We start from the raw sequence: 57,671 nt of genomic DNA, 5'->3' as shown, positions 1-57,671 counted from the left end.
CAACATAGCGAATGCCAAAGCCGCCGCCAACGTTTAAGACCCGCGGCACAAAGCCCAGCTGCTTGTGCCAATCAGTTAAGATCGAAGCCAGCTTCTTGGTGGCGCCGATGAAGCCGTCTAAGGCGAAGATCTGACTGCCGATATGGGCGTGAATGCCTGACACATCCAGTTGCGGATTAGCTAAAGCACGGCGAGCGGCTTCTAAGGCTTGGCCGGAGTCGACGTCAAAGCCGAACTTGCTGTCGGTTTGACCGGTGGAGATGTAAGCGTGGGTGTGGGCGGAGATCCCAGGCGTCACCCGCAACAAGACGGCTTGCTTGCGAGCTGGTTCTGCTTGCAGCAACTCACCAAGCAGATCCAGTTCATCGAAGTTATCGATGATAATGGTGCCGACATGAGCGGCCAAGGCTTCTTGCAGTTCTTGGCGCGACTTGTTGTTGCCATGGAAGGAAACATCTTGCATTGGGAAATCTGCAGCAATGGCGGTGGCCAGCTCGCCGCCGGAAACGACATCGACATGGCAAGCTTCTTGGGCGGCAACTTGATACATTGCGATGGTCGCGAAAGCTTTGCTGGCGTAGCTCACGGCGTAATCCACGCCTTGTTCTTCAAACACCCGCTTGAACGCGCGGATCTGGCGGCGAATGGCGCCAACGTCATAGACGTACAATGGGGTATGGAATTCTTCGGCGATGTCTAAGGCATCAACATCACCAATGGTCAAATGGCCTGCAGCATTAGTTGTGATTGACATGGTAGTACACTCCTTTATGGCTGAGACAAAAAATAAGGCCCTTTTGTTTGGTTGCTACCAAACAAAAGGGTCCCATTGTGGGTCGATCGTCTGGATAGCGCCCCGCCAATATTGTTGGCGACAGTGTAGCCGCTTTTCACGTCTACCCCAACAACTGACGTCACCACAACGTCAGCGTTTCGGCGACCGCCCCTTTCAGCCGATGTCATTGCAGCGTGGACTGCTCGATCGGCGTACTATTGTTGGTCGCAACCTCTATCTCGTATTTATCATGAGTCTATAATAAAACTCGGCGTTCGTCAAATCGAATTTGCCCAATTATTGCCCCAAGCGGCCTGGCGCGGGCTAAAAATATATTTTGTTCTAATAATGGCCGGCAAAAATGCCACATTTTTGCATTAGTCGCGCTAGGCGTCGTGGCGAATGTGTGTTAGACTTCTTCTCAAAATCACAATTATTCACATCATTTACTCATGACGGGGGCGTTTCTAATGCGCGTAGTTAAGTTCGGCGGGTCCAGTCTGGCCGATGGCACACAATTTGATAAGGTCGTGGCGATCATGAAAGCCAACGCCGCACGCCAGGTGGTAGTCACCAGTGCACCTGGCAAACGGTATCATGACGACATCAAAGTCACTGACTTGTTGATCACTTATGCCAAACAGGTCCAAGCTCATGCGGAATACGCCGCGACGGTAGCGGCGATCGTTGAACGCTACCGCCAAATCGCCGCGCATTATTTGCTCGACGATGACGTGATCGCCCACATTCACCAAGAAATCGCGGATTTGGCGCATGAACAATTCAAGAACGCCGATTATCAAATGGCTGCCTTCAAGGCTCACGGCGAGAAGCTCAACGGCTACTTGTTATGCGCAGTGCTTAACGCCAGCGGCATCAAGGCCGCTTATGGCGAACCTAAGACTATTGGCTTAACCGTCAGCGATGACCCTAACGACGCAGAGGTCCTAGCAACCACTTACGCGCATTTGGCCAAGTATCAGCGGCCGGATGGGATCTTGGTGGTGCCAGGCTTTTATGGCTATACCGAAGCCGGTGCGATCGCGACGTTTTCTCGCGGCGGTTCGGATATCACCGGGGCGATTTTGGCGCGCGGCTTTGATGCTGAGTTGTATGAGAACTTTACTGACGTGGATGGCGTATTTGCCGCCGATCCGCGGGTCGTGAAGAACCCGGCGCCGATCGCCACCATGACTTATCGGGAAATGCGGGAGCTGTCTTATGGCGGCTTCGGGGTGTTCCATGATGAAGCGATCTTGCCGGCCATTGACGGGCAGATCCCGATCAACTTGAAGAACACCAACGAACCTGACCACCCAGGCACCATGATCGTGCCGGAAGCCGGCTTCACCCCGCAACATGCGGTGACTGGCATTGTGTCCTCGGATCACTTCTCCGCGATTTATCTGCATCGCTACTTGTTGAACAAAGAAGTCGGCTTCACCTTGAAGCTGCTGCAGATCTTCTACGAACACGGTATCAACTACGAACACATGCCCAGCGGGATCGATGACTTAACCATCATCATCGACAGCCGCCAATTAACACCTGATATGCGCACCGAATTATGCCAAGAGATCCAGGATAAAATGCACCCAGATGTTTTGCAATGGATCGACGACTACGCCATCACCATGGTGGTAGGCGAAGGCATGGCCAAACGCATCGGCTTGATCCAGCGGGTGCTTGCGCCGCTGGTTCAAGCCGGCGTGCATGTCACCATGATCAACGAAGGCGCCAGCCAGATCAGCTTGATGCTTGGCACCTCTAAACGCCAAGCCAACGCTGCAGTCAAAGCGATTTATAACGCGTTCTTCATTCCAGTCAACCAACAAATGGAGGGATAACATGGCCCAATTATTGAAAGTTCACGGCTCCGACAATGCCTTCTTCTTGCTTGATCAAACCCGGCTGGCTCAGCCGCTTGATGCCGCAACGCTGATCGCGCTGACCAAGCGCCTCACCGATCGCCAAACCGGGTTGTTAGGCGGCGCTGATGGCATGCTGGTGGTGTCACAAGCACCAGATGCGGCAGGACGCATGACGGTGATCAACAGCGACGGCACTTACGCCAAGATGTGCGGCAACGGCTTGCGCACCGTCAGCCGCTATCTCAGCGAACAAACCGGCCAAGATGAATTTACCGTGCAGACTGAAGAAGCCAAGCTGCGTGTGCATCGCGCCGCACCATTGGCCCAAGGCGTGCCGGCCTTTGGCGTTGAGATCTCACCAGTCAGCTTCGAACAAAAGGCGCTGCCTTTTGCCCAGCTTGGTCACACCCAGATCATTGACACAGTACTTGAAGCGCTGCATCCCAGCTTGCACTTCACCGCTATTGCCGTACCAAATCCGCATTTGATCGCTTTTGTCCCAGAAGCTGAGCTGAATGGATCAACCTTAGGGGACTTAGGCAAGCGCCTGAACGCGCCGAACCCGTACTTCCCAGAAGGGGTCAATGTAACGTTTGCCACGATCACTGGCCAATCCGAGATCTTCGCGCGGACTTATGAACGCGGCGTGGGCTTCACCAACGCTTGCGGCACCGGGATGTCGGCTACCAGCTTGGCATTGGTCTTGACCCATCCAGATGTTGCTGAGAAAAACCAGCCGATCACGGTTTATAATCCAGGCGGCATGGTGCACACTGTGGTTCATCAAGAAGCCGACGGGCGCTATTGGATCGAATTGATCGGCAACGCCACCGTGACTGACGTGGTGACGATCCCAGACGCCAGCTTGGTCCAAGGCACATTTGATGGCGCAACGACTCGCGCCACTGGTGAAACCGCCGATTATACCGCTTTTGTCGCCAGCTTACCATATCGCGGCTTAGTGGCCACTGTTTAAACACAAGGATCTTTAGGAGGAAATCGCATTATGAGTGGATATCACGTTGCAGTTGTCGGGGCTACTGGCGCAGTAGGCACCCGCATGTTGAAAATGGTTTATGAATCTCCGCTGGAAATCGCCAGCGTTCGGGCTTTGGCTTCCAAGCGCTCAGCCGGCAAGCAGGTCGCTTATGGCGACAGCCAAGTCACCGTTGAAGAACTCACCGATGACAGCTTTGAAGGCATCGACATCGCCTTGTTCTCAGCTGGCGGCTCAGTATCCAAGCGCTTTGCGCCAAGTGCCGTGAAAGCCGGCGCGATCGTGGTCGATAACACCAGTGCCTTCCGGATGGATCCAGCCATTCCGCTGGTGGTGCCGGAAGTCAACCCAGAAGCGCTGCGCAGCCATCATGGCATCATCGCCAACCCGAATTGCTCCACGATCCAAATGGTGGTGGCTTTGGAGCCGATCCGCAAAGCCTTTGGCCTCAAGCGCATCATGGTGTCGACTTATCAAGCCGTCGGTGGTGCCGGCCAGCGCGCGCTGAACGAATTAGCCGCAGAATCCAAGGCTTATCTTGAAGGCGATGTGTCTAAGGTGACCCCGGAGATCTTGCCGGCTGCTGGTGACAAGAAGCATTACCAAATGGCCTTCAACTTGCTGCCGCAAATCGACGTCTTTGAAGATGACGCCTACACCCATGAAGAATGGAAAATGATCCACGAAACCAAGAAGATCATGCAAGGCGACATGGATGATCCAGCACTGAAAGTCACCGCCACTTGTGTCCGCGTGCCGGTACCGGTTTCCCATGGTGAAGAAGTGTATTTTGAAGTGGAAGACAAAACTGCCACTGCCGATCAGATCCGCGAAGCTTTGACCGGTGCGCCTGGGGTGATCGTGCAAGACGACCCGGCTAATCAGATCTATCCGCAGCCTGCGATTGCAGAAGGCACGCGGGAAGTCTATGTTGGCCGCATCCGTCCTGATGCCGAAAACCCTGGCTTCTTCCACATGTGGAATGTCAGCGACAACTTGCTCAAAGGTGCCGCCTGGAACTCCATGCAAATCGCCGAAACCATGGATGCCATGGGTTTGATCCAGCCTAAGTAAGCAACGTTGACGTGAAGGCCGGGCAAGTGCTGCTGCGCGTCGCGGGAAAAGCGTCGGCGCGGCCGGAAACGACGCCCCAGCTGCCCCCGGTCGCCGTTTCCTACAACTTTCGATTCAGACTACGATGGTTATCGATCAAACGTTGAGTGATGAATACTCAGACTGCTTACGGTTGATATCGTGTGGTATGCCATTGGCCTTCTTGACGCTATTAAGCTGACGCCCAATGCGGCCACACAGCGTTATTTTCTACAACGTGCGATATTGCTGATCGTTTATCGCTATTAAATGTTGCTCTGCCAGTACGCTAACCGATGACGTATGATGTAGGGCAGGGGCTGCGGAGTGTCGTGGGGAAAGCGGTGGTCAGGCCGCGAAACAATCAGCACAGTGAGACAAGCGGTCTTTGCTTGGCTCGCTGTGCTGATTGCGGCAAGAATTGAGACAAGCAGGTGAGCGAAGCGAGCGCCTGGCTCAATTCTTAGGCAGAAAACGCGCGTACTTTGCGCGGTTGGCGCCGGCCGCGCTGCCTGCGCCGCCGCTTTCCCCACGACGCGCAGCAGCCCCTGCCCGGGCATTTCAGACGAATTGAACATTATCGACCCCCAAAACCGCGAAACCGGCTGTGGGGGCCGTTTGTGTTTGGTGGGGCACTTGCTTGATGCACGCCTGAATGTAGGAAGTATGGTAGAATGGCTTAAGATATGATTAACTTTGCCGCAAGCAAACGCTTAGGCATTGTGAAAGTGAGTAAACGCGCAATGAAGAAACTTTTAGCCAAGATCAAATTGCCTTCGTTCCTGGAAGACTACCGCTTGCGGTATGCCATTGTTGGGATCATAGGCTTGGCAGTGCTAGACGTGATCGCTGCTAGTTTCGTACGGCCGTTTCTGGCGATCTTGATGTTTGTGTTCTTGATCGCGTTGGTGGCAACGGTGTTTTACGCTTTGATCACGATCAGCGACAACACCAACAAATATATTTCCAACCTCGCCTACCGCATCAAACGCGGTGAACAAGAGGCGTTGATCAAGATGCCAGTGGGGATTTTGTTGTACAACAAAGACCTCGAAGTGGAATGGGCCAACCCTTATTTGCAGCAGTATTTTGGCGATGAGGATCTTTTGGGCCAGCCGCTTTCGGCCATTGATGAAGAATTAGGCAAGCTGGTGGCGGCCAATCTGGACACCAACACCTTGCAAACCATTCACTGGGGCGATCACGACTTTGAAATGATCATCCAGAAATCCATCGGCGTGGTGTATTTGATGGACATCACCCGCTATGCCAAAATCGAAGCGCGCGCGGAGAACGAACGCGTGGTGATCGGGCAGCTGTTCTTGGATAACTACGATGAAATCACCCAAACACTGGATGATCAAACCGTCACCAACTTGAACTCTTATGTCACCAACGAATTGTCCAATTGGGCCAACCACTATGGCATGTTCGTCAAGCGTATCGCCAATGACCGCTACTTGATGGTGGCGTATGTGCAAGCGTTAGAAGCCGTGGAACAAGATAAGTTCAAGATCTTGGATACCATTCGGGTGGAAACGTCCAAGCAGAATTATCCGCTGACGTTGTCGGTGGGGATCGCTTATGGCGACACCGACTTGGCACGCTTGGCGATCACGTCGCAGTCTAATTTGGACTTGGCGTTAGGCCGTGGCGGCGACCAAGTCGTGGTGCGGGCCAAAGGTGAACAAGCCCGCTTTTATGGCGGCAAAACCAACCCGATGGCCAAACGGACTCGGGTGCGGGCCCGCATGATCGCCCAGGCCTTGCAAGAATTATTCAAGCAAACCGACAAGATCTTCGTGGTCGGCCATGCTCGGCCGGATATGGATGCCGTGGGCGCAGCGTTAGGCATTCGGCGCATTGCGCAAATGAATGGCAAAGACTGTTATGTGGTGATCAATCCTGAGAACTTGCATTCTGATGTGGAGCGCTTGATGAGCCGCGTTGGCCAAGATCCAGAAATCGCCAATGCCATCGTCACCCCGGAAGCGGCGCTGGCGCAAGCGACAGATCAAAGCTTGTTGATCATGGTGGATCATTCCAAGCCGTCGATCACCACCGCGCGGCAATTATACGACCGCTTGGCGGCGCGGACGGTGATCATCGATCACCATCGCCGCGGCGAGGAATTCCCGGACAATCCGATGCTGGTGTATATCGAACCTTATGCCAGTTCGACGTGTGAGCTGATCACTGAAATGTTCGAGTATCAGCCCACCAATGCTTCTGGTATCAACAAGCTGGAAGCTACAGCGATGTTGGCTGGGATCACGGTGGATACCAAGTCCTTCTCACTGCGGACTGGGACGCGGACTTTCGATGCGGCCAGTTACTTGCGGTCAGTCGGGGCGGATGGCTTGTTGGCGCAGAATCTGCTTAAAGAAAGTGTCGCCAGCTACATTCAGAAGAATCACTTGATCGATAGCGTTGAAATGATCAGTGACAATATGGCATTATGTATGGGTGAAGAGCACACCCCATATGATCCGGTGATCGCCGCGCAAGCTGCCGATACCTTGTTGTCGTTAAGCGACATCGATGCCAGTTTCGTCATCACGCGCCGGCCGGATCAACGAGTGGGCATTTCTGCGCGCTCGCTAGGTGACATCAACGTCCAAGTGATCATGGAAGCCCTTGGCGGCGGCGGCCACTTGTCTAACGCCGCGACGCAAATCGAAGGCAAAACGATCCAAGAGACGCGCCAAGCTTTGCTTGATGCCATCGCGCAAGAAGAAGCACGTGATTAACATACAGGAAAGAAGGAAGCAACATGAAAGTCATTTTTACCCAAGATGTGCGCGGTAAAGGTAACCGCGGAGAAGTCAAAGAAGTACCAGACGGCTACGCCCAGAACTTCCTGATCAAGAATGGCAAAGCCAAGCCTGCTACGCCGCAAGCCATGAGTGCTTTGCGCGGCCAACAACGGCTGGAAGAGAAGAAAGAAGCCGAACATAAAGCCGAGGCCGAAAGCATCAAGGCCTTGCTGGAAGACGACAAGCATATTGTTGAGATCCAATCCAAAGCCGGGGATGATTCGCGCTTGTTTGGATCGATCCCGTCTAAGCAAATCGCCCAAGCGCTGGATAAGCAATACCAAATCAAAGTCGACAAGCGCAAGATGGATCTGCCAGAGCCGATCAAGACGCTGGGCTATCGCAACGTGAAGATCAACTTGTATCCAGGCGTTGAAGCCACGATCCGTGTGCACATCACCGCGCAGAAATAATTTTTCCAGCACCAAACGGCTGTTCGACCGGGTTTGCGGCGAAGGGCCGTTTTTTGCTGTATTGTTGAAAACTCGCTGGTAAAGTACAATGGATGGGATAACGATCAGGAGGCGCATGATGGATAATCAGCAGATCCGGCGGACCCCGCCGTTCAACAAAGAAGCTGAACAAGCCGTGCTCGGCGGCATTTTCTTAAATCCGGGCAAGTTTGTTGACGCGGCAGAATATGTCAGCGACACAGATTTCTATGTGCGCGCCCACAAGCTGATTTTCGCCGCGATGACGGCGTTGTCTGAGCGCGAAGAAGCCATTGACGTGGTCACGGTCCATGATTATTTGGACAGCCATAACCAGCTGGATGATATTGGCGGGGTAGGCTATGTGGCCGAGCTGGCCGATGCCGTACCCAGCGCCGCCAACATGGTGTATTATGCCAAGATCGTCGCTGAAAAGGCGCAGCTTAGGCGTTTAATCGACACGGCTGAAGGGATCGCCGCGCGCGGTTACGATGATCAAGCCGATGTGCCGGCGCTGTTGGAAGAAGCGTCAGATGAGATCTTGCAAGTCGCTGATACCGGCAATCGCTCAGGGTTTCGCCCGATCAAAGACGTGCTGAATCAGGCGATGGAAGAAATCGACAAGCTGTATCAGAATGATCAAGAGATCACCGGTTTGCCTACCGGCTTCAAGGATCTGGACAAGATCACCACCGGCTTGCACGCCGGGGAACTGGTGATCATCGCGGCGCGCCCGGCGGTGGGGAAAACCGCCTTTGTCTTAAACATCGCGCAGAATGTCGGCACCAAAACCGACAAAACTGTGGCGATGTTCTCTTTGGAAATGGGCGCCGAACAGCTGGTCAACCGGATGTTGTGTTCAGAAGGCAGCATCGATGCCAACCACTTGCGCACCGGCCAGCTTAACGAAGAAGAATGGCAGAATTTGATCGTGGCCATGGGCAGCCTGAGCCAAGCCAGTGTGTACATCGATGACACGCCAGGCATTCGCATGGCCCAGATCCGCTCGCAATGCATGAAGCTGGCCCAAGAACGGGATTTAGGTTTGGTGATCGTCGATTATTTGCAACTGATCGAAGGCTCCAACCAAGAAAATCGCCAGCAACAAGTTTCCGCGGTATCGCGAGGCTTAAAGAAGCTGGCCAAAGAACTGGGTTGTCCGGTGATCGCGTTGTCTCAGCTGTCGCGTGGCGTGGAACAGCGCCAAGACAAGCGCCCGGTGCTGTCGGATATTCGTGAATCTGGTTCTATCGAACAAGATGCCGATATCGTGGCGTTCTTGTATCGTGAAGATTATTATCGCGATGAAGGCGACGACGATGACAATGACAACAACGGCGGTTCAGGCCAGCAAGACGATGATAATGACGTCGGTGAAGTCGAAGTGATCATTGAGAAGAACCGTTCCGGTGCGCGCGGCACGGTGAAGTTATTGTTTGTGAAGTCCTACAATAAATTCTCTTCAATCGCCTATCAGCCGGGGATGTAATTGAAACACGATAAGACAAGAGGAAAGGTGGCCAGACCATTGTGGATGCCATATTGATGAGCCTGATGACGGCGTTAAACGAAGGATTAATGATCAATATTTATCAGCGCGACACGGATGATTTCTACACCGGCTACGTTCAAGCATTAGGCAACAACGCGGTGATCCTCGCCACATATAACGACGCCGGGATCGCTGACGGGTCAGTGTGGATCAATTTTGCCGCGATCGCGCAGGTGGAATTTGCCGGCGCAGACCTGGACGATATGCAATTTCGCATTCAAGTCGCCACCAAAGAGCATTTCTTGACGCTGGCTGGCAGTGAAACGCCGCTGGTGTTTGATGCGACTAAAGATCTTCTGCAGCAGCTGGTTAAGCAAGTACACGACAGTCAACAAGTGGTGATGGTGATCTTGGCTGACGATGATGCGTATTTGGAAGGCCAAGTGACCCAAATCGCGGCCAGTGCTTTCACCTTGGACGTGTTTAATAAGTTCAATTACACCGACAAACGCCAGCTGCAAGTGGATTGCTCCGATGTGTTGGTGGTGGAATTTCAAGGCTTGGATCTGCGCCAAGAAACCGCCTTGGTCCAACAGCGGGCTGATTTGAAGCATGTGTCCACCAAGCTGATCGTCAACGACGGCCAGCTGGCTGACGTTTTCGCCCAAGCGCAACAAGCACAGACGCTGATTGCGGTGATGCCTAAAGGCGACAATGACCAGTTCTTCGTGGGAACAGTCAAGGCGATCAACCAAGACGCGGTGGTGTTGAGCCTAAAAGACATGGCCGCACAATTCGGCGGCTATGTGGTGATGCGGCTGCCGGCGATTCAGTCAGTCACCACCGCCAGCGACTATTTGCAAACGGTGGCTTTCTATAGCCAATGGGATGAAGCGCGTGATTTCACCCAGCAGCCGGTGTTGAATGCCGATCGCGAATTCGATGCGTCTGACGACTTGATCATCAGCTTGGTCAATTCAGCGGCGGCGTTCTCGCGCATCGTGCGCATTCGCGTGGCAGATACTGACGAGCATTTGCTGGGTTTTCCCAGCCAAGTGACGGCAGCCGGCTTTGTGATGAATCTGGTCAATGAAGACGAAGGCGAGCAGGTGCAGGTGCGCTTTGATCAAGTGCTGGAAATGGCGTTTGGCCACATCTACGCTTACTTGCAAGAGGCGATGGCGCATCACGGCCAATGATTCGTTAATATCTGAGATTTAAAAACCCGTTCGAATTTTCGTTCGGGTTTTTATTATATGCTTGTGATTATTCATGATAACATTCGGCTTTAGGGTTGTACCTCGGCACAGGAATTGGTAGAATAGCCAATGGCGGCAAACGTCAAAATGTCGGATAGCAAGAAGGAGAAATATCATGGGAACAGTCGTAGTTGTTGGGACCCAATGGGGCGATGAAGGGAAAGGGAAGATCACCGATTTCCTGAGCCAAGGCGCACGCGTGATCAGCCGCTATCAAGGCGGCGATAACGCCGGGCACACGATCCACTCAGATGGCCAAGTCTACAAGCTGCGGCTGATCCCGAGTGGCATCTTATATCCGCATCAATTGTCGGTGATCGGCAACGGCGTGGTAGTCAACCCCAAGAGCTTAGTCGAAGAGCTGGCTTACCTCAAAGAAAAAGGCGTCGCCGGCGACAACTTGCGCGTGTCTGATCGCGCCCATGTGATCTTGCCTTACCATATTGCCTTGGACAAGCTGCAAGAAACTGCCAAAGGCGATAACAAAATCGGCACCACCAACCGCGGCATCGGCCCGGCTTACATGGATAAAGCGTCACGCGTCGGCATCCGCATCGCCGATTTGCTGGACAAAGAAATCTTTGCCGAACGCTTGAAGGCCAACTTAGCCGAAAAGAACCGTGAATTCACCAAGCTGTACGGTGCCGAACCGATGCAATTCGATGACATTTTCGAAGAATATTATGGCTATGGCCAACAAATCAAACAATATGTTTGCGACACTTCAGTAGTGTTGAATGATGCCATTGACCAAGGCGATAACGTACTGTTTGAAGGTGCCCAAGGCGTGATGCTGGACATCGACCAAGGCACGTATCCATTCGTGACTTCCTCTAACCCGGCCGGTGGCGTGACCATCGGGGCCGGCGTTGGCGCCAGCAAAATCGACCGCGTCGTCGGCGTCGCCAAGGCTTACACATCACGCGTCGGCGATGGTCCATTCCCAACTGAGCTGCATGATGCAGACGGTGACTTCATTCGCGAAGCTGGCCATGAATACGGTACGGTTACCGGCCGGCCGCGGCGTATCGGCTGGTTTGACGCTGTAGTCGTGCGCCATGCGCGGCGCGTGGCTGGGATCACGGATTTGAGCTTGAACTCCATCGATGTGCTTACCGGCTTGAAGACAGTGAAGATCTGCACGGCTTACGAGCGCAATGGCGAAACGATTTATCATTATCCCGCCAGCTTAAAGCAATTGGCTGAATGCAAGCCGGTTTACGAAGAAATGCCTGGCTGGGATGAGGACATCACCGGCGCCAAAACGCTGGCAGACTTGCCAGAAGCTGCCCGTAATTACGTCTTGCGCATTGCTGAATTGATCAATGTCGACTTATTGACGTTCTCTGTAGGCCCTGATCGCGACCAAACCAATATTTTGGCTAACATTTGGGACAAGTTTAACTAACCTCTGAAACCGCAATGGTGCAAAGCCGTTGTGGTTTTTTTGTGGGCGAGACTTGTCGTCAGTACTCCTAATTGTTGTTTGTGGTACACTATTGACATGAAGGGGCGTGCAGTGATGTTAGAGTATTCAGATATTCAAGCGCAGTTTGAAGAAGGGCAGAAGATCAACTTCGATTTGATCTTGCAGAAAGTCGTCAAGACTTGGGAGCAGCGGCCCAAGATCATGATGCATTCTTGTTGTGCGCCGTGTTCCACCTACACCTTGGAGTATTTGACGCAATACGCTGATGTCACAGTGTATTACGACAACCCCAACATCCACCCGCGCATGGAATACGAGCGCCGCAAGCTGGTGCAGCAGCGCTTCATTGCAGACTTCAATGAGCGCACCGGCAACCATGTGCAGTTTCTGGCGGCTGATTACAAGCCCAGCGAATGGCTGGCAGTGACCAAGACGCTGAAGAATGAACCAGAAGGCGGCGCGCGTTGTCATGTGTGCTACCAGTTCCGCTTGGATCGCGTCGCCGCCAAGGCCCAGGAATTAGGCTTTGATTATTTTGGCAGTGCGCTGACGATTTCGCCGCATAAAGACGCGCAGGTGATCAACGAAGAAGGCTTGGAGATCCAACACTTCTACGATGTGCAATATCTGCCTAGCGATTTCAAGAAGCGCGGCGGCTATGCGCGCAGCGTGGCAATGAGCGCAGAATACGATGTTTATCGCCAATGCTATTGCGGCTGCATCTTTGCCGCCAAAGCCCAAGGCGTCGACTTGGCCCAAGTTAACCGCGACGCCACCGCTTTTGTGGCAGCACATCAACACGAGAATTTCGATCAGATCCAATTTCACATCGCCGAACCTGCACAAGCATAGACGCTGAAAATACCCCGCGACTTTTTGGTCGCGGGGTATTTGTATACCAAGGCGGGCTTAGCGGTGGATATACGATGGGACGACGCAAAGGCGGTCTTTGCCTTGGCGGCGTCACGGCTTATATCACGCCGCGTTGCTTTGTGCAGCTCGACGAAGACCAAAGCGAAGCGCATTTAGCGATGTGTATAAGGCAAAGGGCCCGGTCAGGTGCTGCTTCGGCGCGTGGACACTGCAAGACGGCGCAACACCTGACCTGCGTGATTCGAATCAGCGTCAGTTGTGCAATGAAGCACGGCCAAGTACAAGCCAAAGCGGATAACTTGACGAAGCCAATTGCGCAATCGGCAGGGAAAAAGCCTTTTATTTGCGTATACCTAAATGACGGGCTAAACAAACCGTCAGAAAGGGGTCTTTATTGTGAGGAAGGTAAATTTGATCCTGGCCGCCGCAATTGGTGGGTGGTTGGCTGGCAGCACGCCGCTGGTGGTACAAGCAGCCGGGCCAGGGGATGCCACAACGAATCTGACGACAGTCTCTGATGGCTTCGAATTGGCGGCAGACGGTACGCCGTCAGTGGCGATCAGCTCAGCACAATTCTTCATCGACGGCGGGACCTTGGCATTGATGCAGGTGCCGGATCTGACTTTTGGCCGCAGCAGCGTTGGCGCACTGATCCAAGGGCCGCAAACGTTACATCTGCAAGCGGGCAGCATCCCTAAAGACAGCGATGCGCCAGGGTTTGACGGCAGTGCCAATCAGCAAATCGTGGTGCGGGATTTTCGTGGGACCAATGCCGGGTGGACGCTGACGGCGCAACTAGGTCAATTCAAGAATCTGACCAGTGCCAAGACGCTCACCGCGACGAAGGCGACTTTAGGTGACGGCGGCATCAGTGGTGATAATGTACAAACAATCGCGCTGGCTACCGCGGATTTCACGAGCAATGCCACGGCGATCTTGACGGCGCCAGTTGAACGCGGCAGCGGTACGACTACGGTGCAGCTTGCCGATGCAACGATCGACTTGCCGCAAACGGTCAACGCAACTGCCGGCGAATATCGCGCACCGTTGAATTGGGTGCTTGGCGCGCAACCTATCCCAGTTGCACCGTGACCACAGCGTCAGCGCGTGACGCTGGCGTACTTAGGAGATGGTGAGCATGCGCAAATGGCAGTTACTGTTGATCGTGGTGTTGTGGTGGTTGTGGCCAGCAACTGCAGCCAAAGCCAGTGGGGCCGGCTTCACTGTGACGCCACAGCTGCCTGCAGAGCAAATCGGTGAAAACCGCGGCTGGTTTGATTTGTTGGCCAAACCTGGCCAGCAGCTGGTGCTTTCAGTAGTCGTGGCCAACGACGACACCACTGCCAAACACTTAAAACTGCAACTCACTGATGCGTACACCCAAGCCAATGGCCAAATCGGCTATGCCCCAAACCAGCAGCCATTGATCGAAGCGACAACGAGGCTGACCAAGCTGGGGTCAAAGCCGGTGACGATCACGCTGGCGCCGCATACCGGTCGTACCGTGACGTTTCAGGTCCAGATCCCAGCAATCGGCTTGTCTGGCCAAGTACTAGGGGCAATTTACGTGGAAGATCTTACCACTGCGCCACAAGCGTCAGCCAGCGGCTTTGCTGTTGCCAACGCATTTGCCATGGTGGTGGCGGTGCAATTGCAAACCAACCAAACACCGCCTGCGCCGCTATTGAGATTGGCTAAAGTAACGCCCAAGGCAACAGCGGTAATTGCGCGCATTGAAAACCCGCGCCCGCGCTTGTTTGGCCAAATCACGTATCAGGCTAAATTAACTGCTGTCGGCGACACCAAAGCCATCGCAACGCAGCAGGATCGCAATATGCAAATGGCGCCGAATTCAGCTTTTGATTACCAAATTGCTTTGAGCAAGCCGTTGGCAGCAGGACGTTATCAGCTGACGCTTACGGCGACAGCTGGAGATAAGCGGTGGGTAATGACCAAAGCGATCACCATCACCGCGCAAGCCGCCGCAAAAGCCGGGGCGAAAACAGGCACGAGTTGGTGGTGGATCGGCTTCAGCGGCCTTGGAATAGTGGCCTTGATCGCAGCAGTATGGTGGCGCAAGCGCCGGTATCGTGCATAAAAAAGCAGCCCGACGTGTCCGTCAGACTGCTCTTGTGGTGAGGTGCGGCGACCTTCTGAACGCTTGCGCGCCGATCGCGTACCCCCACCGTGGTTTGGCACCGTCATGTAGTATCTCATGTGACGGCAGTTCCGTCAACTGTTGATCGATTTTGCGATTCAGATGTGTGTTGTGAATACTGATCCGTGTGATTTTGCTATCCTGATACGAATGTGTAGGACAGGGATCGCGTAGGTGCGTGGGGGCCGCCAGATGGTCAGGCCGTGAAACGATCAGCGTCGTGAGACAAGCGTACTTTGCTTGGCTTGCGATGCTGATCGCGGCAAGTATAGAGACCCGCGCTGAGCGCGAAGCGATGCGGGGCTCTATACTTAGTCGTAAAACGCGCGTACTTTGCGCGGTTGAAGACGGCCGCACCGCCTGCGCCATCTGGCGGCCCCCGCGCGCCGGAGTGATCCCTGTCCGGGCCTGATACGCTGTGGTCTTCGTCGAGCTGCGTGGCGCAACGCGGGTGCGGTTAGCTACGCCCCCGCACTCGCGGCAAAGTGCGCCGCAAGCACGAGGGCTAGGCTACCCGACCCGCTAAGTGCGTGCCACTCCGCTCTGGGTTAGTTGTTCATGCCTGATTCGTAGATCGCAAGCTTCCCTTTGACGATGCTTTCGACCAAGTCGCCATATTCGACGCCTTCTGCTTCGGCTTCTTGCGGCAACAAGGAAAGCGGCGTCATGCCTGGCAAGTTGTTGGCTTCGATCACCCAGACGTTGTCATCGGCATCAACGAAGAAATCTACTCGGCCATAGTTTTGCATGCCCAAGACTTGCATCGTTTGGATCGAAACACGTTTCATTTCATCGTGTACCGCGTCAGACAAGTCTTCTGGCGGGGTGACGAAAGTGGTGTGGCCTTCGATGAATTTGTGTTCGAAGTCATACCAGCCGTCGTGAACTTTGATCTCAATGGCAGGGAAGGCATGGCCATTCACCACGCCTAAGGAGAATTCGCGGCCTTGGATGAATTCTTCGATGATCGCAGAATTATCGAAGCGGAACACATCAGTCAAGCCATCAGCCAGCTCGGCATCGTCATGGGCGATGTGCGTACCGACAGACGAACCGCCGGAAGTCGGCTTCAACACGACTGGATAAGCGAAAGGCAGCTTGTGGCCAGTTGCACCTTGGTCTTTGGTGATCTCAACGAATGCCGCAGTTTTGATCCCATGATACAACATGATCTCTTTGCTGTAGACCTTGTTCATCGTGATGCCGGAAGCCGTGGCGCCGCTGCCGGTATACTTGATGTTGTTGAGGTCAAGCACCGCTTGGACCTTACCATTCTCGCCATCGCCGCCATGCAAGCCGATCACAACAATGTCGGCGGCTTTGCAGATCGCCAAGACGTTGGGACCAAACAGTTGGGTGGTGCCATCTTTGCGCAATTTGTTGATATCAGCGTCAGTCAAGACTGCATCTGAGATCAACAAGTTGTCACTGGTGTTCGCGTCGGCAAAGGCGCTTTCAGGCGCAGCGCCTTTGAGGTCGTAGCCTAAAAATAAATCAATGAAAGTAGCTTCGTGGCCTTTCTGACGCAACGCGTTGGTGAGGCGGTAGCCGCTTGAGATAGAGACGTTTCGCTCGGTACTACGGCCGCCAGCCAAAACGACAATCTTCATAGGTATTAACCCTCCGTATATTATTAGAACCTTAAGTGTACCACAACAAGGGCGCGGTCCGATAGTATCGTAACCGTTTTCAAAGATTCTTAACTTTTTTCTCTAGGCGAACGTTAATCTGACGCTCATGCAATCAGGTTGAAGATTTCGTATGCTTAAAGTTATTGGCACCATCAGTTGGCCCTAAGGAGGCATTATTGTGAAAATCATCGCTTACGGCGCGCGCGTCGATGAAATCGAATATCTGAAACAATGGCAGGCAACTTCTGGCCATGAGCTGATCATCCGCTCTGAATTATTGACCGCCGACACGATCCACTGGGCGCAAGGCTGCGACGGCATCAACTGCCTGCAAACCACGCCCTATGATGCCGCAATGTTTGAACAGATGGCTGCATACGGCATTCATTATCTGACGATCCGCAATGTCGGGACAGATAACATCGACTTTGCAGCGGCCAAGCGCGCTGGCGTGACCATTGCCAACACCCCGGCTTATTCGCCAAACGCCATCGCCGAATTTGCGGTGACGATGACCTTAACGCTGTTGCGGCGCTTAGGGGAAGTCACGGCAAGCCTGCATGCGGATGATTATGCCAAGGCGACGACTTTTATCGGTCGTGAACTTGCTCAACAAACTGTTGGGGTGGTCGGCGCTGGCCGCATTGGTCAAGCTGCGATCCGAATATTCGCCGGCTTTGGGGCCAAGGTCTTGGCATATGATCCACATCCGGTGCAAAACCCGAACTTAGCTTGCGAATACGTCACCTTAGATGAACTGTTGCGCCGCAGTGATGTGGTGGACTTGCATATTCCTGGTATCGCCGCCAACCGCCACATCATTTCAGCAGCCGCCATCGCCCAGATGAAGCCTGATGCGGTGCTGATCAACACGGCGCGCGGCAATTTAGTCGATACCCAAGCGCTCTTGGCGGCGTTGCATAGCGGACAGCTGGCAGGCGCTGGGATCGATACCTTTGAGCATGAAGCGCAGGCCTTGCTCGCATTGGATCAAGAAGGACATTTCCACGACCCATGGTGGGATGAACTGTTGGCTTTAGATAACGTGGTACTGGCGCCGCACATTGCGTATTACACGAAGACCGCGGTGCATAATATGGTCTTTTATTCGCTGGGGTATTTGGTGGAATTGTTGGAAAGCGGAACAACTGAGACGATCGTGTCTTAGCATCGAGACAAACACGAACGTTTCAAGAATATTATTCAAAAATAAACGTATTTTTCCTTGAACTTTTGCGCCTGATGGGTTATTCTAAACTCATCATTTACGAACGAAGGAGCAATCATGGATAAATTCTTTCAACTACGTGCGAACAATACCAAGTTCGGCACTGAAGTTATGGCGGGTTTAACGACATTCTTTGCCATGTCGTACATTCTTTTCGTTAACCCTCAGATCTTGTCACTCACTGGGATGCCTTCGCAAGGCGTTTTCCTCGCGACGATCATCGCCAGTGCAGTGGGGACTTTGGTCATGGGGCTGTTTGCCAACGTGCCTTACGCCTTGGCCCCAGGGATGGGGCTGAACGCCTTCTTCACTTACACCGTGGTGTTCGCGTTAGGCTTCAAGTGGCAACAGGCCTTGGCCTTGGTCTTCATCTGCGGGATGATCAACATTCTGATCACCGTCACTAAGGTGCGCAAGATGATCATCATGGCGATTCCTGAAGTCATGCAACATGCGATCGGCGGCGGGATCGGGATCTTCGTCGGCTACATCGGCTTGAAGAACGCCGGATTCTTACAATTCACCTCTGATTCTTCCAATATCCAAAGCATTAACAACGCGGCGTACAACGTCGCCACCACCCATTACAAAGGCGGTGTCACCGGCGTCGTCACCGGCGGCGGGATCGTGCCGGCGTTGGTCAACTTCACCCAATCTGGCGCCTTGTTGGCCTTGATCGGGTTGGTGATCATGACCATCTTGGTGGTTAAGAAAGTGCCTGGCGCCGTGTTGATCGGCATCGTGGCCACCACCTTGATCGGGATTCCGATGGGCGTCACCAACTTAACGTTCTCTTCGGCGAACTCTTTTGGCAATTCCTTCGCCCAACTGGGCACGACGTTCGGCGCAGCGTTTGGCGCGCAAGGGATCGGCACATTGTTTACCAGTCCTTCGCAAACCATGTTGTCGCTGATGACCATCTTCGCCTTTAGCTTCTCTGATACCTTCGATACGCTGGGCACCTTCATCGGTACCGGGCGGCGCACCGGGATCTTCTCTGCTGCTGATGAGAAGGCGATGGAAGAAGGTCATGGCTTCTCCAGCAAAATGGACAAGGCGCTGTTTGCCGATTCGATCGCCACATCGATCGGTTCGATCTTCGGTACCAGCAACACCACCACGTATGTTGAATCTGCTGCCGGTATCGGCGCAGGCGGCCGCACTGGGTTGACGGCGGTCACCACTGCTGTGTGCTTCTTGATCTCGGCGATTTTCGCCCCGATCATCTCCGTGGTGCCAAGCCAAGCTGTGGCACCGGCCTTGATCTTAGTTGGGGTGATGATGGTATCCAGTCTCAAAGAAATCGACTGGACCAACCTTGAAGAAGCCGTTCCGGCATTCATGGCCTCGGTGGTTATGGGCTTGATTTACAACATCTCTTACGGCATTGCCGCCGGCTTCATCTTCTATTGCTTGATTAAGCTGATCACCGGGAAGGCCAAAGAGATCCACCCGATCTTGGCCATCGTCTCCATTGGCTTCATCCTCAACTTCATTGTGCTAGCCGTCTTGTAGCAATTTGCTAAATCACACAAATGGCGCTGGGTCACGACTTAAATCGTGACCCGGCGCCATTTTGCTTGCTTCAAAAAAACCTCTGCAACGATTTGCAGAGGCAGTGAATTAGATGCTTAGAATTGAGCTAACGGCACCTTGAAGATGAGCTTCTTGACTTCGTGCTTGCCACCAGCGTCCAAGCAAGGCTTGTGGGCGTCTTCTGGGAACAAGACCATCAAGTCGCCATCGGACAACACAATATCGCGCACGCCATCTTCTGGATCGGCGAAGAAGGAGATGTCATGGGCGGCATAATCGTTTTGCGTCATGGTCAGCTTGGCGGTGTCGGCAGTCTTGAAGAGTTCAGTACCGGAGACGATCAATTGGATGTCGACTTCGTCACGGTGGTTTTCAAATTTGCCTTCTGCAGGGGTCTTAGTGGTGTATTCTTGGATCGTCACATTGATGTCTGGGGTGACATCGAGTTTGCCAGGCTTCAAAGCCGCCAAATCGGTGTTTTCGATGAAGTTCAAGACCTTGCCTAAGCCGGTGGAGTGAATCAAGTTAAAGTGTGGTGCCTTTAAATTTGTAATGTACATTAGCTGCATCCTTCTTTGCGAGAAATATGTGCGACCGGGGGTAAACCGGTTACCTCTTTCATTGTAACGCAATCCCAGGAAAAGTAAAACGCTTTCTATCACAGATAACCCGAACATTAGAATTATTTTCATCAAAACTGAACGGATTTAGCCTTGATTCTTCTGGTCAAAACGCGTAGCCTATTTCTTAACATTAAATTTGAAGGAGCCTATCATGGACCAGTTTTTCCAATTAGAAGCGAACCATACGACCCGCCGGCGTGAAATCATCGCGGGGTTGACCACGTTCTTTGCGATGTCATACATTTTGTTCGTCGCGCCGCAAACACTGGCGATCACCGGCATGCCCAGTCAAGCGGTGTTCTTAGCCACGATCATTGCCAGCGCCACTGGGACTTTGATCATGGGGTTGTTTGCCAATGTGCCTTACGCCTTGGCACCTGGGCTGGGCCTCAATGCGTTCTTTACCTATACGGTGGTGGCGGCGTTGGGCTTCTCTTGGCAAGAGGCGCTGGCCTTGGTGTTCTTGTGCGGGGTGATCAACATCTTGATCACCATCACCAAGATCCGCAAGCTGATCATCGTGGCGATCCCTGATGTGATGCAGCATGCCATCGGCGGCGGGATCGGGGTGTTCGTCGCTTATATCGGTTTGAAGAATGCCGGCTTCTTGCAATTCACATCAGACGCCTCCAGCATCGCCAGCGTCAATGGCGGCAGTGCCGCAGCCAAGACGATCCATGGCGGCGTGCAATCGGTGATCTCTAACGGCGGCATTGTGCCGGCGCTGGTCAATTTCACTCAGCCCGCTGCATTAGTCGCGCTGATCGGGTTGTTGCTGATGGCGGTGTTGGTGGTCAAGAAGGTGCCAGGCGCCGTATTGATCGGCATCGTGGCCACCACCTTGATTGGGATCCCGTTTGGCGTCACGAACTTACATATTTCTAACGCATCAAGCATCGGCCACGCAGTTAGTCAGCTGGGGACGACCTTTGGCGCTGCCTTTTCCAGCAAAGGCTTTGGCAGCTTGTTTAGCGACGGTCACCATATTCTGTTGTCGATCATGACGATTTTCGCTTTCAGTTTCTCGGATATCTTCGACACGTTAGGGACTTTCATCGGCACCGGCCGGCGCACCGGGATCTTCACCGCTGAAGACATGCATGCCATGGAGAAAGGCCACGGCTTCTCGTCTAAGATGGACAAGGCGCTGTTTGCCGATGCTATTGCTACTGGGGTCGGTTCGGTGTTTGGCACCAGCAACATCACCGTTTTCGTTGAATCAGCTGCTGGCATCGGCGCCGGCGGGCGGACCGGCTTAACGGCTGTGACCGTGGCGGTATGCTTCGCCTTGTCGTCATTGTTGTCGCCGGTGATCGCCATTGTGCCTAGTGTGGCGGTTGCGCCAGCGTTGATCATGGTCGGCGTGATGATGATGTCCAGCTTCAAGGAAATCAACTGGAGTAATTTGGAAGAAGCCATCCCGGCGTTCATGGCGTCGATCGTGATGGGCTTGATCTATAACATCTCCTATGGCATTGCCGCTGGCTTCATCTTCTATTGCCTGATCAAGCTGATCACCGGCAAGGCCAAAGAAGTCCATCCCGTGTTGTGGGTGGTCACGTTAGGCTTCGTGCTGGATTTCGTCTTCATGGCATTGATGTAAAAAAACTGTGCAAGCCCTGGTGGGGTTTGCACAGTTTTTTTTAGAAGCGGTAGCGTGGGTCGTCTGCCACGGTTTCAACGCTTAAAGCCAAGTCAAGCAGCGCTACCTTCTGTTCGCCGATCGTGCGTTGATGTGCATAGGGGCGCTTGGTGAAGTGGTTGGCTTCAAGCCACTTTAACAAGGTGGTCGCCGTTTCCGGTACCACGATGTGAATCGAGGTCAACCCCAATTCGAAGAAAGCAAAGCCGATCACCCGCGGCAAGATCTCTTGGATCACCGCATCAGCTGCCACGCCAGGCGCAGTTTCTAAGCGCAGCTGCGCTTGGGTGCGGGCTTGATCAAACTGCCACAAGCAGACGCTGCCGACGAAGCGTTCGCTGCCGCGTTCTACAATGCCATACAACAAGGCTTGATTGCTCATCACCAAGCGCATGGACCGGTTGACGTAATGCGCTGTGTCCGTGATGCTGGCATCGACTTCGCGCCCGGATTGTTGCGCTTGGGTCACATCGGCGCGCAACGCATAAACATCTTTGAGCTTGGCGGCAGTCAGCCAATCTAAAGTGTAGTGTTCAGATAATAAGGGATGATATTTCTCGAAAATGGCCAAAAGGCACCTCTGATCTAGCGCGCATCATGAGCGGCGCTGAAATTGTGTGATGATCCAAATCGCAATTGCATGCAGGCTATTTCAAAATTCATCATACCCTGCTAAAATCACGAGTTGTGCGGCACAACAGGCTTGCCAATCGATGACAATGCCGGCTTAACTTGCGCCACACTCGTATCATAACTGCGTTTGCTTGATTTAATCAAGGGTTGTCAGCTGGACCCTGATGGTGTGCGCTAGTTGCTAGTTAAATGCGGGACCCCGCTGGAAAAGCCCAATCAGTCTGTTTCATCGCGCAGCATAATAACCTAATGCGAATATGGGAGGAAAGGTGTTGCGTAGGTGCGTGGGGCAAGCGGCGGTCAGGCCGTGAAACGATCAGCACAGTAAGACAAGCGGGTTGTGCTTGGCTTACTGTGCTGATCGCGGCAAGAATCGAGACAGGCAGGTGAGCGCAGCGAGCGCCTGGCTCGATTCTTAGGCGGAAAACGCGCGTTCCTCAGCGCGGTTGCAGCCGGCCGCACTGCCTGCGCCGCCGCTTGCCCCGCGCACCGAAGCAACACCTTTCCGGGGCCTTACCAAGTCCATGCCTTGAACGTTGTGGTCTTCGTCGAGCTGCGTGGCGCAACGCGGCGTGATATAAGTCGTGACGCCACTTGGGCAAAGAACGCCCAAATGTCATCCCGCCTTATATCCACCGCTAAGAGCGCGCCGCTTTGCTCTGGTTCGTCGAGCTGCGCAAAGCAACGCGGGTGCAGCTAGCTACGCCGCGGTACTCGAGGCAAAGTGCGCCTCAAGTGCCACGGCTAGGCTACCTGACCCGCTAAACCCGCTTTGCTCCGCTCTGGTTCTAGTCCAGCGTTGCCAACGGGTCGTTAAAGTTCTTGTGGTAATAATCCACGTCGATCACCTTGTACTTGCCATTCTTGAAGCGGGCGATAATTTGGCCTTGTTTGGCGCGTACCGGCGGGGCATCTGGCAGGCGCAAGGTCAAGCCGGTGGCGCTTTGGCGGACATTCTTAGCATCGGCGCCGAAGAAGGTGACCAAGGTGTGGTCGTCCAGATCTGGCCGTACCGGCAGGAAATAAGTCATTGTAGCAGTAGAGAAAGCGGTGAAGGCCCCTTGGGGAAAATCGTTAAGTGTTCTATCAGACATCAGACGACCACCTTTCTTGTAAAATCTTTGTGTTATTCGTCACAGAATAGTATACCATGTTTGCCCAAAGATAACGGTTTCATGTTATAGTAGACACATATTCAAATTTTGGTTTGAATAGAGGGTGTGTTTGTGGGTAATTTGTTTGATCAAAGTCAGTTCCAACCCCTTGCCAGTCGCATGCGACCACGTGTGCTGGATGAGGTGGTAGGGCAACAACAATTGTTAGGCGATAACCGCGTATTACGGCAGCTGATTATGGCTGACACGGTACCTTCCATGATTTTCTGGGGGCCGCCAGGTGTCGGCAAAACCACGCTGGCGCGGATCATCGCCAGGCAAACCAAGGCGGATTTCGTAACTTTCTCAGCGGTCACCGCAGGGATCAACGAGATCAAGAAAGTCATGCAAGACGCCAAGGCCAACCAAGCCTTGCAGCAGCGGACCATCGTTTTTGTTGACGAGATCCACCGCTTCAACAAGGCACAACAAGATGCGTTCTTACCGTATGTGGAATCCGGCAGTGTCACCTTGATCGGGGCCACCACCGAAAATCCCAGCTTCGAGGTCAATTCCGCGTTGTTGAGCCGCGTGCGGGTGTTCGTTTTGCAACCGCTAAGCCCAGCGGATCTGCTCGCGCTGTTAAAGCGTGCGCTAAGTGATCCGCGCGGTTTTGGCAGCGTCAAGGTGACCATCGGTGAGCACATGCTGCAACAAATCGCTGAGTTTGCCGACGGGGATGCACGCATCGCGTTGAATACGCTGGAGATGGCAGTGACCAATACGCCGGAAGCGACGGATCACTCGATCACCGTCGCCCCTGGTGCGGTGGCACAGTTGTTGTCCAAGAAGCAGTTGCGCTATGACAAAAGCGGCGAAGAGCATTATAACTTGATCTCAGCGCTGCACAAGTCGATGCGCAATTCCGATGTCGATGCGGCATTGTATTGGCTGGCGCGGATGCTTGAAGGCGGCGAAGATCCGCTGTATGTGGCCCGCCGGCTGGTGCGCTTTGCTTCAGAAGACATCGGCATGGCTGACAGTCGCGCCGTTGAAATCACCACCAGCGTTTTTCAAGCGTGTCAATTCATTGGTATGCCGGAATGTGAGGTCCATTTGGCCCATGCGGTGGTGTACTTAAGCTTGGCGCCTAAGTCTAATGCGGTGTATGAAGCATATGCTGCCGCCAAGCACGACGCTGACACCACCACTGCTGAACCAGTGCCGCTGCAGTTGCGCAATGGTGTTACCGGCTTGATGAAAGATCTTGGCTATGGCAAAGATTATCAATACGCTCACGATCACCCGGACAAGCTGACTGACATGCAAACCATGCCAGACAATCTTGTTGGTCGCACCTATTATCATCCCACAGACTCGGGCTCCGAAGCACGAGTCAAAGCCAGGCTCGAGCAAATCGCGGCGTGGCACAAGCAGCACCCGGCAAAGTGAAATGCTTTGTCTCGAAAAAATTGTAAGCGCGTACGCCAATGCCGACGCGTGTTGAGGAGTGACAGAAATGGTCAAAATTTTAGCAGTTAACGCAGGTAGTTCTACTTTGAAGTGGAAGTTGTTTGAGATGCCAGCAGAGAATGAACTGGCAGACGGCTTAGTCGATCGGCTCGGCCAGCCTAAAGGCAACACCAAGATCAAATACGGCGATCATCAAGTGTACCGCGATGAGAAGCCGGTGGCGAACTTCGGGGAAGCCGTGGCGTCGGTCATGGAGAATCTGAAGGCTTTGCATTTGGTGGAAAGTCTGCATGAAATCGTCGGGATCGGCCACCGCGTCGTGGCCGGTGGTGAAAAGTTCACCGAGTCCACCGTGGTTGACGACGATGTCTTGTTGGAGATCCAGAACCTTCGCGATTACGCCCCGTTACATAACCCGATCGAGGCGCAATATATCGATGTGTTTCGCAAGATGCTGCCATGGGCCAAGGAAGTGGCGGTTTTTGACACGTCTTTCCATCAAACCATGTCACCGGAAAATTACCTGTATTCCATTCCTTATAAGTATTACAAAGAATATGGCGCCCGTAAATACGGGGCCCATGGGACGTCTGTGCGCTATGTTTCTGCGCGGACGGCGGAATTCTTAGGCAAAGATGTTAAAGACCTCAAAACCGTGGTGATGCACTTAGGCTCAGGCTCCAGTGTCACGGCGGTACAAGGCGGCAAGTCTGTTGACACGTCAATGGGCTTCACCCCGCTGGCTGGGGTCACTATGTCCACGCGTTCTGGGGATATTGATGTTTCCTTGGTATCGTACTTGATGAAGAAGCTGGATGTTGGTTGGGATGAGATGCTGCATATCTTGAACCATGATTCCGGGGTGTTGGGGATCTCTGAAGTTTCCCAAGACCAGCGTGATTTGAAGGAAGTCGAATTCGTCAACCCGCAAGCCAAATTGGCATTGAACATCTATGCCAACCGCGTGGCCAAGTATGTCGCCGGGTATGCTTCGGTGATGGATGGCATCGACGTCTTGGTCTTCACCGGCGGCGTCGGCGAGAACTCTGACGAAATGCGCGGCCAGATCATCGACAAGCTGCACTTCTTAGGCGCCGGCATCGATGACAAGTTAAACAAAGCCTCCCATGGTGTTGAAGTCGACTTGTCCAGCAAAGACGCCAAGATCAAGACCTTGTTGATCCCAACTAACGAGGAATTGATGATCGTGCGCGACGTGTTCGAACGCTTGGATTGATCGCCAGTTGAAACGCCTTTGCGCCTGACTTGTTGCCTTTGCGACAGGTCGCGGCGCAAAGGCGTTTTTCAGTTGCAGACAAAAGGCGCGCGTTTTTGGCTGAGATGAGATACAATAGAGCAGAAGGCGGGTATGCGTGTTTCGGATATGCCGCCAGCGGGGTGTACAGCAGGATTTGGTCTAAGGGGGAAACGACAATGGTAGAACGAACAACGCCAAGAATCGACTTGACCAACGACGTGTATGGTCATCTCACCGTGCTTGAGCAAGCCGATGATTATGTGTCACCACATGGCGTGCATAGTGTGCAATGGTTGTGCCAATGCGACTGCGGCAATCAAGTGGTCGTGACTGGCAACATGCTGCGCCGCGGCGCCACCACCAGCTGCGGCCATGTTCACCCGCTGCATGCACCTAAAGGCAGCGAGCAAGACATCGACAACCAGAAGCAATATATGATCCCGGTGGGCAAGGATGCTGAGAAAATCATGTTTGAGCTGTATCCTGACGCCAAGCCGCGCGCCGGTTCAGTCAATAAGTACCGCGGCGTCAAGCGCGCCGGCAGCGGCCGCTTCACGGCGTGGCTCACAGTGGCCGGCCGCAAGCATTACCGCGGCACTTACGCCACCGAAGAAGAAGCCTATATTAAAGGCCGCTTGTGGTTGGAAGAGAAGTATCTGCCTAAGAAAGCCTAGCCACACAAAAACACAAGCACCTGCGCAGCTGATTGCTGCAAAGGTGCTTGTGTCTTTTTATACTTACAAAAGCCGCCTTGGCCGATTGTTGATCGAGCGGTGCAGCAACAATGCGACAACCATCAACGCTGCCACCACAATCGCTTCGAGGTAGGCGTCAACGGTAAACAACACAACGAAAGCCAAGATCGCAAATCCCAGAATCAACCAGTCAAATAAAGAAAAACGCATTTTTCTCAACTCCTCAGTGGCAGACTCGGTCCCCAAAGCGCAAGGCCGGCTTACTTGTGAATATTATAACACGTTTAGCGGCCAGCGCGCATTCTTGCGATTGAATAAGTAATGTTAAGTAAAAATAAGTGATTTCTGCCGAAAACGTGGTATACTTAAGCCAACAATAAAACAAAAGGTAGGGATCGTCATGGCGACAGATTATTCATCTCAAGCTTACTTCGACAAAATGACCGCGTATTGGCGGGCGGCCAACTATATTTCGGTGGGGCAATTGTATCTGGCTGACAACCCGCTGTTGCGGCGGCCATTGGAATCTGGCGACGTGAAGTTTTACCCGATCGGCCATTGGGGCACGATTTCTGGGCAGAACTTCATTTATACGCACTTAAACCGCGTGATCAACAAATACGATTTGAACATGTTCTATGTGGAAGGCCCTGGTCACGGTGGCCAAGTCATGCTGTCTAACGCTTATCTAGACGGCACGTATTCCGAAAAGTACCCATATATCTCCCAAGACGAGAAGGGCATGCAGATCTTATTCAAGCGCTTCTCCTTCCCAGGCGGGGCAGCCAGCCATGCCAACGCGCAGATCCCAGGCTCGATTCACGAAGGCGGCGAGTTAGGCTACACGCTGAGCCACGCCACCGGTGCGATTTTGGACAACCCTGATGTGATCGCCGCGGCGGTCACTGGTGATGGCGAAACTGAAACCGGGCCGCTGGCAGCCAGCTGGTTCTCCAACACCTTCATCAACCCGATCAACGACGGGGCCGTTTTGCCGATCGTGCATATGAACGGCTTCAAGATCTCCAACCCGACGATCTTGTCACGCAAGTCTGATGCCGACTTGACCAAGTACTTCGAAGGCATGGGCTGGGCGCCGATTTTTGTGGAAGGCGACGATGTCAACAAGCTCAACCCGATCATGGCAGCCGCCATGGACAAAGCCATCGAATCGATCAAAGCCATCCAAAAGCACGCCCGTGAAACCGGCGATGCCACGATGCCGCATTGGCCGGTATTGATCGTGCGCACGCCAAAAGGCTGGACTGGCCCGAAGACTTGGAACGGCGAACCGATCGAAGGGTCTTTCCGGGCCCATCAGATCCCGATTCCAGTCAAGCGCGACGACATGACTCACAAAGAATCGCTGGAAGACTGGCTGCGTTCGTATAAGCCGGAAGAACTTTTTGACGAGAATGGCACCTTGATCCCAGAACTTAAGGCCTTAACGCCTAAAGGGGACAAGCGCATGGCTGCCAACCCGATCACCAACGTTGGCTACCACGCCAAAGACTTGATCTTGCCAGACTTTAAAGACTACGCTTTGGACAACACCAAGCGCGGGCAGAATGTTAAGCAAGACATGATCGTATGGTCGGATTATCTGCGCGATTTGATCAAGCTCAACCAGCACAACTTCCGCGTGTTCGGCCCTGATGAAACGATGTCCAACCGCTTGTATGGCTTGTTTGAAGCCACTAACCGCCAGTGGCTGGAACCGATCAATGGTGAAGGCTGCGACGAGGATATGGCGCCGGCTGGGCGGATCATTGATTCGCAATTGTCCGAACACCAAGCAGAAGGCTTTGCAGAAGGTTACACGCTGACTGGCCGCCACGCCTTGTTCACTTCTTACGAAGCATTCTTGCGCGTGGTGGATTCCATGCTGACGCAGCATTTCAAGTGGATGCGCGAAGCGGCTAAAGAAGACTGGCATCGTCCATATCCGTCTTTGAACGTGGTGTCGACGTCAACTTCCTTCCAACAAGACCACAACGGCTACACGCACCAAGATCCTGGGATTTTGACGCATTTAGCCGAGAAGAAGCCGGAATTCATTCGCGAATATTTGCCGGCTGATGCCAACTCCTTGCTGGCAATTTCGCCGAAGGTCTTCACGTCGCATAACACGATCAACTTGTTGATCACTTCCAAGCAGCCGCGGCCGCAATTCTACTCCATTGAAGAAGCGCAAGTCTTGGCTAACAACGGTTTGAAGCGCATCGATTGGGCGTCTAACGATGATGGCGTTGAACCGGATGTGGTGATGGCCGCTGCTGGTACGGAACCGAACATGGAAAGCTTAGCAGCGATCAACTTGCTGCATGACAACTTCCCTGATTTGAAGATCCGCTTTATCAACGTGGTAGATCTGTTGAAGCTGCGCGCACCACAACGCGATCCGCGCGGGCTTTCTGATGCGGAATTCGATCGCTACTTCACCAAGGATAAGCCAGTGTTCTTCGGCTTCCATGGATTTGAAGACTTGATCCGCGACATTTTCTTTGATCGGCATAACCATAACTTGTATGTGCATGGCTACCGTGAAGAAGGCGCGATCACCACGCCGTTTGATATGCGGGTCTTGAATGAACTTGATCGCTTCCATTTGGCCAAAGACGTGATCGAACACGTCCCAGCTTATGCTGATAAAGCGGCAGGTTTCATTCAGAAGATGGATGACACTTTGCAGTATCATCACGATTATATCCGTCAAACCGGCGAAGATATTCAAGAAGTCTTGGACTGGACTTGGCACGATATCAAGTAAGCTAACAAGGCGCTTGTGTCACTCTTAATGGAGTGATGCAGGCGCTTTTTGGTCCCCAGAGCGAAGTGGCGCGCATTTAGCGGAGGACTTGGTAAAGCCCGGGCAGGTGTTGCTTCGGCGCGTGGGGCGGCAAGCCGATCAGGCAGTGCGGCCGTCTGCAACCGCGCAAAGTACGCGCGTTTTCCGACTAAGTTTAAAGCCCGCATCGCTGCGCTCAACGCGGTCTTTAAACTTGCCGCGTGTGGTGTCGAGCAAGCCTCGCAAAGAACGCGAGTCTTCCTGGACACCACACGTTTCACGGCCTGATTGGCTTGCCGCCCCACGCGCCTACGCAACACCTGTCCTACCTCATTCGCATCAGGATATTGAATTATGCGATCTCGTGATGAACAGTGCAGCACAAGCTTTGGGCCAAGAGCGCAATGGGCGTGGCGAGCAGTGTAGGTCAGGTGATGTGTCCGATCAACGCGGATCATGCTGTCTTGCGATCAAGGATATGTTGGGCAGTTTGTGCGGAAAGTTCAGGATTGCAATTGTGGTGCATGCTGGCGCTCGTTTGATGCGACCAGTACGGCTAATGTTTGCGCTTTCTATAGGTGAGTTGGTATGCTTGAAGTAGCCAGAAAGGAGCGTCATTCATGATCAATATGGACAACCTGCAAACTTTCCTCCAACAACGCACCTTCGATCCGGTCGTGTCGGTGTATTTGCCTCAAGATCCGCATCAAGAAGTGGCCAGCTTGGCCCTGCAGTTGCGGCATTTGGTGGCGCATGCGCAAGAAGTAATGGCAGACACTTGGCCTAAGCAAGATTTTGCGCCATACCAGGCCTTGTTTGATACGGCTTTTGACACGCCGAAGCGCTTAAGCGACCCGCATATCAGCGGCTTTGGTTTCTTGTGCGATGGTCAACAGTTGGCCAGCTTTGAACTTGAAACACCAGTCAAAGAAGCGGCGATGGTGACAGCCGATCCGCAATTGTTGCCGCTGTTGGCTGACGCGCAAGTGGGGCAGGATTTTGATTTGTTGGTGCTGCAACAAGATAAAATCGCCTTATACCGGCATGAACATGATGAACTCAAGCTCGTGGCGCTGCCAGATGACGCGCCGCAGACTTTGACTGGGGCGCTTGGGGATGAACGCCGCGGTGGAGCGTTGAACTCGGTAAGCCAAGGGCCTGATGCGGTGAGCTATCATGGCCATGGTGACAAGTCTGCTGAAGCTGACATCGATTTGCGCCGGTTCTTTACCGCCGTTGATGATTACGTGGCAACCAACTATTCCAAAGCCGACCACCGGCCGCTGGCGTTGATGGGGCTGAGTCAAAATATCGCCGTTTTCCGCGGACTGAGTCAGAATCCGTATCTGACCACGGTGCAGTTGGCGATGAGCCCGAATCATCTGACCAAAACGGCACTTGTGCGGGCAGGCCGGGCGCTGCGCGAAGATTTCCAAGCTCATGCACGCTTTGAATTACTGGAAGAAATCGCTGCGGCCCAAGACGCCAGCCGCTTGGTCAGCGGCCCGGATAACGTGGCCATGGCATTGAGTCAGAATGCGGTGGCGCACTTGCTGCTGCGTTCGCCGGCGCGGGTCAACGGTTTGTTAGTTGAAGGCCAAATCGTGACCGACACGCCGCAAGCGGCGCATAACAACGTGCTGAATGACTTGGCGATTCAGACCTTGATTCAAGGCGGCAAAGTCAGCTTGATGCAGCCAGATGAATTGATGGCGGATGCCGTAGCCATTGCCCGTTACGCCCAATAACGTTAAAACCGCAAAGGCTGAGACATTGCGGTTGCGCCAATAATGCAAACTGCTCTGCACCACGATTCGCACTATGAATCGCGGTGCAGAGCAGTTTACGTTACTTGGCATTGCTTTCTGGCAGGCGAGGGGCAAAATGTTTCACGTGAAACATTTTGCCCCTCGCCTAGACTTCGATATCCAGCAAATGGCGGGCGATTTGGTTGGCAAAGCGCAAGGCCACATCGTCGACTAGCGGGCGCGGGCTAGCATTGGTCAGCCAATGGATCCCTTCAGTCGGCACGCCCCAACAGTACAAACGCCCTTGGGTGCGATGATGGGCGTCAAGCAATTGGTGGGTGTGGCGATCGACCAATAAGGCGCCGGTTTGCAGGCGCTTTTCGGCGCTGAGCTGCAAGGTCAACGGCGCCGCCAACCCGTCATGCAGCAGTTGTTTGATTAACGGGTTGGTGCTGACTAAGGCGTTAGGCGAAGGCACCCGCGCTTCGATCAACGCTGTGGCGCGATAGGTGACGTCTGCTTGATCTGTGGTGATCACAAAGCGGTTATGGGCGCCTTGTACTTGCATGTTCGGCGGCAATAACGTCATCACACCGGCGTCGATCAGCGCTAACAACTCGGCATTGCGGCGTCTAGGCGGGCCGATGGACAAGAAGCTGTTGATGCTGTTGAATTGACGCAAGAACCAATCCAGATACTCGTCGTCGCTTAACAAGTGGCGTTCCAGCAGCTGCCTAACTGCGTCGCGCATATCTCGAAACACTTCTAAAGCACTGCCTAGCGGATCGGTTTTGCTGCCGCCAGCGGCATGGGCGATGTCTGCGGCCAGAAAATCGTGGATCGTGGCTGGCCAATCCTTTGTCGCTTGCGGATGCAACAGTTCGTCCCAGTCCAAGCGTTGGGCTTTGGGCAAGGCAAGCTTGGCCAAAGCGGCTTCTGGTGCTTGGGCAAAAGCCAGTTGAAAAGCTGGTAAGTCAATGTTTGGATGCTTGAGTTCGATCAAGCGCGTGTAGTAAATATATTCGACTTCGTGGCGCAAAGCGGACATGAAGGTGGCCCCATCGATTTGGCCAACTTGCTGCCAAGCGGCAAATTGCGCATCGGTGAGAAACAGCGGCTGAGTCAATTCGCCTGGGGCTTTTTGGTTAAGGGCTTTGGCGTGGTAAGGGAAACCGCGGCGCGAGCCTGCCAGCAGAATGGGTTCTTGGCCGCTGGGCAAATACTTGAGCTGGCCATGGTCACTTGGCACATAGCGGCCGCCGCGGCCGATCGTCAAGCGGGCAATGAAGTCATGCGCACTCAGGCCCAAGCCGCGAATGGCCACGACATCAGTCGCTTGCAACGGTGATAAATCGCCTTCTGCCGGGAAATTCGGCGGCAGGTATAACAAGTCATGTGCCTTGGCATAAGCGCTTAAGGCGGCTTGTTCATCAGTAGGTTCATTGATCGAGTTGCCTAAGGCCATGACCACGGTATCATAAGTGCTTTGACCAACGGCGGTGTCAACGCTGAAGCCATTGGCGCTGCGGTGGACAGCGGCAACTTTTTGGCGCAAGTGCTTGATCGTGAAGTTGTGCGGGGCTTGATCGCGCAAATAGGTGTAGCACCATTGCAGGTAATAGCCGTACAGTGCGCGGCTGGCATAATCGTTGGCGCCTAAATGCTGGCTTTCGGTGACTAAAGCTGCCGGGGCGTGTTGTTGGCGCAGGCCGCTTGCGGCATTATGGGCCCAGGCAAACAGTGATGGGCCAGGTAAAGCCGGGCCAACATCGCGCACGGTTTGATCGTAGAACAGCGTGATCTGGCTGGCGACGGTGTTCATCAACAAATATGGCGCTTGATCGCCGCGCCACACGCGCCCGCCGATGGGTTGCGGATCGATCAAGGTGACAGACAGGGGCGAGAATGGCGCAGTGCGGTGCCAAGCCAGCAGGCGGTTAAGTACCAGTAGCCCGCGGGGTCCGGCGCCGATACAGCAAATGTCCATGGTGACCTCCTTTGGATGCGCTTTACTCCATTATACTAAGTCGCCGCCGCCGCTCAAAATAATCCGTTTAATTCACGGCATTTCGTGCGATAATAGCAAGGTAACGTGGCGTACAACGCCGGAAAAAAGTGAGGCTTTTGTGATGAGGATTGCAGTCGTTGGGTGTACCCATGCCGGTACCGCCGCCGTGACGGAAATCTTAACGCGTCATCCTGAGACGACCGTCGATGTTTTCGAACGCCGAGCGGATATCTCGTTTCTTTCTTGTGGGATCGCTTTGTATCTTGAAGGCACAGTGGAACACTTGTCGTCGATGTTCTACGCTGATGCCGCACAGCTGGAGGCAATGGGGCCTAATGTTCATGTCCATTTGCGGCATGATGTGGTAGGCATCGACGCCAAGGCGCATCGCTTAGACGTGCAGAATATGGTCACCGGTGCGAAGTTCTCACAAGGTTATGACAAGTTGATCATGACTACCGGCAGTTATCCGGTAGTGCCGCCAGTCCAAGGGGTTTCTTTGCCGCGGGTCTTGATGTGCAAAAGTGCCGACGACGCAGAAGCGATTAAAGTCAGCGCCAAAAAGGCCAAAACCATTGCGATCATCGGCGGCGGCTACATTGGCGTTGAGCTGGCTGAAGCGTACAGCCGCATCGGGCGCAAGGTGATTTTCATCAATGGGGTGCATGGCTTGTTGAGCCATTACATTGATAAAGAATTACAACAACAAGTCGTTGCAGAATTGGAAGCCCATGGGGTGACGACGTTCCTGCATGAAACGGCGCTGCAGTTTGACAGCAATGCGCATACGGCTTTCATTCGTACCGATAAAGGCGAACACCAAGCCGACTTGGCCGTGGTGTGCGTAGGCTTTCGGGCGATGACAGAGCTGCTGGAAGGCCAAGTCGACATGATGGCTAACGGCGCCATTCACGTTAACGATTATATGCAAACCAGCGACCCGGATATTTATGCGGCAGGGGATTCGACAGCGGTGCATTTTAACCCGACTGGCGAAGACGCTTATGCGCCGCTGGCGACGAATGCCATTCGCCAAGGCAAGCTGGCCGGGCGCAATGTGTTTGGCAACGCGGTGCGCTATATGGGCACCCAGTCGACTAGCGCCATGCGGCTGTATGACAAGGCTTTGGCCTGCACGGGGATGACGCTGCATCGCGCGCTTGAAGCAGGCTTGCCGGCAGCCAGTGTCACCATGACCGATGCTTATCGCCCGGAGTTTATGCCTGATGCGTATCCGCTAAGTATGGCGCTGGTGTATCGCAGCGACACGCGCGAGATCTTAGGCGCGCAGTTCTTAAGCCAACACGAGATCACAATGGCCGCAAACCTGATTTCGGTGATGATCCAAAACCACAACACCATTGATGACTTGGCTTATGTCGACATGTTGTTTAACCCTTGGTATGATAAACCATGGAACTACTTGAATTCGCTTGGGCAGCGTGCCGTTGCCCAAGCCGATGGCCTGACGCAACCTAAGGAGTAATCAACAATGAATGTATGGAATCTGATTGGCTTGGCCGCATGGGTGATCTTGTTGGCCTACTTGGTTTTTGTGATCATCAACGTCCGCAGCCGGCATCTTAAAATGGTGGTCGTTTATCGGCGACATCATTCGCTTAACACCGCCTTGATCGATTGTGCAGAGATCTTGGTGGGCGTGTTGGCGATTTACGCGATGAGCTGGGTGACTTGGCTGCGGCCAGTGGACTATGCAGACAGATCCGCCATCAGTGTGAAATACACCTATGACAAGCTGATCATGCAAACCGATGCCAATCGTTCTTACTTCGTTAGTGTCACTTCAGGCAACGGCACCAAGCCGACGCATTATTACACGTATTGGACAGAAGGCACTAAGTATCAAATCTCCAGCCGCAACGCCGATGTTTCAACTGCTACCGATCCTTTGACGGTACGGGCTTCAGCATATCCATGGGACAACAAGCAGCTGGCCAAGTTAGAAAAAATCGATGAGAAAGCTTATGTGGCCACTTATATCGGCACCTATAAGCCAACTGTGCTCAACGGCTTGGCGATGCATGTCGGCCATACCGCCCAGCGCTTCTCGTTGATCCGCATCCCCAACGACACTTTCCAGAAAGTCGCGGGCAAATAGCAATACCAAACAGCGCCTGCAGTTGATCATTGTGATCGGCTCCAGGCGCTGTTTCGCTTTGGGTCTTCGTCGAGCTGCGCAGCCCAACGCGGCGTGATATAAGGCATGACGCCGCTTGGGCCAAAAGCGCCCAAACGTCATCCTGTCTTATATCCACCGCTAAGAGCAGGCTGCTTCGCTTTGGGTTCTTCGTCGAGCTGTGCAAAGCAACGCGATCGCGTGTAAGCTGGTCTGATCTTATGGCAAAGCCCGCCATTAGCTCAGGCCAGCTTACACACATCGCTAAACCCGCTTTGCTTCGCTCTGGTACAAAAAAACCGCCAGCACGATAAGGCTGACGGTTTTGGTTATTTGCCGTTTGGTTTGTGTTCCATGTAGTCGCGGAGGTTCGCCACGACAGATGGGTCTGGGGCCTCACGCATCGCTTTGATGTTATGGATGTGCTCCACAGAGACGTGACTGTTAAGCGCCATCTCAGTATCGGTAAGATGGTTCTTGCGCTGGAAATCGATGATCTCCCGAGAAAATGCGTTAACCTGGTCTTTTTCGCTCATGCTCCTAATTGCCTCCTCGAATTCTTACTTCCCAGTATACCGAATTTTTAAGGCAATGAGCAAATAAGTTGCATTCGCAAACAATTGTTTGTATAATAAAAGTAAGTGAATGTCACCCTTGTCAGTGAAGGGAGCGAGTCGTATGGCCCCATATGCTTACTTGCAAGAACTAGCTGGCCAACAAACCACGCCAATGCGCGTGCGTGTGTGGGAGAACAAGAACGTCGTGATCCGACGCAATTTAGATAATAATAACGGCCTCGTGACCCAAATTTGGGATGCATGGTTGCGCCAGACGTTGCGGCCTTTCAGCGGCTTTGAGCCGTTGATCGAAATCGATGTGTTCGGCGAGCACCCAGATATCCGCTTCTTTGCCGAGAAGCAGCTGGCCGATGCCGTGCACTATTTGCTACATGTTGATAAACAATTGATGTCTAGTGTGTGAACGCCGCAGCTTGCTGCGGCGTTTTTTTTATCCAGAGCGGAGGGCGCGTTGCGCCGCGCAGCTCGACGAAAAACCAGAGCGAAGCAAAGCGGGTTTAGGGCCGGCTTATTGGATAATCTGCGTCTCGATGCACTTGGCGATTTCTTTGAGCTGTTCGCGTGTCATCGTTTCTGCTGACAAGTGGCCATAATAATCTTTAAAGGCAGCTAAACTGGAAAATCCGTCAGGTTCTGGCGCACTTTGATCACTGTCGTTCTGCGGAGCGTCATCACCGTCCAGCCGGCCGTTTAAATCGACAATGTTGTTGCCGTTGACTTGCGGGTACGCGTAGATAACGAAGCCGTGAACAAACGGTGTGATTTGCAGATGCTCGTCGAGAAAACGGTGGAGTTTGAACATGGTGGTTTTGACTTGCTGGGCGGGGTCATGCCATTTAGCATAGCCTTCAAGCGGCTCGTCCGGCTTGGCGACCAGCGTGAAGAAATCTGCAGGCGCCAGGTTGCGGATCGGGTTGGGCAGCGCATCTTCGATGATTGGCCAAAATACGGCGCATTCTTGCTGCAGTTGAGGCAGGGTAATTTCGTGATAAATCGTGCCGCTCCAATACTTGGTTTCAAGGACAAATAACCCGCGGCGGCTGAGCAGCAAGTGATCGATTTGTCGGTTGGGCTTGCCGTCGTTAACGCTCAAAAACAGGTTCGAGTAAATTTTAATACCGTCTTTGCCATACTGGTCTCGCAGCGATTTGGCCATTTTGTAGGTTTCGTATTCACCACGGTTGGTGTAGGGACGATCGAGCATTGTCATGATAAAGGACCTTCTTTCAAGTTTAAGCTAAGTAGCTTTGAAACGAGGACAGGGTTACGCATACCGGTTAATAATTCTCAGACGGAGCAAATATAGCGCATTTATTAACGTCATACAATGAGCAATCAACGAAGAAATGATGACGAGGTTGCACAATCTTTCCAAAAGATTTTGCTAACAAAAAATTAGCCGTTTTGCTTTAACTCACTAAAAGTAAGTGCTATAGTAGTCCTTGTAATCAAATGCAATCATTCAGGAGGACATGCACATGACAGTTGTAAACGGGTACCAACAAAGCGATAACGAACAGAAACTGGACATTTTAAACCTGCCTGCATTGGAAGCAGAAGCTAAGAAGATCATTCCGGCTGGAGGATTTGGCTATATCGTCGGCGGAGCTGAAGATGAATGGACCTTGCGCCAGAACACGAAGGCATTCGAACACGCCCAAATCGTGCCTAAGGCCTTATCCAACATTGAGAACCCGGATCTTTCCACCAAGGTTTTCGGCATCGACTTGAAGACACCGGTGATGATGGCCCCGGCTGCGGCGCAAGGTTTGGCGCACAGCCAAGGTGAGAAAGCGACAGCCAAAGGGGTAGCGGCAGTCGGCGCATTGATGAGCCAAAGTACTTATTCTTCGACTTCTATTGCCGACACTGCAGCGGCAGCACCTGGTGCCCCACAGTTCTTCCAACTGTACATGTCCAAAGACTGGTCCTTCAACGAAAGCCTGCTGGATGAAGCCAAGCGCGCTGGTGCTAAGGCGATCATCTTGACGGTGGATGCCACGGTCGATGGTTATCGGGAACAAGACATCATCAACAATTTCCAATTCCCGATCCCAATGGCCAACCTTGAGAAATTCGCTGCAGGGGATGGCAAAGGCAAAGGGATCGGTGAGATCTACGCTGCCGCAGCCCAGAAGATTTCTGAGGCTGATGTGCGCCGGATCGCTGAATATACCGATTTGCCAGTGATTGTTAAAGGCATTGAATCTCCTGACGACGCTTTGCGCGCTATCGGCGCCGGCGCTAGCGGCATCTATGTTTCCAACCATGGTGGGCGTGAACTTAACGGCGGCCCAGCGGCGTTTGATACCTTAGCCGGCATTGCCAAGGCGGTCAACCATCGCGTGCCGATCATCTTCGATTCCGGCGTACGCCGCGGCAGTCATGTGTTCAAGGCGCTGGCTTCTGGCGCTGACTTGGTTGCTTTTGCGCGGCCGGTGATCTACGGCTTGGCTTTAGGCGGTGCGCAAGGGGTGCAAAGCGTGTTTGAGCAAATCGACCATGAATTAGAAATCGTGATGCAACTGGCAGGCACCAAGACGATCGATGACGTGAAGCATGCGCCATTGACCCACTACAGCTACCAAGACTAAACAATAGACGGCTTGTGGAACCTGTGAGGGTTTGCAGGCCGTTTGCCGCAGGCGGGTTTTTAGCGTGAACAAGCGCTTGCATGGTATAATGTAGGCGAGGTGAGCGCAATGAAGGTATTGATCTTATATGCTTCGATCACAGGCAATGCTAAAGGAATGGCCCGGATCTTGGCGCAATTTTTCGAACACGCAAAGGCACAAGTGACGATCGGTGAGATGCAGCAAACTGATGCGGCGAAATTGCTGAATTATGATGCGGTGATCTTGTCGATGTACACCTGGTCTGGCGGCACGATCCCTGAAGAAAGCCAAGACTTCTTCGCCGATTTGAAGCAAATCGATTTCACCAAGAAGCCTTTGGTGTTCGGCTTAGCCGGAACCGGCGATCGCTACTATGGCCAAGACCGCTACAATACCGCGCCGGATCATTTTGCCGCGGTGTTGACCCAAGGCGGCGCGATTCAAGGGGCCAGCCCGATCAAGATCGAACAAGGCGCCACGCAAAAGGACATGCCGGCTTTTGCCACGTTCACCAAGCAGGTCATCTCGAAGGTGCAGTCGGTGCAAGCATGACGATGTGACGCCGACAAGTGAGGAGGGATCATCGTGGACGAAGCGGTATTCTTTAATCCAGGCGATGCGATCGCCAACGACTACGATTACGCAGCCGCGCGGCGCAGCGCGCAGATCTTCAAGGCGCAGGATATAGCAGACAAAGGGTTAGTGATCGTGCAAGATCAAAGCGGCAAGTTCTCGGTGTTCTACGAGGCCGCCGCAGTCGATGCAGCAGCAGGCAAGAAACCGGCCAGCCAATACACGATCATGGCCCATATTTAAGAGGCAGTATGCAGTCGATTTGGTATCGCAGCGGTTTGAGTGTCGTCGCCATTGGCTTGGCAGCATGGTTATGGCACGAATGGCACCAGCCCATGCCCGACCCCATGTCCGGCGGATTCGCCGCCTTGGGGCTAGGGGTAGTGGTGGTGTTATTAGCCGCAAGCTTTTGGAAAAAATAACCAGAGCGCAGTGGCGCGCTTGAGCGGGTCGGGTAGCCTAGCTGTCGTGCTTGAGGCGTACTTTGCCTCGAGTACGACAGCGTAGCTAACCGCACCCGCGATGCGCCACGGAGCTCGACGAAGAAACCCAGAGCGGAGCAAAGCGGTTTTAGCGGTGGATATAAGACGGGATGACGTTTGGGCGGTTCATGCCCAAGCGGCGTCACGGCTTATATCACGCCGCGTTGCTTTGCGGAGCTCGACGAAGAAACCCAAAGCGCAGTGGCGCGCACTTAGCGGTAGATATAAGGCGGGATGGCAGTTGGGCGTTCTTTGCCCAATTGACGTCACGACTTATATCACACCGCGCTGCGCCACGTAGCTCGACGAAGGAACCCAAAGCGCAGTGGCGCGCACTTAGCGGGTCGGGTAGCCTAGCTGTCGTGCTTGAGGCGTACTTTGCCTCGAAGTACGACAGCGTAGCTAGCCGCACCCGCGCTGCGCCACGCAGCTCGACGAAGATCCACCACAAGGAGGTACGCTTATGGCAACTTTGACCCCAGCAATGCAGGAAATGATCGGCAAACAGCTGAATTTCTTGGCAACAGCAGACGAGAACGGCAATCCGCAAGTCGGCCCTAAAGGCACGATGCGGGTGTTTGATGACCACCGGTTGATTTATAACGAAGAAACCGGCAAGCAGGCTTGGCACAATCTCAATGACAATCACAAAGCCGCTGTGGCGGTAGTTGATCGCGCCGCTTTGAAAGGCTTCCGCTTTGAAGGCACCGCGGAGTTTCACACTGATGACCAGATCTACGCGGATGCGGCGGCATTTGCCGAAGCAAGACATTTGCCACCGGCGATTGCGGCAGTGGTGATCAACGTTAAGCGCATTTATCGCTTGGACGTCGGCAGTGTTGCAGGTGATTTAATCGAAGCTGATCCTGAATAATCAAAAAGGCAGGTCCCGCAATTTGCGGGACCTGCCTTTTTATGGGCATCAAGCCGGTTGGCCGATGCGTTGTTGATGACTTTGGACGATGAGATCGGCGATGCCTTGGGCAATGTTTTCGTTGCGCAAGATCGGGCCATGCGCGTAGCTGCCGAAAGTGTTCTTATAGCGCATGCCTTCAACACCGTCTTCTGGATTGTTGCCGTAGCCTTGGATCATTTTGCCTAAAGGCTTCAGGCGCTTAGGGTCGTCGAAGTAGGTGCGCCCGGAGTGATTCTCGAAGGCGCGCACCGTGCCGAAACTGGTTTCAAACTCGGTGTCGCCGATCATCCGCGCGTCAGCTTTAAACACAGTATGCAGCGGCAAGATGCCTAAGCCTTCAATGGTATGGCCGTCGCTGGTTTCATAATAAGCGCCGAGCAGCTGATAGCCGCCGCAGATGGCCAGCATCGGCTTGCCGGCTTCAATATAGTCGCTTAAGGTCGCTTTGTGCCGCTTGAGGTCGCGGGCGACGACGGTTTGTTCGTAGTCTTGGCCGCCGCCGAAGAAGACGAAGTCGTAGTCTGCCGCGTTAAAAGGCGCCTCTAAACTGATGTTGTCGACACGCACGTCATAGCCGCGCTGGTTAAGCCAGTAGCGCAAGATCTTGACATCGCCTGAGTCGCCGTAAGTGTTCATCAGGTCTTCATACAAATATGCGATCATGATCGGTTCAGACAATTCGTTCACCTTACTTTCGTTTAGAGCATTTTACCATATTTTCCGGTGCTTGTCCGCTGTGGGGAAGTTGTGAAACATTCTGAGCGGCAGTTGTTGTTGTCAGGCAATTAAGTTACACTAGAATGTGATGTGAAACGCGCTAATTAAGGCGTGCAAACCGGATGTTGTAAGGAATGGTGGCCAAGATGGACCGTGAAACATTTGCGACAGCACTCACTGCTTTAGGCATACAGCCGACGCAACAGCAACTTGCGCAATACGCAACATATTATACGTATTTAGTCGCTGAGAATCAGAAAATGAACCTCACTGGGATCACCGATGAACCCGGGGTTTATTTGAAACACTTCTATGATTCATTAACGCTGGTCAAGGCTTTGCCAGAATTGCTGACAAAGCAGCGGACATTGTGCGACGTTGGCGCTGGGGCGGGCTTTCCGTCGCTGCCAGTGAAGATCGCAGCGCCGCAGCTTGAAGTCAGCATTGTCGATTCGCTTAACAAGCGCATCGAATTCTTGCAGCGCTTAAGCGCCAAGTTGGACTTAACGCAGGTGCAGTTGTATCACGACCGCGCCGAAACCTTCGGCGCGAAGAATTCAGTCCATCGTGAAGCTTACGACGTGGTCACGGCGCGGGCAGTGGCGCCGCTGAATGTGTTAGCCGAGTTGTGCTTGCCGCTGGCTAAAGTCGGCGGGGTGTTTGTGGCCATGAAGGCCTCAGCAGTTGACGCTGAACTTGACGCCGCCAAGTTGGCGGTGGCCACGTTAGGCGGCAAGATCACCCAGGTCGTTGAGTTGACGCTGCCGGAATCAGGCGATCCGCGAACCCTTGTGGTGATTGAGAAGCGCAAGCCAACGCCGAAGAAATACCCTCGCAAGCCGGGCACGCCAAGCAAATTACCACTGGGAGGTCAATGAGATGGCGTTACCATTTTTCGGAAAGAAGAAAGCGGCATCGACGGATCTGACGGTGCAAGAGATCCCGCTGGATAAAATCGTGCCTAACCGCTTCCAGCCGCGCAAAGTGTTCACCGACCAAGCAATCAGTGAGCTGGCTGAAACCATTCAAACGCATGGCTTGCTGCAGCCGATCGTGTTGCGTGAATATGCTGCCGGCGCTTATGAGATCATTGCCGGTGAACGGCGCTTTCGTGCGATGCAGCACTTGCATATGGCCAAGGCGCCAGCGATCGTGCAGAAGATGTCAGATGAAGAATCGGCTGCGATGGCCTTGATCGAGAACTTGCAGCGCGAAGGCTTGTCGGCGATCGAAGAAGCCCAAGCTTATGTTGAGCTGATGAGGCTCAACGACTGCACCCAAGCCCAGCTGGCGACGCAATTAGGCAAGAGCCAATCATTTGTGGCTAACAAGTTGCGGCTGTTGAAGCTTTCAGAACCGGCGCAACAAGCGATCATGAATCAAGAAATCACCGAACGCCACGGCCGAGAGCTTCTGCGCTTAGACGATTATCAACAACAATTGATGCTGCATCGGATCTTAAACGATGGCATGACCGTTAAAGAAACCAGCCTTGCCGTTGAAGCGGTGTTGCATCCGGAGTTGGCCCAAGCCGCCAAGAAGCCTGGTCAGCCGGCGCCAGCCAAGCATACGGCCAAAGCAAAGAAGAAGGCGCAGCGCGCGCCGCAAAGTCACGACACGCGCATGGCTGTTAATACGCTGAAACAGTCGGTGCACTTGATCGAAGAAGCCGGCATGTCGGTGAAAATGACCGAAGAAGACGCCGACACGGTGTATCGGATCGTGATCGAGTTGCCTAAACAAAGCTAGATTTGTGAAGGAGGGTACTATGGCACACATCATTGCCGTCGCCAACCAGAAAGGCGGCGTGGGAAAAACCACCACGACGATCAACTTAGGCGCTTGCTTAGCCAATGCCGGCAAGAAGGTGCTGATCGTTGATGCCGACGCACAAGGCAACGCCACTAGCGGTGTTGGCATCCAAAAGCCAGACGTTGCCAAAGATATTTACGACGTGCTGGTCAACGAAGACCCAATTTCTTCAGCCTTGTTACAAACCAGCCACGACAATCTTTGGATCGTCCCGGCGACGATCCAGCTGGCTGGTGCCGAAATCGAATTAACCAACCAAATGGCGCGTGAATTGCGGATGAAAATGGGCCTGGCTGCCGTTGAGCAAGACTTTGATTATATCTTGATCGATTGCCCGCCAAGTTTGGGGCAATTGTCGATCAATGCCTTCACTGCCGCCCATTCGATTTTGATCCCGGTACAAAGCGAATACTATGCGCTGGAAGGCTTGAGCCAACTGCTCAACACCGTGCGTTTGGTGCAGAAGCATTTTAACCCGACGTTGAGTATCGAAGGGGTGCTGTTGACGATGTATGATCGGCGCACCAACTTAGGTGCACAAGTCATTGAAGAAGTGCGCAAGTATTTCGGGGATAAAGTTTATGAAACCATTATCCCGCGCATCACCCGCTTGGCGGAAGCGCCGAGTTATGGCATGCCGATCGTCGATTATGACCCGAAGTCCAAAGGAACCGAAGTCTATACACAATTGGCCCAGGAGGTGTTAAAGGCTCATGGTGAATAAGAATAACAAAGGTTTAGGCCGCGGTATCGACGCCATTTTCCAAGAATTCGAGAATCCTGACACCACATTGAGCAGTGTCACCGAATTGCCGCTGACTGACATCCGCCCGAACCCTTACCAGCCGCGGCGCACCTTTGATGAAGCGGCACTTGCTGAGTTAGCCGATTCGATCAAAACCACCGGCGTCTTCCAGCCGATCATTGTGCGCAAGTCGGTCAACGGCTACGAGATCATCACCGGCGAACGCCGTTTCCGCGCGTCTAAGCTCGCCGGCAAAACAACGATCCCGGCGATCGTGCGCCAATTCGATGATCCGGAAATGATGGAAATCGCGGTGTTGGAGAACCTGCAGCGTGAGGACTTGACCCCGCTTGAAGAAGCGCATGCTTATGACACCTTGATGGTGAAGCTGAACTTGACCCAACAAGCCGTTTCCGAGCGCTTAGGCAAGTCGCGGCCCTATATTGCCAACGCTGTGCGCTTGTTGACCTTGCCTAAAGAAGTGCAAGGGATGCTTGATGATGGCCGCTTGTCTGGCGCCCAAGCGCGCGGGTTGTTGCGGCTGAAGGACAAGTCGCAACTGGTCGGCTTGGCCAAGCGGGCGATCAAAGAACAGCTGACGGTGCGTCAGTTGGACCAGTTGATCACGCAACTTAATTCGCAAGCGACGCCGAAGAAGAAGAAGCCGCAAACGCCGAAGTCACCATACTTGCGCGCCAGCGAGAACCAGCTTGGTGATCGCTTCGGCACCAAGGTCAACATCGCCCAAACCCAGAAAGGTAAAGGCAAGATCGAAATCGACTTCAGTAATGAGGATGATTTAACGCGAATCTTGGCATTACTTGAGGTTAATCTAGACTAAGGGGGCCCACTCATGTACGCTTTACATGATCATGTTTTAATGAAGAAGCCTCACGCATGCGGGGTCAATGATTGGGAAATCATCCGCATGGGGATGGATATCAAGATCAAATGCACTGGCTGCGGCCATATCGTCATGATGCCGCGCCACGATTTCGATCGTAAAATGAAAAAAGTGCTGGGATAGCCCAGAGCGGAGCAAAGCGGTTTTAGGGCGGAGTGTAAGGCAGGATGACGTTTGGGCGTACTTGGCCCAAGCGGCGTCATGACTTACACGCAGGCCCGTTGCTTTGCGCAGCTCGACGAAGACCACAACGTCGCAGGCCCCCGGACAGGTGTTGCTCCGGCGCGCGGGGGCTGCAAGACGGCGCAGGCTGTGCGGCCGGCTGCAACCGCGCAAAGGGCGCGCGTTTTCCGCCTAAGAATTTAGCCATGCGCTCGCTTTGCTCGCCTGCACGTCTAAATTCTTGCCGCGATCAGCATCGCAAGCCAAGCAAAGTGCGCTTGTCTCACAATGCTGATCGTTTCACGGCCTGACCGTCTTGCAGCCCCCGCGCGCCTCCGCAACACCTGTCCTACGATATTCGAATCAGGATAGATAACTTTAACCGAGGCGGAGAGAGCGGGACGGTTAACCACGCAGCTCCACCAGGGTCAAAGACAGCGACTCTGAGCAAACCCTATTTACCAACGTATGCTTCCATACACCAAACCTACAAACACAGAAAGAGTGAACGAATCCATGGCTTTAACAGCAGGTATTGTCGGCTTACCAAACGTCGGCAAATCGACTTTATTCAACGCGATCACCAAAGCAGGCGCCGAAATGGCGAATTATCCTTTTGCTACGATCGATCCTAACGTCGGCATGGTGGAAGTGCCTGATGCGCGTTTGGCGCGGATCGACGAACTGATCCCGGCCAAGAAGATCATCCACACGACTTTTGAATTTACCGACATCGCCGGTATCGTCAAAGGCGCTTCTAAAGGTGAAGGACTGGGCAACAAGTTCTTGGAGAACATTCGCCAAGTCGATGCCATCATTCACGTGGTGCGCGCTTTTGACGACGATGAGATCACCAGTGTCACCGGTAAAGTCGACCCAATCGACGATATCGAAACGATTAACTTGGAATTGGCACTGGCGGACTTAGAGTCAGTTAACAAGCGCTACGCCAAGGTCGAAAAAATCGCCCGCACTCGCGACAAAGAAGCAGTTGCTGAATTCGAGGTGCTTAAGAAGATCAAGCCGGCGCTTGAAGAAGGCCAGCCAGTGCGTTCCCTTGAGTTCAACGAGGACGAACAGCAAATCGTTAAAGGCCTGTTCTTGTTGACGACGAAGCCAGTTTTGTATGTGGCCAACATCGCCGAAGATGATATGGCTGATCCAGACGGTTGCGAATATGTCAGTCAGATCCAAGAATATGCGGCCAAAGAAGACGCTGAAGTGATTGCTGTGTCTGCCCGTACTGAAGAAGAAATCGCCGAACTCGATGATGCAGATAAGGCTGATTTCTTGGAAGCAGAAGGCGTCAGCGAATCTGGTTTGGATAAGTTGATCAAAGCTTCTTATCACTTGTTAGGCTTGGCCACGTTCTTTACGGCTGGTGGCAAAGAAACCCGCGCTTGGACCTTCAAGCGCGGCATGAAGGCGCCGCAAGTGGCTGGGATCATCCATTCCGACTTCGAGCGCGGCTTCATTCGCGCCGAAACGATGAGCTTTGCCGACTTGGATAAGCTCGGCAGCACCGCCGCAGTCCGCGAAGCCGGCCGCCTGCGTTCTGAAGGTAAGGAATATCTGGTGCAAGACGGCGATATCATCGAATTCCGCTTCAACGTCTAACCAGAGCGGAGCAAAGCGGGTTTAGCGATGTGTATAAGGCAGCCTGAGCCGATGGCGGTTTGTGCCATTGGATCGGGATGACTTATACGCGATCGCGTTGCTTTGCGCAGCTCGACGAGAACCAGAGCGGAGCAGCCCGGGTTTAGCGATGTGTGTAAGATGGCCTGAGCTAATGGCGTACTTTGCCATAAGCTCAGGACAGCTTACACGCAATCGCGTTGGGCTGTGCAGCTCGACGAGAACCAGAGCGCAGTGGCGCGCACTTAGCGGGTCGGGTAGCTTAGCTATTGCGTTTGGGGCGCATTTTGCCCCGAGTGTAATCGCGTAGCTAACCGCACCCGCGATGCGCCACGCAGCTCGACGAGGACCACACCAGCATCACAACACATTTGCACGCATGGGGGGATTTAGTAGTGGCAGATAAGAAGAACACACCAGAAGAGGTTCAGCCTGAAGTCGACGTCGAGGCGTTGTTAAGCGAGTTGACCAAGAAGAACGACGAATACGTCTTCAAGTTGCGGCGCATTCTAAAAGAACATCAATACACCGACGCGCAAGAACACAAGGTCTTAGTTGATATCTTGCCGGAGATGGTCGAGGCCCAACGCACTGGCAAGCCGGCCACTCAGATCTATGGTCCAGTGACGGTCAAAGCCGACAGTATCATCAATGCCCCAAAGCCGCGGCCGCATGTGTCGTTATGGCTGAGCGGCCTTGATTTAAGCTTGCTGTTTGCCAGCATCTTTGGCTTAATGTATGGCATAATGGGCTACTTTAAGCCCAAGGCCGTTCAAACCAGTTCTGGCTTGGCCTCTGTGATCGTCATGGCCGTCATGGCGGGGTACATCTTCGCTTATTACAATGACTGGGCGCGTCAGCCGAAGGGCAAGCGGACCAAGACTTGGCTCATTACTGTGGGCGCGTTTGCGGCGATCCTGCTGGGCTCTTTCCTGTCTACCGGTCTCTCTCAGATCAAGTCGCCGATCACCAGCCCGGCACCTTGGCAGGCCTATGCAGTGATGACGGTAGTGGGCTATGGCGCGCACTGGCTGCTTAAGCGGCGTTATAAGCTGCCAGGTTTAATGGCTGCTCAATAATCCCGAATGAAAATATATTTATTGCATCATTTGTTCGACGCAAGGAGACGTTTTGCTGAAAAAATTGGCGCTAAGTTGCCAATCGTTCGGCTCTTTTTCGCGAAAAAATGAGGCAATTCTCATTTAGAAAGCCCGCTATGACGGGCTTTTTTTAATGCTCAATAAGTAGTAATTGACGAACCTCAGGATGAATGCTATTCTGGTCAACAACAAAAAACGAAAGAGGGCTGTCCACTTGAGTAATTGGGAGACAAAGTTTGCGCGCCGCGGTTTTACATTTGATGATGTGTTATTAATACCTGCTGAAAGTCACGTTCTGCCTCAAGACGTTGACCTTTCTGTCCAACTGGCCGACAATTTAAAGCTCAACATTCCAATTCTCTCTGCTGGGATGGATACCGTTACCGAAAGCGACATGGCGATCGCCATGGCACGCCAAGGCGGCTTAGGTGTCATCCATAAGAACATGAGTATCGAAGCACAGGCTGACGAAGTGCTAACGGTTAAGCGTTCTGAGAACGGTGTGATCATCAACCCGTTCTTCTTGACTGCTAACGATCCAGTGTCTGCCGCTAACGACTTGATGAAGAAGTATCGCATCTCCGGGGTGCCGATCGTTGACTCCAAGGATTCGCGTAAGCTCACTGGGATCATCACTAATCGCGACTTGCGCTATGTCTCTAATCATGACGTGGCCATCGGCAGCGTGATGACTGCGGAACACTTGGTGACGGCACCAGCTGGAACCAGCCTTGAAGAAGCTGAGAAGATCTTGCAAGCACACAAGATCGAAAAGCTCCCATTGGTTGATGAAGCCGGGGGCCTCAGCGGCTTGATCACCATCAAGGATATTGAGAAAGTCGTCGAATTCCCGAACGCTGCCAAAGACGATCATGGCCGCTTGCTGGTTGCTGCTGCCGTTGGGGTCACCAGTGACACCTTCGAACGCGCCCAAGCCTTATTGGATGCCGGTGCTGATGCATTGGTCATCGACACGGCGCATGGTCATTCGGCAGGCGTCTTGCGCAAGATCAAAGAGATCCGCGAACACTTCCCAAGTGTGACCTTGATTGCCGGCAACGTTGCGACTGCCGAAGGTGCCGCTGCTTTGTATGATGCCGGCGTCGATGTTGTCAAAGTTGGGATCGGCCCTGGTTCCATTTGCACCACCCGGATCGTGGCTGGGGTCGGTGTACCGCAACTGACTGCGGTATACGACGCTGCAACTGAAGCCCGCAAGCGCGGCAAGACGATCATTGCCGATGGCGGGATCAAGTTCTCCGGCGATATCGTGAAGGCCTTGGCTGCCGGCGGTACTGCCGTAATGCTGGGTTCCATGTTGGCAGGGACTGACGAAGCACCTGGTTCCTTTGAAATTTATCAAGGCCGCCGCTTCAAGACATACCGCGGCATGGGTTCCATCGGCGCTATGGCGCAAGGCCATGGCAGTTCCGATCGTTACTTCCAATCCGGCGTCAACGAATCCAAGAAGCTGGTGCCAGAAGGTATCGAAGGCCGTGTGGCTTACAAAGGCAGCTTAGCTGATGTTATCTACCAAATGGATGGCGGCTTGCGCTCCGGCATGGGTTATGTTGGTGCCGGCACCATTCCAGAACTGGCCGACAAAGCACAATTTATCCAGATCTCTGGTGCAGGCTTGAAAGAAAGCCATCCGCATGACGTGCAAATCACCAAAGAAGCCCCGAACTACTCAGTCGAATAAGCTTGAAGCGTCTGCCAAAGCGGCAGGCGCTTTTTGCTTGTCTATCAAAATGAAAGGGCATATACTTTGCCCATGGAGGTGAAGGCGATGATGTTTACAGTGGTGACATTGATTTTTTATCCGCTGCTTTTCGGGTTGGCGTTCTTGGTGATCGCGTTGGGTGTGAAGTACGGGATCATCTGGGCTGTGCGCGCATTGACCGATGATGATCTGGCCAAGGTGAGCAGGCGCTTCAAGCAATAAAGGCAAAACATAAGCGTCTCCACACGCGGTGGGGACGCTTATTTGTATGCAAGGCGGTGCTTGGGGATGGGCCGCCGCTAAGAAGAACGGGCTGCTTCGCTCCCGTAGGATAACTTTGTTGTGTTAATTCAAATCCAACCAATATCGTCTCTTGTCCGTACTTTGTCTGATCAATACACGAACAGATTTCCATCCGGTTAGCTACCGCGATTTGCTGATGTCGTCAATCAAGCCAAGTACGATCCTGATTCGACTACGCGAGGACAGGCGTTGCGGAGGTGCGCGGGGAAAACGTCGGTCAGGCCGTGAAACGATCAGCGTAGTGAGACAAGCGGGTTGTGCTTGGCTCGCTTCGCTGATCGCGGCAAGTTTCAAGACCCGCGCTGAGCGAAGCGATGCGGGGCTTGAAACTTAGGCGTAAAACACGCGCACTTTGCGTGGTTGGAGCCGGCCGCACCGCCTGCGCCGACGCTTTCCCCGCGCGCCGCAGCAATGCCTGTCCGGCCCTGACCAAGACCCCGCTTTATACGCCTGTGGTCTTCGTCGGGCTGCGCAAAGCAACGTGGCGTGATATAAGTCGTGACGCCGCTTGGGCCAAGACCGCCCAAACGTCATCCCGCCTTATATCCACCACTAAACCCGCTTTGCTCCGCCCTGGGTTTGTTATTTTCTTAATACTTTTCTGCAATCAAGCGACTGCAGGTTTGCTCTGGTACAATGAATGCAGAATAGTTCCGGACAACAGGAGAATACGCTATGAAAATCTTAATCGTAGACGACGACAAAGAAATCGTTGAATTACTCAGCATTTATGTCAAGAATGAAGGCTATGAACCGATCAAGGCCTTTTCCGGAAAAGAAGCCATCACCAAGCTGGTCACGACACCTGATATCAGTTTGATGATCTTAGACATCATGATGCCAAACATGTCAGGCATCGATGTGGTCAAAGAAGTGCGCAAGGATTCGCAGATCCCGATCATCATCGTCAGCGCCAAGACTGGCGACATGGACAAGATCCAAGGCCTGATCACCGGCGCCGATGATTATGTGACCAAGCCCTTCAACCCGCTGGAAGTGATGGCGCGCGTCAAGAGCTTGCTGCGGCGGGCGCAAAACACCGTCACCAACCCGGAACCTGACGTGTTGGAAGTCGGGCCGTTGACCATCAAGAAAGATTCGCATGAAGTCACAACGCTGACTGGCAAGTCGATTTCGCTGACCGCGTTGGAGTTTGGGATTTTGTACTTATTGGCCAGTCATCCGAACCGCGTCTTCTCTGCCGACGAGATCTTCGAGCGCGTTTGGCAACAAGAATCGATCGTCTCTGCCAAAACCGTGATGGTCCATGTGTCGCATTTGCGTGACAAGATCGAAGAAGCGACCGGCGGTGAGAAAGTGATCGAAACCGTCTGGGGCGTGGGGTATAAAGTCGAGGCATAACCAATGGAGAAGGTCCACTTAACTGGCAAGGAGAAATCGGAGCTGTGGGGCGAAGGGCTGATCACGGTCATTTTGTTATTGATGCTTAACCTCGCCATGGTGGTGTTGGGCAAGCAGATGATCGCGGCTGACCCGCATTTGCAAGATTCGATTTGGGGCATCAAGAATGTGCTGACTTTTGGCCAAAATAACGTCCATTTATGGAGCTGGCAGAATTTTATTGTCGGGGCGATGGCCATTGCTGATGCGATCGTGGTGTATTGGCGCTTGATCCGGCGCTACCGCCAGATGCAAATGCGCCACGTGATCGGCGAGCTGCACTACATTGCCGATGGGCATTTTGAACACCGCATCAACTTTGAGGTGAACAGCGACTTGCAGAAGGTGATCGCTTCGATCAATGCGCTGGTGGATTCCACCGTGAATGCCATGGAAGAAGAGCGGCGCATTGAGCAGTCCAAAGATGAATTGATCACCAATGTTTCCCATGACATTCGCACGCCGCTGACCAGCATCATCGGTTATTTAGGCTTGATCGAAGACCAGCAGTATCAAAATCCCGAAGAAATGGTGAAATACACCCACACGGCATATCTCAAGGCCAAGCAAATGAAAGTCTTGGTGGAAGACTTGTTTGAATACACCAAGGCGCGCCAAACCACGACGCCGCTGAATGCTGTAGACTTTAATATGGTGGCAATGTTGGAACAATTGGCGGCGTCTTATGAGTTGGAAGCCGAGAAGAAAGGTATCGCCATCAGCGTTTCCGGCAACCCGGATCCGTTGATGATGCAAGCAGACACCGAGAAGCTCAGCCGCGTGTTCAACAACTTGATCATCAATGCCTTCAAATATGGCAAAGGGGCACGGCATCTGTTCTTAGAAGCGCAGAAAGTCGGCTCAGAAGCCGTGATCAAAGTCTCTAACGATGGGGATGCGATTCCTAACGACTCGCTGAATCGGCTGTTTGACCGCTTCTATCGCGTGGAAGGTTCGCGCTCGCAAGAAACCGGCGGCAGCGGCTTAGGCTTGGCCATTGCCCAAAGTTTCATCGCCTTGCATGGCGGCTACATCTATGCAGATTCGACGCCGGAATTAACCAGCTTCGTGATCCATTTGCCATTGCGGCTAGGCACAACGTTGAAACGTCCGCAGAAATAAACGGCGCGTGGTATGCTAGTGAGTATCAGTTCTCTAGGAGGAAAAACTTTTCATGGCAAAATTATGGCGCAGACTCGCCGGGATCGTCGCGGCATGCGCGTTGTTTATCGGCTTGGCCCAAACCACTCAGGTGCACGCGGCTGATGTTGATATCAACGCCACCGCGGCAGTCGCCGTTGAAGCCCAAACTGGTAAGGTACTGTACAGCAAAAATGCCCAGCAGGTACTGCCGCTGGCATCAATGACGAAGCTGCTGGGAATCTATTTGGTGCATCAAGCCATTGCTGATGGCAAGCTGCAATGGACAGATACCATCAAGCCCAGCGCCAGCATCACCAAGCTCAGCAACAATACCGACTTGTCCAATGTGCCGTTTCGCGCAGATGGGACCTACACGGTGCGTCAGTTGTATCAAGCGGCATTGATCGATTCGGCCAATGCCGCAATGATGCTGTTAGGCAACAAGGTGGCAGGCTCGCAAACCAAGTTCGTTGACGCCATGCGCGCCCAATTGCAAACTTGGGGCATCAACGACGCCACCATCATCAATGCCACTGGTTTAGACAACAGCGCCATTGATGCTGCCGACCGCTATCCCGGGTCCAAACCCAATGCTGAAAACACCATGTCGGCAAACGATGTTGCGAAGATCGCCCAGCACTTGCTGCATGATTATCCGCAGGTGCTTGAAACCACCAAGCTCAAGACGCTAGATTTTGTGGATAATAACGACAAGATCCCGATGACCAATTACAACGCCATGCTGCCAGGCACGAAAGCCGCGGTAGCCGGCTTGAATGTGGACGGCTTGAAAACCGGGACGACTGACCGCGCTGGCGATTGCTTCACCGGTACCGTTGAGAAAAACGGCATGCGCATCATCACTGTGGTCATGCACGCCAACGGCCAAGGCGACAACAAGCGCTTTGTGGAAACCGGTAAGCTGATGAATTGGGTGTTTGCCAACTGGAAACAAATGACAGTCACCACCAAAGGCCAACCCGTCCGCGGCCACGCCAGCTTGAAGGTCAAACACGGCACCAAAGCGCGCGTCGGGTTGAAAGCAACTAAGACGTTGAAGCTTTATGTGCCGGCTGCCACTACCGCCAAAGACTTGCGTTACACCTACACCGCACACTTGAAGCAAACCCTTGAAGCGCCGGTGCAGAAAAACGCCAAAGCCGGCAGCTTAACGGTAGGGACGGCTAATGACACCTTGGGTTACTTAAACGACAAACCCAGCAAGTCTGTGACCCTAGTCACGGCCAAGCAAGTCAAGCGCAACAACACCTTCAAGCTGATCTTGCATGGAATCGGCGAGTGGTTTAGCAGTTTGTTCTAAGCGTAAACGGTTCACTTCAATTGAGGTGGACCTTTTTTATTGCTTGGCGGCTGTGGCTAACGGCGGATGCAGCGCCAGCAGCAACGCGGTATGATGAAAGCAGATAGACGAAAGGATGCGGCAATATGGAATATCATCCAATCACACCAGCCGGCGTGGCGGCTTTTAAAGCAGAAATCGAAGCCCTTAAACAAGAGCGGCCCACGCGAATCCACCGCTTAGCCGCGGCTGCGGCATTAGGCGATCGCTCAGAGAATGCCGAATACTCAGCGGCCAAGCGGGATCTGCGGCAATTAGAAGGGCGCATGCGGTATTTAGATAAAGTGATCCGCTATGGCGAAGTGGTGCCACAGCCCGATGGCACCAAAGTTGCCATTGGCACGACGGTGAAGCTGGATTTTGGCGACGGGGATGTGGCCACGTATCACGTGGTCGGGCCCAAAGAAGGCGGCTTAAGCGATGACAACTTAACCAGTGATTCGCCACTGGGCCAAGCGGTGCTTAATGCCCCATTGCATGCCGTGGTGCAAGTACAAGCGCCAGCTGGTACTTACCCAGTCACCGTTGTTGCCATCAGCGTGTAACACTGTTTGTAATCTGTTATAATTAGACGTACTTGTGCGCTGTTAACCACGCATTTCTAAGGAGATCATCATGGCATTATCGTTGAACGCATGTATTTTATTACTCAAGGAACATCACTTACTCAAAAGCTCGGCTGTCCAGAATTCGCTAGACACGCAAATGTCTGGCATCGCCTATGATTCGCGCAAGATCTCAGGCCCCAGCCTGTTCTTTTGCAAAGGCACGCATTTTCGGCCGATCTACTTGTCGATGGCCAAAGATAACGGTGCGATCACCTATGTTGCCGAGAAACCCTATGTAGAAGGCAACGGCATGAACGCCTTGATCGTGGTCAATGTGACCAAGGCCATGGCGATTCTGGCGGCGGCTTTCTATGATTTTCCGCAAGACGATTTATTCGTGATCGCCTATACCGGCACCAAAGGCAAGACGACTTCAGCATACTTCACGCGCGGGATCTTGGAACAAGCGCACCCTAAGCGCGTGGCGTTGTTCTCGACGCTTGATCGCATCGTCGGCCCTAACCCGGATCAGAAATTCAAGTCTGATCTCACCACCCCAGAATCCTTGGACTTGTTTCACGACATGCGCCAAGCCGTAGATAACGGGATGACGCATTTGGTGATGGAAGTTTCCAGCCAAGCTTATCTGCGCAACCGCGTGTTTGGGTTGACCTATGATGTCGGCTTCTTCTTGAACATCACACCAGACCACATCGGCCCCAATGAGCACCCGAATTTCGCCAACTATCTGCATTCCAAGATGCAGCTGTTGGTCAATTCGCGCAAGGTCGTGATCAATGCCGAAACCGATCACTTCGATGAAGTCTACGCCGCGGCAACGACCACCACGTATCCAGAATCGATTTACTTGTTTGCCAACGCTGACTTCAAGCCGGCGCGCGATGACATCGACATCGACTTCCGCTTTGAAAGCCAGACCTTAGATACCACCAAGAGCCGCTTTACCTTAGTGCCAGTCACACAAAAAGCGGCTGATCTCAACATCGGCGGCCCATATTGCTTAAGCTTGATCGGGGACTTCAACGAGTCTAACGCCACGGCGGCCTTGATCGGCGGCGGCTTGGCCGGCGTTGATGGCCATAAAGCCAACCCTGGTATCGCCAACGTCCAGATCCCAGGGCGCATGGAGCAATATCAAATCGATGGCCACGGCATCGTGTATGTGGATTATGCCCATAACTATGGCAGTATGAAAGCCTTGATGCATTTTCTCAAGGCGGAATACCAAGACCCGAAGATGTTGGTTGTCGTGGGCTCACCTGGTGATAAAGGGGTTTCGCGCCGACCTGGTTTTGCCAAAGTGCTGACAGAATATGCGAGTGTCGCTTATTTGACCACCGATGATCCAGGCTTTGAAGACCCAGCAGACATTGCCAAGGAAATCGACAGCGGCATCGATCATGACAAAGTCGAGGTGAAGATCATCTTGGATCGCAAGGCGGCGATTCGTGAGGCCATCGAAGCCAGCAAACCAGGCGACGTGGTGATCGTCGCCGGCAAAGGCGCTGATCCTTATCAGAAGGTCCGCGGCATCGATACGCCATGGCCGCAAGACTTGAACGTGGTTAAGGAAATTGCGTCTGAATTGAAAGAAGGCTAAGCATGCAACGTTTTTTCACTGTGATCGGAGGGATGGGCACGCCGGCAACTGAAAGCTATGTGCGTTTGTTAAACGCCCGCAGCAATGCCCAGCGTGATCAAGATTATATGGATTATATCTTGGTCAATCACGCTTCAGTGCCTGATCGCACCAGCTACATCCTGGATCACAGCAAGCCCAGCTTCTACCCTGACTTGCTTGAAGACATCCAACAACAAAGCCTCTTGCATCCTGAGTTCATGGTCATGGTTTGCAACACTGCCCATTACTTCTATGACGACTTGCAACAAGCGACGAAGGTGCCGCTGCTGCACATGCCGCATGTGGCCATTGCGGAAATGGCTAAGAACTTTCCCAAGGAGCAGAAAATCGGCTTGATCGCCACGCAAGGTACGCTGGCTGATGGTATTTACGCGCGAGAAATCGAAAACCACGGCTACCAAGTCGAGCTTGGCGACAAAAAGATCCAAGACATGGTGATGACCTTGATTTATGACCACATCAAGGCCCATAACCATGTGGACAAGGCGCTGTATCACGATATCTTGCGCCAGATGCACGAGCGCTTCGGCGTCAACGTGATCGTCTTAGGCTGCACCGAATTGTCCTTGGCCCAAGAAATCGCCCCAGATCACCCGTATCAGGTGATCGACGCGCAAAGCATTATCGTTGACAAAACGCTTGCCCTCGGCCGCGCGTTTAGAGTAGATGAGGCTAAAGGCAAGGCGTTACTGGAAGAGATCATGGCCTAACCAGAGCGAAGCAAAGCGCTCTTAGCGGGTCAATTAGCCTAGCCCTCGTGCTTGCGGCGTACTTTGCCGCGAGTGCGGGGGCGTAGCTAATTGTACCCGCGTTGCTTTGCGGAGCTCGACGAAAACCACAGCGTTTGAAGTTTGGACGCCAGTTTTGGGTAAAGCCCGGACAGGCGTCGCTCCGGCGCGCGGGGAAAGCGGCGGTGCAGGCGGTGCGGCCGGCTTCAACCACGCAAAAAGCGCGTGTTTTACGCCTAAGTTTCAAGCCCCGCATCGCTTTGCTCAGCGCGGGTCTTGAAACTTGCCGCGTGTGGTGTCGAGCAAGCCTCGCAAAGTACGCGAGTCTTCCTGGACACCACACGTTTCACGGCCTGACCGCCGCTTTCCCCGCGCGCCTGCGCAACGCCTGTCCTCCAGTATTCGAATCGGGATAGTGATGGGCTTGGTGAACATCATCGGCAGATTGCAAAGGCGTTGAGAAGTGAAATCTGATTGCCGGATGTAAGTGGTGATAGGTGTAGTTCATTGCTTGATTTACGCCGACGTTAGCGACAATATGATTTTTCCGCCAGAACTGTTTTAGAGTTCTGGCGGTTTTTGGTTGTCTGTGGATCTTGGTTGTGTGGCAACCTTACATACTTAACTTGTCATCGATGTGATGACTTTGATGTTCTGCACTATCTGCGCTTGATGCGTTGAACCCACGTCTAGTTGATAGACGTGATCTGCTGGTGTTTTGTTGATCGAACTGTTAGATATCCTGGTTCAAACAATGTAGGATCGGTGAGGCGTAGGGGTGTGGGGCCGGCGAGACGGTCAGGCCGTGAACCGTGTGGAGTCAGGTGAGACTTGCATCGACGCAAGCGCAGCGCAGCTAGATGCAAGGCTCACCTG

At 53.3% G+C, this 57,671-nt stretch carries 52 protein-coding genes and 1 riboswitch (1 of these 53 running past the window's edge); of the genes, 42 read left to right on the top strand and 10 right to left on the bottom strand.

The genetic code is table 11. The features are described 5' to 3' along the window. Positions 1-754, bottom strand: the 5' portion of a protein-coding gene (gene lysA / locus ACGG90_RS10195) for a diaminopimelate decarboxylase (protein WP_390409101.1). It extends 545 nt beyond the left edge of the window; the window shows 754 of its 1,299 coding nt (coding positions 1-754); it begins with the start codon at positions 752-754; its stop codon lies beyond the left edge, outside the window. 87 nt (positions 755-841) lie between these two features. Next, positions 842-1,020: riboswitch (Lysine riboswitch) on the bottom strand. 225 nt (positions 1,021-1,245) lie between these two features. Here lysA and ACGG90_RS10190 point away from each other — a divergent pair. The 11 genes from ACGG90_RS10190 to ACGG90_RS10140 all read left to right on the top strand — a co-directional run bounded on the left by ACGG90_RS10190 (position 1,246) and on the right by ACGG90_RS10140 (position 15,133). After that, positions 1,246-2,622, top strand: coding sequence for an aspartate kinase (locus ACGG90_RS10190; protein WP_390409100.1), 1,377 nt, complete (start codon positions 1,246-1,248; stop codon positions 2,620-2,622). A 1-nt stretch (position 2,623) separates the two neighbouring features. After that, on the top strand, positions 2,624-3,622 hold the full coding sequence (gene dapF / locus ACGG90_RS10185) for a diaminopimelate epimerase (protein WP_390409098.1): 999 nt from the start codon (positions 2,624-2,626) through the stop codon (positions 3,620-3,622). Positions 3,623-3,652: 30 nt separating this feature from the next. Further along, positions 3,653-4,717, top strand: coding sequence for an aspartate-semialdehyde dehydrogenase (locus ACGG90_RS10180; protein ID WP_390409096.1), 1,065 nt, complete (start codon positions 3,653-3,655; stop codon positions 4,715-4,717). 761 nt (positions 4,718-5,478) lie between these two features. Then, entirely contained in the window at positions 5,479-7,485 is a 2,007-nt protein-coding gene (locus tag ACGG90_RS10175; RefSeq protein ID WP_390409095.1) for a DHH family phosphoesterase, read from the top strand. A 23-nt stretch (positions 7,486-7,508) separates the two neighbouring features. Continuing rightward, positions 7,509-7,964, top strand: a complete 456-nt coding sequence (gene rplI, locus ACGG90_RS10170; protein WP_390409093.1) for a 50S ribosomal protein L9 — start codon at positions 7,509-7,511, stop codon at positions 7,962-7,964. 118 nt (positions 7,965-8,082) lie between these two features. Then, on the top strand, positions 8,083-9,471 hold the full coding sequence (gene dnaB / locus ACGG90_RS10165) for a replicative DNA helicase (protein WP_390409091.1): 1,389 nt from the start codon (positions 8,083-8,085) through the stop codon (positions 9,469-9,471). A gap of 41 nt (positions 9,472-9,512) precedes the next feature. After that, positions 9,513-10,673 carry a hypothetical protein gene (locus tag ACGG90_RS10160; protein WP_390409089.1) on the top strand — a complete coding sequence of 387 codons (1,161 nt, stop codon included), beginning with the start codon at positions 9,513-9,515 and terminating at the stop codon, positions 10,671-10,673. A 175-nt stretch (positions 10,674-10,848) separates the two neighbouring features. Further along, positions 10,849-12,141, top strand: a complete 1,293-nt coding sequence (locus ACGG90_RS10155; protein WP_390409088.1) for an adenylosuccinate synthase — start codon at positions 10,849-10,851, stop codon at positions 12,139-12,141. Between the two features lie 114 nt (positions 12,142-12,255). Beyond that, complete coding sequence (locus ACGG90_RS10150; RefSeq protein WP_390409086.1) at positions 12,256-13,014, top strand: epoxyqueuosine reductase QueH; 759 nt, start codon at positions 12,256-12,258, stop codon at positions 13,012-13,014. A 417-nt stretch (positions 13,015-13,431) separates the two neighbouring features. Next, positions 13,432-14,127 (top strand): WxL domain-containing protein, encoded by a 696-nt coding sequence (locus ACGG90_RS10145; protein ID WP_390409085.1) that lies wholly within the window; start codon positions 13,432-13,434, stop codon positions 14,125-14,127. Between the two features lie 46 nt (positions 14,128-14,173). Next, positions 14,174-15,133 (top strand): DUF916 and DUF3324 domain-containing protein, encoded by a 960-nt coding sequence (locus ACGG90_RS10140; RefSeq protein WP_390409084.1) that lies wholly within the window; start codon positions 14,174-14,176, stop codon positions 15,131-15,133. 608 nt (positions 15,134-15,741) lie between these two features. On the opposite strand, the gene ACGG90_RS10135 is transcribed toward ACGG90_RS10140, so the two are convergent. Next, entirely contained in the window at positions 15,742-16,803 is a 1,062-nt protein-coding gene (locus tag ACGG90_RS10135; protein ID WP_390409082.1) for a D-alanine--D-alanine ligase family protein, read from the bottom strand. A gap of 199 nt (positions 16,804-17,002) precedes the next feature. Between ACGG90_RS10135 and ACGG90_RS10130 the strand changes: the two genes are divergently transcribed. Both ACGG90_RS10130 and ACGG90_RS10125 read left to right on the top strand, forming a co-directional pair. Then, on the top strand, positions 17,003-17,992 hold the full coding sequence (locus ACGG90_RS10130; RefSeq protein WP_390409081.1) for a D-2-hydroxyacid dehydrogenase: 990 nt from the start codon (positions 17,003-17,005) through the stop codon (positions 17,990-17,992). A 117-nt stretch (positions 17,993-18,109) separates the two neighbouring features. Further along, the gene (locus ACGG90_RS10125) at positions 18,110-19,567 is read left to right on the top strand and encodes an NCS2 family permease (RefSeq protein ID WP_390409079.1); all 1,458 of its coding nucleotides are present in this window, start codon (positions 18,110-18,112) and stop codon (positions 19,565-19,567) included. A gap of 116 nt (positions 19,568-19,683) precedes the next feature. On the opposite strand, the gene ACGG90_RS10120 is transcribed toward ACGG90_RS10125, so the two are convergent. Next, the gene (locus ACGG90_RS10120; protein WP_390409078.1) at positions 19,684-20,148 is read right to left on the bottom strand and encodes a YhcH/YjgK/YiaL family protein; all 465 of its coding nucleotides are present in this window, start codon (positions 20,146-20,148) and stop codon (positions 19,684-19,686) included. Between the two features lie 214 nt (positions 20,149-20,362). Here ACGG90_RS10120 and ACGG90_RS10115 point away from each other — a divergent pair, with 214 nt between their 5' ends. Further along, positions 20,363-21,814, top strand: coding sequence for an NCS2 family permease (locus ACGG90_RS10115; RefSeq protein WP_390409077.1), 1,452 nt, complete (start codon positions 20,363-20,365; stop codon positions 21,812-21,814). A 40-nt stretch (positions 21,815-21,854) separates the two neighbouring features. Here ACGG90_RS10115 and ACGG90_RS10110 read toward each other — a convergent pair whose 3' ends face one another. Both ACGG90_RS10110 and ACGG90_RS10105 read right to left on the bottom strand, forming a co-directional pair. Beyond that, positions 21,855-22,424 (bottom strand): GNAT family N-acetyltransferase, encoded by a 570-nt coding sequence (locus tag ACGG90_RS10110; protein WP_390409076.1) that lies wholly within the window; start codon positions 22,422-22,424, stop codon positions 21,855-21,857. A gap of 850 nt (positions 22,425-23,274) precedes the next feature. Then, a complete protein-coding gene (locus ACGG90_RS10105; protein ID WP_390409074.1) occupies positions 23,275-23,580 on the bottom strand; it encodes a hypothetical protein in 306 nt (101 codons plus the stop codon). A 180-nt stretch (positions 23,581-23,760) separates the two neighbouring features. Between ACGG90_RS10105 and ACGG90_RS10100 the strand changes: the two genes are divergently transcribed. The 3 genes from ACGG90_RS10100 (at position 23,761) to ACGG90_RS10090 (ending at position 26,985) form a co-directional block, all read left to right on the top strand. Further along, entirely contained in the window at positions 23,761-25,032 is a 1,272-nt protein-coding gene (locus ACGG90_RS10100) for a replication-associated recombination protein A (RefSeq protein ID WP_390409122.1), read from the top strand. 67 nt (positions 25,033-25,099) lie between these two features. Then, on the top strand, positions 25,100-26,290 hold the full coding sequence (locus tag ACGG90_RS10095; RefSeq protein ID WP_390409073.1) for an acetate kinase: 1,191 nt from the start codon (positions 25,100-25,102) through the stop codon (positions 26,288-26,290). 197 nt (positions 26,291-26,487) lie between these two features. Further along, positions 26,488-26,985 (top strand): hypothetical protein, encoded by a 498-nt coding sequence (locus ACGG90_RS10090; RefSeq protein WP_390409071.1) that lies wholly within the window; start codon positions 26,488-26,490, stop codon positions 26,983-26,985. Between the two features lie 63 nt (positions 26,986-27,048). Here ACGG90_RS10090 and ACGG90_RS10085 read toward each other — a convergent pair whose 3' ends face one another. Then, complete coding sequence (locus ACGG90_RS10085) at positions 27,049-27,216, bottom strand: hypothetical protein (protein ID WP_390409069.1); 168 nt, start codon at positions 27,214-27,216, stop codon at positions 27,049-27,051. A gap of 190 nt (positions 27,217-27,406) precedes the next feature. On the opposite strand from ACGG90_RS10085, the gene ACGG90_RS10080 reads away from it, so the two are divergent. Both ACGG90_RS10080 and ACGG90_RS10075 read left to right on the top strand, forming a co-directional pair. Continuing rightward, positions 27,407-29,776, top strand: a complete 2,370-nt coding sequence (locus ACGG90_RS10080; protein ID WP_390409067.1) for a phosphoketolase family protein — start codon at positions 27,407-27,409, stop codon at positions 29,774-29,776. A gap of 638 nt (positions 29,777-30,414) precedes the next feature. Next, entirely contained in the window at positions 30,415-31,542 is a 1,128-nt protein-coding gene (locus tag ACGG90_RS10075) for a baeRF6 domain-containing protein (RefSeq protein WP_390409065.1), read from the top strand. 166 nt (positions 31,543-31,708) lie between these two features. Here the strand turns inward: ACGG90_RS10075 and ACGG90_RS10070 are convergent, their stop codons facing one another. Further along, the gene (locus tag ACGG90_RS10070) at positions 31,709-33,529 is read right to left on the bottom strand and encodes an FAD/NAD(P)-binding protein (RefSeq protein WP_390409063.1); all 1,821 of its coding nucleotides are present in this window, start codon (positions 33,527-33,529) and stop codon (positions 31,709-31,711) included. Between the two features lie 142 nt (positions 33,530-33,671). Here ACGG90_RS10070 and ACGG90_RS10065 point away from each other — a divergent pair, with 142 nt between their 5' ends. Together ACGG90_RS10065 and ACGG90_RS10060 are read left to right on the top strand one after the other, a co-directional pair. Continuing rightward, positions 33,672-35,036 carry an FAD-dependent oxidoreductase gene (locus ACGG90_RS10065; RefSeq protein ID WP_390409061.1) on the top strand — a complete coding sequence of 455 codons (1,365 nt, stop codon included), beginning with the start codon at positions 33,672-33,674 and terminating at the stop codon, positions 35,034-35,036. Between the two features lie 6 nt (positions 35,037-35,042). Then, positions 35,043-35,669, top strand: a complete 627-nt coding sequence (locus tag ACGG90_RS10060) for an LVIS_2131 family protein (protein ID WP_390409060.1) — start codon at positions 35,043-35,045, stop codon at positions 35,667-35,669. A 347-nt stretch (positions 35,670-36,016) separates the two neighbouring features. Here ACGG90_RS10060 and ACGG90_RS10055 read toward each other — a convergent pair whose 3' ends face one another. Beyond that, the gene (locus ACGG90_RS10055; protein ID WP_390409059.1) at positions 36,017-36,223 is read right to left on the bottom strand and encodes an LBP_cg2779 family protein; all 207 of its coding nucleotides are present in this window, start codon (positions 36,221-36,223) and stop codon (positions 36,017-36,019) included. Positions 36,224-36,365: 142 nt separating this feature from the next. Here ACGG90_RS10055 and ACGG90_RS10050 point away from each other — a divergent pair, with 142 nt between their 5' ends. Next, complete coding sequence (locus ACGG90_RS10050) at positions 36,366-36,668, top strand: hypothetical protein (RefSeq protein ID WP_390409058.1); 303 nt, start codon at positions 36,366-36,368, stop codon at positions 36,666-36,668. Between the two features lie 105 nt (positions 36,669-36,773). Here the strand turns inward: ACGG90_RS10050 and ACGG90_RS10045 are convergent, their stop codons facing one another. Continuing rightward, the gene (locus ACGG90_RS10045; RefSeq protein ID WP_390409056.1) at positions 36,774-37,475 is read right to left on the bottom strand and encodes a nuclease-related domain-containing protein; all 702 of its coding nucleotides are present in this window, start codon (positions 37,473-37,475) and stop codon (positions 36,774-36,776) included. Positions 37,476-37,743: 268 nt separating this feature from the next. Here ACGG90_RS10045 and ACGG90_RS10040 point away from each other — a divergent pair, with 268 nt between their 5' ends. From ACGG90_RS10040 to ACGG90_RS10020, 5 genes are all read left to right on the top strand, one after another. Then, entirely contained in the window at positions 37,744-38,859 is a 1,116-nt protein-coding gene (locus tag ACGG90_RS10040) for a lactate oxidase (RefSeq protein WP_390409055.1), read from the top strand. Positions 38,860-38,967: 108 nt separating this feature from the next. Beyond that, positions 38,968-39,432, top strand: a complete 465-nt coding sequence (locus ACGG90_RS10035; protein WP_390409054.1) for a flavodoxin domain-containing protein — start codon at positions 38,968-38,970, stop codon at positions 39,430-39,432. A 30-nt stretch (positions 39,433-39,462) separates the two neighbouring features. Further along, the gene (locus tag ACGG90_RS10030) at positions 39,463-39,696 is read left to right on the top strand and encodes a hypothetical protein (RefSeq protein ID WP_390409120.1); all 234 of its coding nucleotides are present in this window, start codon (positions 39,463-39,465) and stop codon (positions 39,694-39,696) included. 8 nt (positions 39,697-39,704) lie between these two features. Next, positions 39,705-39,875 carry a hypothetical protein gene (locus ACGG90_RS10025; RefSeq protein WP_390409053.1) on the top strand — a complete coding sequence of 57 codons (171 nt, stop codon included), beginning with the start codon at positions 39,705-39,707 and terminating at the stop codon, positions 39,873-39,875. A 523-nt stretch (positions 39,876-40,398) separates the two neighbouring features. Continuing rightward, entirely contained in the window at positions 40,399-40,809 is a 411-nt protein-coding gene (locus tag ACGG90_RS10020; protein ID WP_390409052.1) for a pyridoxamine 5'-phosphate oxidase family protein, read from the top strand. Between the two features lie 48 nt (positions 40,810-40,857). Here ACGG90_RS10020 and ACGG90_RS10015 read toward each other — a convergent pair whose 3' ends face one another. Continuing rightward, entirely contained in the window at positions 40,858-41,514 is a 657-nt protein-coding gene (locus ACGG90_RS10015) for a type 1 glutamine amidotransferase (RefSeq protein ID WP_390409118.1), read from the bottom strand. A gap of 200 nt (positions 41,515-41,714) precedes the next feature. Between ACGG90_RS10015 and rsmG the strand changes: the two genes are divergently transcribed. From rsmG to ACGG90_RS09940, 15 genes are all read left to right on the top strand, one after another. Further along, a complete protein-coding gene (gene rsmG, locus ACGG90_RS10010; protein WP_390409051.1) occupies positions 41,715-42,446 on the top strand; it encodes a 16S rRNA (guanine(527)-N(7))-methyltransferase RsmG in 732 nt (243 codons plus the stop codon). Position 42,447: 1 nt separating this feature from the next. After that, entirely contained in the window at positions 42,448-43,317 is an 870-nt protein-coding gene (gene noc / locus ACGG90_RS10005; RefSeq protein ID WP_390409049.1) for a nucleoid occlusion protein, read from the top strand. Positions 43,318-43,336: 19 nt separating this feature from the next. Further along, on the top strand, positions 43,337-44,104 hold the full coding sequence (locus ACGG90_RS10000; RefSeq protein ID WP_390409047.1) for a ParA family protein: 768 nt from the start codon (positions 43,337-43,339) through the stop codon (positions 44,102-44,104). Next, positions 44,094-44,966, top strand: a complete 873-nt coding sequence (locus ACGG90_RS09995) for a ParB/RepB/Spo0J family partition protein (RefSeq protein WP_390409046.1) — start codon at positions 44,094-44,096, stop codon at positions 44,964-44,966. The genes ACGG90_RS10000 and ACGG90_RS09995 overlap by 11 nt, the downstream gene beginning before the upstream one ends. A 12-nt stretch (positions 44,967-44,978) precedes the next feature. Continuing rightward, complete coding sequence (locus ACGG90_RS09990) at positions 44,979-45,152, top strand: DUF951 domain-containing protein (protein WP_390409041.1); 174 nt, start codon at positions 44,979-44,981, stop codon at positions 45,150-45,152. 555 nt (positions 45,153-45,707) lie between these two features. Beyond that, positions 45,708-46,808, top strand: a complete 1,101-nt coding sequence (gene ychF / locus ACGG90_RS09985; RefSeq protein ID WP_390409040.1) for a redox-regulated ATPase YchF — start codon at positions 45,708-45,710, stop codon at positions 46,806-46,808. Positions 46,809-47,221: 413 nt separating this feature from the next. After that, positions 47,222-47,905 (top strand): DUF1129 domain-containing protein, encoded by a 684-nt coding sequence (locus ACGG90_RS09980; protein ID WP_390409039.1) that lies wholly within the window; start codon positions 47,222-47,224, stop codon positions 47,903-47,905. A gap of 235 nt (positions 47,906-48,140) precedes the next feature. After that, positions 48,141-49,628 carry an IMP dehydrogenase gene (gene guaB / locus ACGG90_RS09975; RefSeq protein ID WP_390409038.1) on the top strand — a complete coding sequence of 496 codons (1,488 nt, stop codon included), beginning with the start codon at positions 48,141-48,143 and terminating at the stop codon, positions 49,626-49,628. Positions 49,629-49,715: 87 nt separating this feature from the next. After that, on the top strand, positions 49,716-49,871 hold the full coding sequence (locus tag ACGG90_RS09970) for a hypothetical protein (RefSeq protein WP_390409037.1): 156 nt from the start codon (positions 49,716-49,718) through the stop codon (positions 49,869-49,871). Between the two features lie 756 nt (positions 49,872-50,627). Then, positions 50,628-51,314 (top strand): response regulator transcription factor, encoded by a 687-nt coding sequence (locus tag ACGG90_RS09965; RefSeq protein ID WP_390409035.1) that lies wholly within the window; start codon positions 50,628-50,630, stop codon positions 51,312-51,314. A gap of 3 nt (positions 51,315-51,317) precedes the next feature. Then, complete coding sequence (locus ACGG90_RS09960; protein WP_390409033.1) at positions 51,318-52,475, top strand: sensor histidine kinase; 1,158 nt, start codon at positions 51,318-51,320, stop codon at positions 52,473-52,475. A 52-nt stretch (positions 52,476-52,527) separates the two neighbouring features. Beyond that, positions 52,528-53,817, top strand: a complete 1,290-nt coding sequence (locus tag ACGG90_RS09955; RefSeq protein WP_390409032.1) for a serine hydrolase — start codon at positions 52,528-52,530, stop codon at positions 53,815-53,817. 125 nt (positions 53,818-53,942) lie between these two features. Next, positions 53,943-54,401, top strand: a complete 459-nt coding sequence (locus ACGG90_RS09950; RefSeq protein WP_390409031.1) for a GreA/GreB family elongation factor — start codon at positions 53,943-53,945, stop codon at positions 54,399-54,401. 70 nt (positions 54,402-54,471) lie between these two features. Beyond that, entirely contained in the window at positions 54,472-56,025 is a 1,554-nt protein-coding gene (locus ACGG90_RS09945; protein WP_390409030.1) for a UDP-N-acetylmuramoyl-L-alanyl-D-glutamate--2,6-diaminopimelate ligase, read from the top strand. A 2-nt stretch (positions 56,026-56,027) separates the two neighbouring features. Then, positions 56,028-56,777, top strand: coding sequence for an aspartate/glutamate racemase family protein (locus ACGG90_RS09940; protein ID WP_390409029.1), 750 nt, complete (start codon positions 56,028-56,030; stop codon positions 56,775-56,777). The last annotated feature ends 894 nt before the right edge of the window (positions 56,778-57,671 follow it).

The sequence above is a fragment of the Lacticaseibacillus jixiensis genome, from assembly GCF_042847315.1.
GTDB lineage: Bacteria > Bacillota > Bacilli > Lactobacillales > Lactobacillaceae > Lacticaseibacillus > Lacticaseibacillus jixiensis.
Note: the sequence above shows the minus strand (reverse complement) of the source record. Positions and strands in the feature narration are given on the sequence as shown.

Excerpts from the sequence above, each read along its gene's own strand:
- ACGG90_RS10190 (WP_390409100.1), top strand. The coding sequence starts at position 1,246 with ATGCGCGTAGTTAAGTTCGGCGGGTCCAGTCTGGCCGATGGCACACAA.
- dapF (WP_390409098.1), top strand. The coding sequence starts at position 2,624 with ATGGCCCAATTATTGAAAGTTCACGGCTCCGACAATGCCTTCTTCTTG.
- ACGG90_RS10180 (WP_390409096.1), top strand. The coding sequence starts at position 3,653 with ATGAGTGGATATCACGTTGCAGTTGTCGGGGCTACTGGCGCAGTAGGC.
- ACGG90_RS10175 (WP_390409095.1), top strand. The coding sequence starts at position 5,479 with ATGAAGAAACTTTTAGCCAAGATCAAATTGCCTTCGTTCCTGGAAGAC.
- rplI (WP_390409093.1), top strand. The coding sequence starts at position 7,509 with ATGAAAGTCATTTTTACCCAAGATGTGCGCGGTAAAGGTAACCGCGGA.
- dnaB (WP_390409091.1), top strand. The coding sequence starts at position 8,083 with ATGGATAATCAGCAGATCCGGCGGACCCCGCCGTTCAACAAAGAAGCT.
- ACGG90_RS10155 (WP_390409088.1), top strand. The coding sequence starts at position 10,849 with ATGGGAACAGTCGTAGTTGTTGGGACCCAATGGGGCGATGAAGGGAAA.
- ACGG90_RS10150 (WP_390409086.1), top strand. The coding sequence starts at position 12,256 with ATGTTAGAGTATTCAGATATTCAAGCGCAGTTTGAAGAAGGGCAGAAG.
- ACGG90_RS10140 (WP_390409084.1), top strand. The coding sequence starts at position 14,174 with ATGCGCAAATGGCAGTTACTGTTGATCGTGGTGTTGTGGTGGTTGTGG.
- ACGG90_RS10135 (WP_390409082.1), bottom strand. The coding sequence starts at position 16,803 with ATGAAGATTGTCGTTTTGGCTGGCGGCCGTAGTACCGAGCGAAACGTC.
- ACGG90_RS10125 (WP_390409079.1), top strand. The coding sequence starts at position 18,110 with ATGGATAAATTCTTTCAACTACGTGCGAACAATACCAAGTTCGGCACT.
- ACGG90_RS10120 (WP_390409078.1), bottom strand. The coding sequence starts at position 20,148 with ATGTACATTACAAATTTAAAGGCACCACACTTTAACTTGATTCACTCC.
- ACGG90_RS10115 (WP_390409077.1), top strand. The coding sequence starts at position 20,363 with ATGGACCAGTTTTTCCAATTAGAAGCGAACCATACGACCCGCCGGCGT.
- ACGG90_RS10105 (WP_390409074.1), bottom strand. The coding sequence starts at position 23,580 with ATGTCTGATAGAACACTTAACGATTTTCCCCAAGGGGCCTTCACCGCT.
- ACGG90_RS10100 (WP_390409122.1), top strand. The coding sequence starts at position 23,761 with ATGCGACCACGTGTGCTGGATGAGGTGGTAGGGCAACAACAATTGTTA.
- ACGG90_RS10095 (WP_390409073.1), top strand. The coding sequence starts at position 25,100 with ATGGTCAAAATTTTAGCAGTTAACGCAGGTAGTTCTACTTTGAAGTGG.
- ACGG90_RS10090 (WP_390409071.1), top strand. The coding sequence starts at position 26,488 with ATGGTAGAACGAACAACGCCAAGAATCGACTTGACCAACGACGTGTAT.
- ACGG90_RS10085 (WP_390409069.1), bottom strand. The coding sequence starts at position 27,216 with ATGCGTTTTTCTTTATTTGACTGGTTGATTCTGGGATTTGCGATCTTG.
- ACGG90_RS10080 (WP_390409067.1), top strand. The coding sequence starts at position 27,407 with ATGGCGACAGATTATTCATCTCAAGCTTACTTCGACAAAATGACCGCG.
- ACGG90_RS10075 (WP_390409065.1), top strand. The coding sequence starts at position 30,415 with ATGATCAATATGGACAACCTGCAAACTTTCCTCCAACAACGCACCTTC.
- ACGG90_RS10070 (WP_390409063.1), bottom strand. The coding sequence starts at position 33,529 with ATGGACATTTGCTGTATCGGCGCCGGACCCCGCGGGCTACTGGTACTT.
- ACGG90_RS10065 (WP_390409061.1), top strand. The coding sequence starts at position 33,672 with ATGAGGATTGCAGTCGTTGGGTGTACCCATGCCGGTACCGCCGCCGTG.
- ACGG90_RS10060 (WP_390409060.1), top strand. The coding sequence starts at position 35,043 with ATGAATGTATGGAATCTGATTGGCTTGGCCGCATGGGTGATCTTGTTG.
- ACGG90_RS10055 (WP_390409059.1), bottom strand. The coding sequence starts at position 36,223 with ATGAGCGAAAAAGACCAGGTTAACGCATTTTCTCGGGAGATCATCGAT.
- ACGG90_RS10050 (WP_390409058.1), top strand. The coding sequence starts at position 36,366 with ATGGCCCCATATGCTTACTTGCAAGAACTAGCTGGCCAACAAACCACG.
- ACGG90_RS10045 (WP_390409056.1), bottom strand. The coding sequence starts at position 37,475 with ATGACAATGCTCGATCGTCCCTACACCAACCGTGGTGAATACGAAACC.
- ACGG90_RS10040 (WP_390409055.1), top strand. The coding sequence starts at position 37,744 with ATGACAGTTGTAAACGGGTACCAACAAAGCGATAACGAACAGAAACTG.
- ACGG90_RS10035 (WP_390409054.1), top strand. The coding sequence starts at position 38,968 with ATGAAGGTATTGATCTTATATGCTTCGATCACAGGCAATGCTAAAGGA.
- ACGG90_RS10025 (WP_390409053.1), top strand. The coding sequence starts at position 39,705 with ATGCAGTCGATTTGGTATCGCAGCGGTTTGAGTGTCGTCGCCATTGGC.
- ACGG90_RS10020 (WP_390409052.1), top strand. The coding sequence starts at position 40,399 with ATGGCAACTTTGACCCCAGCAATGCAGGAAATGATCGGCAAACAGCTG.
- ACGG90_RS10015 (WP_390409118.1), bottom strand. The coding sequence starts at position 41,514 with ATGATCGCATATTTGTATGAAGACCTGATGAACACTTACGGCGACTCA.
- rsmG (WP_390409051.1), top strand. The coding sequence starts at position 41,715 with ATGGACCGTGAAACATTTGCGACAGCACTCACTGCTTTAGGCATACAG.
- noc (WP_390409049.1), top strand. The coding sequence starts at position 42,448 with ATGGCGTTACCATTTTTCGGAAAGAAGAAAGCGGCATCGACGGATCTG.
- ACGG90_RS10000 (WP_390409047.1), top strand. The coding sequence starts at position 43,337 with ATGGCACACATCATTGCCGTCGCCAACCAGAAAGGCGGCGTGGGAAAA.
- ACGG90_RS09995 (WP_390409046.1), top strand. The coding sequence starts at position 44,094 with ATGGTGAATAAGAATAACAAAGGTTTAGGCCGCGGTATCGACGCCATT.
- ACGG90_RS09990 (WP_390409041.1), top strand. The coding sequence starts at position 44,979 with ATGTACGCTTTACATGATCATGTTTTAATGAAGAAGCCTCACGCATGC.
- ychF (WP_390409040.1), top strand. The coding sequence starts at position 45,708 with ATGGCTTTAACAGCAGGTATTGTCGGCTTACCAAACGTCGGCAAATCG.
- ACGG90_RS09970 (WP_390409037.1), top strand. The coding sequence starts at position 49,716 with ATGATGTTTACAGTGGTGACATTGATTTTTTATCCGCTGCTTTTCGGG.
- ACGG90_RS09965 (WP_390409035.1), top strand. The coding sequence starts at position 50,628 with ATGAAAATCTTAATCGTAGACGACGACAAAGAAATCGTTGAATTACTC.
- ACGG90_RS09960 (WP_390409033.1), top strand. The coding sequence starts at position 51,318 with ATGGAGAAGGTCCACTTAACTGGCAAGGAGAAATCGGAGCTGTGGGGC.
- ACGG90_RS09955 (WP_390409032.1), top strand. The coding sequence starts at position 52,528 with ATGGCAAAATTATGGCGCAGACTCGCCGGGATCGTCGCGGCATGCGCG.
- ACGG90_RS09950 (WP_390409031.1), top strand. The coding sequence starts at position 53,943 with ATGGAATATCATCCAATCACACCAGCCGGCGTGGCGGCTTTTAAAGCA.
- ACGG90_RS09945 (WP_390409030.1), top strand. The coding sequence starts at position 54,472 with ATGGCATTATCGTTGAACGCATGTATTTTATTACTCAAGGAACATCAC.
- ACGG90_RS09940 (WP_390409029.1), top strand. The coding sequence starts at position 56,028 with ATGCAACGTTTTTTCACTGTGATCGGAGGGATGGGCACGCCGGCAACT.